At 64.5% G+C, this 56339-nt stretch carries 53 protein-coding genes, 1 rRNA gene, 1 pseudogene and 1 riboswitch (1 of these 56 running past the window's edge); of the genes and pseudogenes, 29 read left to right on the top strand and 26 right to left on the bottom strand.

The annotated features are described in order from the left end of the window. Positions 1 to 172, top strand: the 3' end of a protein-coding gene (locus AB7245_RS41630; RefSeq protein WP_135217323.1) for an ISL3 family transposase. The gene continues 1385 nt to the left of window position 1, outside the view; 172 of the gene's 1557 nt are visible here — the last part of the coding sequence; its start codon lies beyond the left edge, outside the window; its stop codon occupies positions 170 to 172. 657 nt (positions 173 to 829) lie between these two features. On the opposite strand, the gene AB7245_RS41625 is transcribed toward AB7245_RS41630, so the two are convergent. Then, positions 830 to 2080 carry a Fic family protein gene (locus AB7245_RS41625; protein ID WP_439035611.1) on the bottom strand — a complete coding sequence of 417 codons (1251 nt, stop codon included), beginning with the start codon at positions 2078 to 2080 and terminating at the stop codon, positions 830 to 832. Positions 2081 to 2303: 223 nt separating this feature from the next. Between AB7245_RS41625 and vapB the strand changes: the two genes are divergently transcribed. Next, complete coding sequence (vapB, locus tag AB7245_RS41620) at positions 2304 to 2537, top strand: type II toxin-antitoxin system VapB family antitoxin (RefSeq protein ID WP_334432905.1); 234 nt, start codon at positions 2304 to 2306, stop codon at positions 2535 to 2537. Continuing rightward, positions 2537 to 2935: a type II toxin-antitoxin system tRNA(fMet)-specific endonuclease VapC gene (vapC, locus tag AB7245_RS41615; RefSeq protein ID WP_439035610.1), complete on the top strand. Its 399-nt coding sequence runs from the start codon at positions 2537 to 2539 to the stop codon at positions 2933 to 2935. Before vapB ends, vapC begins: the two co-directional genes overlap by 1 nt. A 244-nt stretch (positions 2936 to 3179) precedes the next feature. Here vapC and AB7245_RS41610 read toward each other — a convergent pair whose 3' ends face one another. Further along, positions 3180 to 3407 (bottom strand): hypothetical protein, encoded by a 228-nt coding sequence (locus AB7245_RS41610; protein ID WP_439035609.1) that lies wholly within the window; start codon positions 3405 to 3407, stop codon positions 3180 to 3182. A 271-nt stretch (positions 3408 to 3678) separates the two neighbouring features. Here AB7245_RS41610 and AB7245_RS41605 point away from each other — a divergent pair, with 271 nt between their 5' ends. Next, positions 3679 to 3804, top strand: coding sequence for a type II toxin-antitoxin system HigB family toxin (locus AB7245_RS41605; protein ID WP_439035608.1), 126 nt, complete (start codon positions 3679 to 3681; stop codon positions 3802 to 3804). Then, on the top strand, positions 3804 to 4178 hold the full coding sequence (locus AB7245_RS41600) for a helix-turn-helix domain-containing protein (RefSeq protein WP_439035607.1): 375 nt from the start codon (positions 3804 to 3806) through the stop codon (positions 4176 to 4178). The genes AB7245_RS41605 and AB7245_RS41600 overlap by 1 nt, the downstream gene beginning before the upstream one ends. A gap of 768 nt (positions 4179 to 4946) precedes the next feature. Here AB7245_RS41600 and AB7245_RS41595 read toward each other — a convergent pair. The 7 genes from AB7245_RS41595 to AB7245_RS41565 form a co-directional block, all read right to left on the bottom strand. Next, the gene (locus AB7245_RS41595; RefSeq protein WP_063985805.1) at positions 4947 to 5504 is read right to left on the bottom strand and encodes an HNH endonuclease; all 558 of its coding nucleotides are present in this window, start codon (positions 5502 to 5504) and stop codon (positions 4947 to 4949) included. 221 nt (positions 5505 to 5725) lie between these two features. Continuing rightward, entirely contained in the window at positions 5726 to 6703 is a 978-nt protein-coding gene (locus AB7245_RS41590; protein ID WP_085401923.1) for a peptidyl-alpha-hydroxyglycine alpha-amidating lyase family protein, read from the bottom strand. 129 nt (positions 6704 to 6832) lie between these two features. Then, on the bottom strand, positions 6833 to 8608 hold the full coding sequence (locus tag AB7245_RS41585) for a flavin-containing monooxygenase (RefSeq protein WP_085401924.1): 1776 nt from the start codon (positions 8606 to 8608) through the stop codon (positions 6833 to 6835). Between the two features lie 77 nt (positions 8609 to 8685). Then, positions 8686 to 9771: a DUF2855 family protein gene (locus AB7245_RS41580; protein WP_085401925.1), complete on the bottom strand. Its 1086-nt coding sequence runs from the start codon at positions 9769 to 9771 to the stop codon at positions 8686 to 8688. Positions 9772 to 9869: 98 nt separating this feature from the next. Next, positions 9870 to 11396, bottom strand: a complete 1527-nt coding sequence (locus AB7245_RS41575) for an acyl-CoA synthetase (protein ID WP_085401926.1) — start codon at positions 11394 to 11396, stop codon at positions 9870 to 9872. A gap of 10 nt (positions 11397 to 11406) precedes the next feature. Continuing rightward, positions 11407 to 12582, bottom strand: coding sequence for an ABC transporter substrate-binding protein (locus AB7245_RS41570; protein ID WP_085401927.1), 1176 nt, complete (start codon positions 12580 to 12582; stop codon positions 11407 to 11409). Between the two features lie 51 nt (positions 12583 to 12633). Beyond that, positions 12634 to 13608 carry an NAD(P)H-dependent flavin oxidoreductase gene (locus AB7245_RS41565; protein WP_085401928.1) on the bottom strand — a complete coding sequence of 325 codons (975 nt, stop codon included), beginning with the start codon at positions 13606 to 13608 and terminating at the stop codon, positions 12634 to 12636. Positions 13609 to 13788: 180 nt separating this feature from the next. On the opposite strand from AB7245_RS41565, the gene AB7245_RS41560 reads away from it, so the two are divergent. Then, entirely contained in the window at positions 13789 to 14676 is an 888-nt protein-coding gene (locus AB7245_RS41560) for a LysR family transcriptional regulator (RefSeq protein WP_085401929.1), read from the top strand. Positions 14677 to 14825: 149 nt separating this feature from the next. Here AB7245_RS41560 and AB7245_RS41555 read toward each other — a convergent pair whose 3' ends face one another. Further along, the gene (locus AB7245_RS41555) at positions 14826 to 15479 is read right to left on the bottom strand and encodes a DNA-3-methyladenine glycosylase family protein (RefSeq protein WP_085401930.1); all 654 of its coding nucleotides are present in this window, start codon (positions 15477 to 15479) and stop codon (positions 14826 to 14828) included. 224 nt (positions 15480 to 15703) lie between these two features. On the opposite strand from AB7245_RS41555, the gene gluQRS reads away from it, so the two are divergent. Both gluQRS and AB7245_RS41545 read left to right on the top strand, forming a co-directional pair. Then, a complete protein-coding gene (gene gluQRS / locus AB7245_RS41550; protein WP_085401959.1) occupies positions 15704 to 16576 on the top strand; it encodes a tRNA glutamyl-Q(34) synthetase GluQRS in 873 nt (290 codons plus the stop codon). A 103-nt stretch (positions 16577 to 16679) separates the two neighbouring features. After that, positions 16680 to 17954: an ATP-binding protein gene (locus tag AB7245_RS41545; RefSeq protein WP_085401931.1), complete on the top strand. Its 1275-nt coding sequence runs from the start codon at positions 16680 to 16682 to the stop codon at positions 17952 to 17954. On the opposite strand, the gene AB7245_RS41540 is transcribed toward AB7245_RS41545, so the two are convergent. Further along, entirely contained in the window at positions 17881 to 18774 is an 894-nt protein-coding gene (locus tag AB7245_RS41540; RefSeq protein WP_085401932.1) for a YihY/virulence factor BrkB family protein, read from the bottom strand. The two genes, AB7245_RS41545 and AB7245_RS41540, sit on opposite strands and share 74 nt — an antisense overlap. Before the next feature lie 241 nt (positions 18775 to 19015). Between AB7245_RS41540 and AB7245_RS41535 the strand changes: the two genes are divergently transcribed. The 6 genes from AB7245_RS41535 to AB7245_RS41510 all read left to right on the top strand — a co-directional run bounded on the left by AB7245_RS41535 (position 19016) and on the right by AB7245_RS41510 (position 23128). Beyond that, a complete protein-coding gene (locus AB7245_RS41535; RefSeq protein WP_085401933.1) occupies positions 19016 to 19210 on the top strand; it encodes a twin transmembrane helix small protein in 195 nt (64 codons plus the stop codon). A 2-nt stretch (positions 19211 to 19212) separates the two neighbouring features. Next, positions 19213 to 19785, top strand: a complete 573-nt coding sequence (locus AB7245_RS41530; RefSeq protein WP_085401934.1) for a cob(I)yrinic acid a,c-diamide adenosyltransferase — start codon at positions 19213 to 19215, stop codon at positions 19783 to 19785. A 125-nt stretch (positions 19786 to 19910) separates the two neighbouring features. Then, the gene (locus AB7245_RS41525; RefSeq protein WP_071909337.1) at positions 19911 to 20660 is read left to right on the top strand and encodes an electron transfer flavoprotein subunit beta/FixA family protein; all 750 of its coding nucleotides are present in this window, start codon (positions 19911 to 19913) and stop codon (positions 20658 to 20660) included. Then, positions 20660 to 21604 (top strand): electron transfer flavoprotein subunit alpha/FixB family protein, encoded by a 945-nt coding sequence (locus AB7245_RS41520; protein WP_063985793.1) that lies wholly within the window; start codon positions 20660 to 20662, stop codon positions 21602 to 21604. Before AB7245_RS41525 ends, AB7245_RS41520 begins: the two co-directional genes overlap by 1 nt. A gap of 210 nt (positions 21605 to 21814) precedes the next feature. Next, positions 21815 to 22696, top strand: coding sequence for a 3-hydroxybutyryl-CoA dehydrogenase (locus tag AB7245_RS41515; RefSeq protein WP_063985792.1), 882 nt, complete (start codon positions 21815 to 21817; stop codon positions 22694 to 22696). Between the two features lie 237 nt (positions 22697 to 22933). Further along, positions 22934 to 23128 (top strand): hypothetical protein, encoded by a 195-nt coding sequence (locus tag AB7245_RS41510; RefSeq protein ID WP_014491648.1) that lies wholly within the window; start codon positions 22934 to 22936, stop codon positions 23126 to 23128. A gap of 10 nt (positions 23129 to 23138) precedes the next feature. On the opposite strand, the gene tlpA is transcribed toward AB7245_RS41510, so the two are convergent. After that, a complete protein-coding gene (gene tlpA / locus AB7245_RS41505) occupies positions 23139 to 23804 on the bottom strand; it encodes a thiol:disulfide interchange protein TlpA (RefSeq protein WP_063985791.1) in 666 nt (221 codons plus the stop codon). Positions 23805 to 23913: 109 nt separating this feature from the next. On the opposite strand from tlpA, the gene argH reads away from it, so the two are divergent. From argH to lysA, 3 genes are all read left to right on the top strand, one after another. After that, a complete protein-coding gene (gene argH / locus AB7245_RS41500; RefSeq protein ID WP_135216224.1) occupies positions 23914 to 25311 on the top strand; it encodes an argininosuccinate lyase in 1398 nt (465 codons plus the stop codon). Between the two features lie 93 nt (positions 25312 to 25404). Beyond that, positions 25405 to 25698, top strand: a complete 294-nt coding sequence (lptM, locus tag AB7245_RS41495; protein ID WP_063985789.1) for an LPS translocon maturation chaperone LptM — start codon at positions 25405 to 25407, stop codon at positions 25696 to 25698. 23 nt (positions 25699 to 25721) lie between these two features. Then, the gene (lysA, locus tag AB7245_RS41490; protein ID WP_085401935.1) at positions 25722 to 26987 is read left to right on the top strand and encodes a diaminopimelate decarboxylase; all 1266 of its coding nucleotides are present in this window, start codon (positions 25722 to 25724) and stop codon (positions 26985 to 26987) included. Between the two features lie 209 nt (positions 26988 to 27196). On the opposite strand, the gene AB7245_RS41485 is transcribed toward lysA, so the two are convergent. Together AB7245_RS41485 and AB7245_RS41480 are read right to left on the bottom strand one after the other, a co-directional pair. After that, positions 27197 to 28105: an NAD(P)-dependent oxidoreductase gene (locus AB7245_RS41485; RefSeq protein ID WP_085401936.1), complete on the bottom strand. Its 909-nt coding sequence runs from the start codon at positions 28103 to 28105 to the stop codon at positions 27197 to 27199. Between the two features lie 117 nt (positions 28106 to 28222). After that, complete coding sequence (locus tag AB7245_RS41480) at positions 28223 to 28606, bottom strand: carboxymuconolactone decarboxylase family protein (RefSeq protein ID WP_014491654.1); 384 nt, start codon at positions 28604 to 28606, stop codon at positions 28223 to 28225. A gap of 178 nt (positions 28607 to 28784) precedes the next feature. On the opposite strand from AB7245_RS41480, the gene AB7245_RS41475 reads away from it, so the two are divergent. Together AB7245_RS41475 and AB7245_RS41470 are read left to right on the top strand one after the other, a co-directional pair. Then, entirely contained in the window at positions 28785 to 30902 is a 2118-nt protein-coding gene (locus AB7245_RS41475; protein ID WP_439035606.1) for a TIGR02302 family protein, read from the top strand. Between the two features lie 3 nt (positions 30903 to 30905). Next, on the top strand, positions 30906 to 31811 hold the full coding sequence (locus AB7245_RS41470) for a DUF4175 family protein (protein WP_071909343.1): 906 nt from the start codon (positions 30906 to 30908) through the stop codon (positions 31809 to 31811). Positions 31812 to 31843: 32 nt separating this feature from the next. On the opposite strand, the gene AB7245_RS41465 is transcribed toward AB7245_RS41470, so the two are convergent. The 3 genes from AB7245_RS41465 to AB7245_RS41455 form a co-directional block, all read right to left on the bottom strand. After that, positions 31844 to 33019 (bottom strand): IS481 family transposase, encoded by a 1176-nt coding sequence (locus tag AB7245_RS41465; protein ID WP_085398134.1) that lies wholly within the window; start codon positions 33017 to 33019, stop codon positions 31844 to 31846. A gap of 199 nt (positions 33020 to 33218) precedes the next feature. After that, on the bottom strand, positions 33219 to 33593 hold the full coding sequence (locus AB7245_RS41460; RefSeq protein ID WP_028147294.1) for a response regulator: 375 nt from the start codon (positions 33591 to 33593) through the stop codon (positions 33219 to 33221). A gap of 59 nt (positions 33594 to 33652) precedes the next feature. Further along, positions 33653 to 34531 carry an MJ0042-type zinc finger domain-containing protein gene (locus tag AB7245_RS41455; protein ID WP_085401938.1) on the bottom strand — a complete coding sequence of 293 codons (879 nt, stop codon included), beginning with the start codon at positions 34529 to 34531 and terminating at the stop codon, positions 33653 to 33655. Between the two features lie 181 nt (positions 34532 to 34712). Between AB7245_RS41455 and ftsE the strand changes: the two genes are divergently transcribed. The 4 genes from ftsE to AB7245_RS41435 all read left to right on the top strand — a co-directional run bounded on the left by ftsE (position 34713) and on the right by AB7245_RS41435 (position 37895). Further along, on the top strand, positions 34713 to 35372 hold the full coding sequence (ftsE, locus tag AB7245_RS41450; RefSeq protein WP_014491659.1) for a cell division ATP-binding protein FtsE: 660 nt from the start codon (positions 34713 to 34715) through the stop codon (positions 35370 to 35372). Next, entirely contained in the window at positions 35365 to 36333 is a 969-nt protein-coding gene (locus AB7245_RS41445) for a cell division protein FtsX (RefSeq protein ID WP_063985782.1), read from the top strand. Before ftsE ends, AB7245_RS41445 begins: the two co-directional genes overlap by 8 nt. Before the next feature lie 72 nt (positions 36334 to 36405). Continuing rightward, positions 36406 to 37110: a YdcF family protein gene (locus AB7245_RS41440; RefSeq protein ID WP_085401939.1), complete on the top strand. Its 705-nt coding sequence runs from the start codon at positions 36406 to 36408 to the stop codon at positions 37108 to 37110. Between the two features lie 11 nt (positions 37111 to 37121). Further along, positions 37122 to 37895, top strand: coding sequence for a lysophospholipid acyltransferase family protein (locus AB7245_RS41435; protein ID WP_085401940.1), 774 nt, complete (start codon positions 37122 to 37124; stop codon positions 37893 to 37895). On the opposite strand, the gene AB7245_RS41430 is transcribed toward AB7245_RS41435, so the two are convergent. Continuing rightward, entirely contained in the window at positions 37892 to 38503 is a 612-nt protein-coding gene (locus AB7245_RS41430) for a gamma-glutamylcyclotransferase (RefSeq protein WP_028147288.1), read from the bottom strand. The genes AB7245_RS41435 and AB7245_RS41430 overlap by 4 nt on opposite strands. Before the next feature lie 110 nt (positions 38504 to 38613). Between AB7245_RS41430 and AB7245_RS41425 the strand changes: the two genes are divergently transcribed. Further along, complete coding sequence (locus tag AB7245_RS41425) at positions 38614 to 39798, top strand: DUF2125 domain-containing protein (protein ID WP_085401941.1); 1185 nt, start codon at positions 38614 to 38616, stop codon at positions 39796 to 39798. Between the two features lie 111 nt (positions 39799 to 39909). On the opposite strand, the gene AB7245_RS41420 is transcribed toward AB7245_RS41425, so the two are convergent. Genes AB7245_RS41420 through AB7245_RS41410 form a run of 3 tightly spaced genes read right to left on the bottom strand, consistent with a single transcriptional unit; the run spans position 39910 to position 42824 of the window. Next, entirely contained in the window at positions 39910 to 40848 is a 939-nt protein-coding gene (locus tag AB7245_RS41420) for a prephenate/arogenate dehydrogenase family protein (protein ID WP_014491665.1), read from the bottom strand. Then, positions 40845 to 41939, bottom strand: coding sequence for a pyridoxal phosphate-dependent aminotransferase (locus AB7245_RS41415; protein WP_063986730.1), 1095 nt, complete (start codon positions 41937 to 41939; stop codon positions 40845 to 40847). The genes AB7245_RS41420 and AB7245_RS41415 overlap by 4 nt, the downstream gene beginning before the upstream one ends. A gap of 36 nt (positions 41940 to 41975) precedes the next feature. Then, positions 41976 to 42824 (bottom strand): chorismate mutase, encoded by an 849-nt coding sequence (locus AB7245_RS41410; RefSeq protein WP_085401942.1) that lies wholly within the window; start codon positions 42822 to 42824, stop codon positions 41976 to 41978. A 204-nt stretch (positions 42825 to 43028) separates the two neighbouring features. Continuing rightward, positions 43029 to 43108: riboswitch (SAM riboswitch) on the top strand. 91 nt (positions 43109 to 43199) lie between these two features. Here AB7245_RS41410 and metX point away from each other — a divergent pair. After that, the gene (gene metX / locus AB7245_RS41405) at positions 43200 to 44402 is read left to right on the top strand and encodes a homoserine O-acetyltransferase MetX (protein ID WP_085401943.1); all 1203 of its coding nucleotides are present in this window, start codon (positions 43200 to 43202) and stop codon (positions 44400 to 44402) included. A 15-nt stretch (positions 44403 to 44417) separates the two neighbouring features. Next, positions 44418 to 45080: a methionine biosynthesis protein MetW gene (metW, locus tag AB7245_RS41400; protein ID WP_014491669.1), complete on the top strand. Its 663-nt coding sequence runs from the start codon at positions 44418 to 44420 to the stop codon at positions 45078 to 45080. A 59-nt stretch (positions 45081 to 45139) separates the two neighbouring features. On the opposite strand, the gene AB7245_RS41395 is transcribed toward metW, so the two are convergent. Then, entirely contained in the window at positions 45140 to 46003 is an 864-nt protein-coding gene (locus AB7245_RS41395; protein WP_085401944.1) for an alpha/beta fold hydrolase, read from the bottom strand. Positions 46004 to 46218: 215 nt separating this feature from the next. Here AB7245_RS41395 and AB7245_RS41390 point away from each other — a divergent pair, with 215 nt between their 5' ends. Continuing rightward, on the top strand, positions 46219 to 46905 hold the full coding sequence (locus AB7245_RS41390; protein ID WP_063985774.1) for an NlpC/P60 family protein: 687 nt from the start codon (positions 46219 to 46221) through the stop codon (positions 46903 to 46905). A gap of 125 nt (positions 46906 to 47030) precedes the next feature. Here the strand turns inward: AB7245_RS41390 and AB7245_RS41385 are convergent, their stop codons facing one another. Further along, the gene (locus AB7245_RS41385) at positions 47031 to 47819 is read right to left on the bottom strand and encodes an MOSC domain-containing protein (protein WP_085401945.1); all 789 of its coding nucleotides are present in this window, start codon (positions 47817 to 47819) and stop codon (positions 47031 to 47033) included. Positions 47820 to 48060: 241 nt separating this feature from the next. Between AB7245_RS41385 and clpB the strand changes: the two genes are divergently transcribed. Beyond that, entirely contained in the window at positions 48061 to 50700 is a 2640-nt protein-coding gene (clpB, locus tag AB7245_RS41380; protein ID WP_085401946.1) for an ATP-dependent chaperone ClpB, read from the top strand. Positions 50701 to 50779: 79 nt separating this feature from the next. Here clpB and AB7245_RS41375 read toward each other — a convergent pair whose 3' ends face one another. The 3 genes and pseudogenes from AB7245_RS41375 to AB7245_RS41365 all read right to left on the bottom strand — a co-directional run bounded on the left by AB7245_RS41375 (position 50780) and on the right by AB7245_RS41365 (position 53543). Beyond that, complete coding sequence (locus AB7245_RS41375) at positions 50780 to 51046, bottom strand: hypothetical protein (RefSeq protein WP_071909352.1); 267 nt, start codon at positions 51044 to 51046, stop codon at positions 50780 to 50782. 83 nt (positions 51047 to 51129) lie between these two features. Then, a pseudogene (locus AB7245_RS41370) lies at positions 51130 to 51384 on the bottom strand (hypothetical protein); the annotation flags it as partial. A 95-nt stretch (positions 51385 to 51479) separates the two neighbouring features. Next, a complete protein-coding gene (locus tag AB7245_RS41365; RefSeq protein ID WP_085401948.1) occupies positions 51480 to 53543 on the bottom strand; it encodes a M23 family metallopeptidase in 2064 nt (687 codons plus the stop codon). 1134 nt (positions 53544 to 54677) lie between these two features. Here AB7245_RS41365 and AB7245_RS41360 point away from each other — a divergent pair. Beyond that, positions 54678 to 56166: ribosomal RNA gene (locus AB7245_RS41360) — 16S ribosomal RNA — on the top strand. The last annotated feature ends 173 nt before the right edge of the window (positions 56167 to 56339 follow it).

Genomic DNA, 56339 nt, shown 5'->3' with positions numbered 1-56339 from the left:
CTTCGCCAGCGGCGTCACGAAGGATGAAGCGGCGGTTCGGGCGGCAATCACTTCGCCCTGGTCCAACGGACAGACTGAAGGTCAGATCACCCGCCTCAAGCTCGTGAGAAGGCAGATGTACGGTCGCGGGAAAATCGATCTCCTTCAGGCCAGGCTAATCGGTGCAGAATAATCGGAGCTGCACCAAAATTGCGTCAGAGCCAATTTTGGACGCCGATCCCCCGGCTTAGGGGGTCAATATTGCAGGCCGAATGACACATCACTGCCCAGAGTTGAGTAGCCCAAGCTCTCGGAGTCAAGAAGCGCCGGCACGGGCGTGCAATTTTCCGCCGGGTCTTGAGATCGCGATATCGGCAGAAGTAGACTGGCATCGCAGGGGAAATGAGATGGCGGTGTTGGATCCCGTCCGGAAGGCATGCCCGGCGTGCGGCAGGCCGATGAAGGCTGTGCCCGACGAGGCTCGGGAGGGGCGGCTGCGGTGCGTCTGCACTGATTGCGACGACGATCCGCTGCGCGACCCGACAGCCCGCAAGTGGATCGACGGCCCGCTGCGGCCCCCGGAGCAGTAGCTGCGCTAGTCGAGGCTTGAAACCGTATCTCGCTATGAGTGCAGTGCAGCCGTGGGTGCAGCGACGGGGAAAGTAAGTCGCCTACAAGTACGTCCCCGAATCGGGGCAAAGTAGGTCCCCTAATTTGGTCGGCACCACCGGTCTGGTTCATACCATAGAACGTCCGCGATTTGGGCATAGGCCCGCGATCGCAAAAGGCCCCGCCGAAACGGCGGGGCTTTTTTCAGGGCGACCTTAGTCATTCGCCATTCCCGGCATGACTATCTGGTGCTCGTCGAGCAGGTCTTTGAGCGTGCTGGCTCGCCAGACCTGTTCCAGCATGGCACGAGGGCGCTCTCGTCGGCATAGATGGTGATCGTCTCTGCGAAATTGTCCGGGACCGCCCAGCCCCGCCGCGCCATGCGCGAGCTCAATTCGTCAGCCAGCTTGGCTTTCTCTCCGTCGCTTGCTGCGGTCGGGGCTGGGGTCTTGCTCGCCTCGGCGACGATCGACGGACGCGGCTGGTACAGTCCAGGAAACCAGCGCTCGATGACGATCGACGGGATGCCAAGACGGACAGGGCCCTTCGGCGTATCTGACACTAGGAGGCCTTTCGCGACCAACTCGCCGAGTACCGTGCGCGCCTGCCTGTCCTGGTAACCTGTCAATTCGACAGCGCGTGCGCGCGGAAACTCTCCGATCAAGATCGCCTCCCGCAGGAGCCGCCATGAACCCTTGGGAAGACGCTTGGCTCGAACCTCCTCGTCCGCCCAGACCTCGACGCGGTTCATAAGCTCGGAAGGACTGAGCAGAGACCTCATAAAGTCGATCTGATCGATGCAGACCTCAAGGAAGAACCGGCAGAATTCGGCGAGGCCGGCTTCGGTCAAGGTGCCGCGCCCGTCCAGAACTCCGCGACGAGGCTCGTCCGCGGCCTGCAGCAGTTCCTTGTAGCGACCGACGTTGCGCGCCAGGCCGCGCGATACGGACCACAACTCCGAGCCGATGCCGAGTTCTTTCAGGAGCGCATGCGACAAGAGGGGGGTGACGCGGCCGTTCCCGTCCATGAAAGGATGGATCCAAGCCAAGCGGTGATGACCGGCGCTGACTGAAAGAATTCGCTGCGTCTTGCTCAGCATCGGCGACGAGTAGAACTGGACGAAGCGGGCAAGAAGAGCCGGCAGCGTTGCCGGCTCGGGGGCAAGGTGCTCGCCGACCTTTACGTGTCGCGTTCTGAGTTCGCCAGGCGTCATGCGGATCGTCGCCTTCGTGACGGGGTCCTCGATTGCCAGCAGACTGTCAGGAAGACGGCTGCAGAACTCCCGGTGGATCCAGCAGATGCCCTCGACCGACAAAGCCGGGGACGGCATCTCTCCGCGATCGATGATCCCCTGCACTTCGATGTGGGCTTTAGCCTCGAGCTGAAGGTCCCGCTTCTTCGGCTCCTTCGAATAGTCGTTCTTCATCGCTCGCTCGATGTCGGCGAGATGGGTATCGTGACCTTCGATGAGGTTGGAGTAGTAGCAGTTCATCGCCCTGACGATGTCGCCGACGGAAGCTTTAAGCGACGCGTTAAGGCCTCCGCTGAAGGAGCTGGAACGAGAGAACGAACTTGATGGCGGATCGGAGCGTCGGACGCTCCCCTCTCCACGTTCGGAACTTGGATTCCACCCGTAGGGACTGGCCAGAGCGGTCTTGTAAAAATATCATCGCTGGTCTATGTATATCCCATTTGGATATACACCAGGAATCAGCATGACGACCTCGACGGTGTTCATCAGTAATCGCAGCCAAGCCGTCCGCCTGCCCAAGGCAGTCGCCTTTCCAGAGAATGTGCATCAGGTTGACATTCTGAAGATTGGCCGCAGCCGCGTGATCGTGCCTCAAGGCAAACGATGGGATGATCTGTTTCAGAACGGACCGCGCGTCAGCGAGGATTTCATGGTTGAGCGTGGACAGCCGGCAGCCGAGAAGCGCGAGCCGCTCTGATGCTCACCTATATGCTCGACACGAACATCTGCATCTACGTCATAAAGAACTATCCACTGGAACTACGCGAAAAGTTCAATGCACTGGCCGAACAACTCTGCATCTCAAGCATCACGCTTGGCGAATTGCATTATGGCGCAGAGAAATCCGCACGCCGCGCCGACAATCTAACCGCTATCGAGCATTTCGTGGCGCGTCTTGACGTGCTGCCATTTGCGGACAAGGCGGCCGCGCATTACGGTCAGGTCCAGGCAGAACTCGAGCGTGTGGGAACGCCCTGTGGTCCTCATGACATGCAGATCGGTGGACATGCCCGCAGCGAAGGATTGATCATCGTCACTAACAACATGCGCGAGTTTACTCGCATGCCGGGGGTTAGAATCGAGAACTGGGTCTGATTGAGGACAGGAAGGTCAGAAGTACCTGCGCAACGCACGGCTTCCACGTCGCACCCAGATGCATCAGCCTTAGAGGACGCACTTTGCTCGATGTCGGCGTGTCTCTGCGCGCGTCGGTAGAATCTCGACTTAGCGATTCCAGCAGGTTGGAGAGCTGTTAGGGGACAGACAAACTATGCCCGGCGCGTCAGAGACGTCCGCTCGCACGCGGGGCAGCGCGACGTAGTAGGTGACCTCGGACATCTCAGTCGTACCAATCCTTTCGGTCGCGAGGGACCTCGAACCGGCCACGCGAGTAGCCGGCGGAAACAGAAGCCCGGAGCTCCTCGACCTGCGCCTCCAGGAAGCCGTTCGCTACGATGAGCGCTTTGACGGCTTCCCGGGCATTGCTGCTGCAAGCCGCGATGGCCTGGTCGGCGGCGGCATCGAGGTCGTCGGGGGCCAGTCTGGATGGCTCGGGGTGTGCGCTCACCTGTTCTGCAGGCCTGTGTAGAACCCTAACTAAGCGGCGGGCGGCGCGGCGAGCAACTGCTGGATGCGTAAGGTTAACGAAGCCGGAGCGCCGTTCTTATTGGCCGCTGTGAATGGATTTGATAACCCAGTGCGCGGAGGGCGACGGGGGCCGATGCTCATTGAGATCAACGCGGCGCCCCTGGCGATTGCGGAGGCTTCGGACTGGCGGACGCCGCAACAGGTGAAGCGATCGCCATCCCAAGGCGAACATCCTGAAAGGCGGACGTGTGGTGTTCAACATCAAGGCCAATGATTACCGCCTGATCGCCATGGTTCAATATCGCGATGGCGTCTTGATGATCCGCTTTTTCGGCAGTCATGAAGACTATGACGAGGTGGACGCGGAGACGGTGTGATGAAGGCAACATTGATAGTTATCCAGAACCAGGCCGATCATGAGTCGGCCAAGGCGCTTGTCGGCAAGCTGATGCAATCTAATGACACTGCCGATCGAGCGCGTATGGTGGCTCAGGCTCGCCTTATCGAGGCATATGAACGCGCGCGCTGGCCGCGCAAAGCGCCGCCGTTGCCCGATTTGCTTACCTATCTGGTGGAGCAACATGGTTTAACGCGCGCTGATCTTGTGCCGCTTCTGGGCACCGCGCGTCGCGTCAGTAAGCTCATGTCCGGCAAGCGCGAATTGAGCATGACGATGGTGAAGCGTCTGCGCGAACGTTTCCATATTCCGGCGGATTTGCTGATTTCCGCGAGTGGAAGTGTTGCGGCTTAGTCAATCGGGACCATGACTTTCGAAAGGTGGGCGTGCTTTGGTCGGCAGCCATCGACATTCGCATCGACGCGAGAAAGTCAGCGCATGCGATTCCAACGACCTGCAGGGGATTAGTGGACGCACTTCGACCGGCGCCGCACCGGGGGAAGGGATGAGCCGCAAAGGCCACTACTTGGGGGGAAGTACCGTCATTCGTGCTGGGGACACGTCCTGGTTCAGTTTCAAAGAGCCGAAATGGGCGCGGATCTCCGTCCTCATGGGGACATCGAGTTCGTTCACGACCGGCGCCTTCGGAAGCTTGACTGTCCCACCCCTGATCGTTCTGCTCTTGAGCGTTACCAATGCGTGCAGCACAACGTCGCCCGATACAGCTATCGGCTCGATCACGTAGGCGAGCTCCGCGGCACCGAAGCGAAAGCTACGGCTGGCGGCTGCAAGTCGGAACCAAGCATGCCGGATTTAGGCTGGGATTTCCGCGCTCATGGACCAATCTAAGGTTGCATTCATGACATTTCTGGGTGTGCGCCCGCCCCGAAAAACGTGACACTTAATTGGGTCTTTTGACGCCTAATTGAGTCCCAGCACAGCGGTGCATTGCGGGGCGGGTACGCAAGACGGAATCACGGAAATGGCAGTAATTTCGGCCGGTTCGGGGCTCTCGCCTGTCTAAGGTTGTAAATTTTCCGAACTGAGGAGGGCTAAAAACGTGACACTCTTTTGTGTGTTTTGACACTCTTATGAGTCGCAGCACACGCGAACAGCGTCGCCCTACGGATCCAGCTCCGTATCCCAGTAGAGATAATCCAGCCAGCTGTCGTGCAGATAGTTCGGCGGGAACAGGCGGCCGTTGCGGTGGAGCTGGTGCACGGTCGGCGCGAACGCGCTCTGGCGCGGAAACATTTTTGCCTGCGCCGGCGTCAGATTACCCTTGCGCAGATTACAGGGCGAGCACGCCGCGACCACGTTCTCCCAGGTGGTCTGGCCGCCTTTGCTGCGCGGGACGATGTGGTCGAAGGTGAGGTCTTCGGGCGAGCCGCAATATTGGCAGGCAAAACGATCGCGCAGGAAGACGTTGAATCGGGTGAACGCGGGATGCGTGGTCGGCTTGACGAAGGATTTGAGCGAGACGACGCTGGGCAGCTGCATTTGCAGCGTGGGACTGTGGACCGCCTGATCGTAATGCGCGACGATGTTGACGCGGTCGAGGAACACCGCCTTGATCGCGTCCTGCCACGACCAGAGAGACAGCGGGTAGTAACTCAGCGGCCGGAAGTCCGCATTCAGCACCAACACCGGCCAACTGCCTTGCGAGACATGTGCGTTCAAGTAACGCTCCTGGCCTCCAATATACGCTGCGAAGCAGCATGTACTGACATACTACATGCAGCGTGACGGGATTGTGAAGCCCGTTGAGCGACTTATTCAGATGCACGCAATGCGGCGGCGGGGTGGCAAAGCGCTCAAAACCGCCGTGATTTGGGGGGCGAGGACGACGCCGGGGGGAGGCAGGGTCGGCCCGACAGCGCATCGCGGCTTCGCCCGCCCAACTATTCCCGCACCCGCTCCAGCTTCTGCAAGCACCGCGTGGCGCGCACCACGGCCGGCATCTCCTGGTCCGGAAAACTCGTCTTCCAGTCGGTGACGCCGACCTCGCCGACATAGATGTCGCCCTTCGAATCCAGCGCGATGCCGTGCGGAGCCAGGAATTTTCCGCTGGCGACACCCGGCCCTTCTTCGCCGCCGAGCCGCGCGATGCGTTTGCCTTGTGCGTCCACGATCGACAGCCGCGGGCCGAGATTGGGCACCTTGCGGTTGACGGCGAGGCCCGGGCCGAGCTCGCCGATTACGAATGTCGGGCTCTTGCCGCCACCACAGCAGCACAGTGCGCAGGGCCGGTGCAGGTTGTTCCACTGCGTCTCGTACCTGCCCTCCCCATCGAACACCTGCACGCGATGGTTCTCGCGGTCGGCGACATAGACAAAACCGTCGGCGTCGGCGGCGATGTTGTGCACGATGTTGAACTGGCCGGGATCGGTGCCGGGCTCGCCCCAGCTCTTGAGCAGCTTGCCGTCCGGCGTGAACTTGTGCACGCGCGCATTGCCATAGCCGTCGGAGACGTAGATATCGCCCTTCGGCGACAGCGCGGTATGGGTGCAGCGATGGAACGGATCGCCGCTCATGAACGGCGACGGCTTCTCGGGGATGCCGATCGTCAGCAGGACCTTGCCGTCGGTGGTGCATTTGCGCACGGTGTGGTCGCCGTCATCGGTGCAGTAGAGATTGTCGTCGGCATCGATGTGCAGGCCGTGCGCGCGGGAGAACAGGCCTTCACCCCAGCTTCGGAGGAAATTGCCCTCGCGATCCAGCACCACCATCGGATGGCCCCCCCGGTTGAAGACGTAGACGCGGTCCTTGCTGTCGACGGCGACCGAGGCGACGTCGGTCAGCGTCCAGCCGTCGGGCAGCTTCGCAAAATTGTCGACGACGCGGTAGCGGTGCTCGCCGGTGCCGAGAATGGCAGGCATTTGTTTTTCCTCTTCTTCGTTTCAGCGGCGCGATCGTCTCTACACTGTCATTGCGAGCGCAGCGAAGCAATCCAGACTGTCTTCGCGGAAAGATCCTGGATTGCTTCGCTGCGCTCGCAATGACGAGGCTTAAGCGGCGCCCGCCTCACGCCCCAAAATCCCTTCCTCGATCGCCTTGATCTGGAGCGCGAGATATTTCGAGTTGATCCGGCACTGCGCGAGGCTGCCGGCGATGAACCACAGGCCGGGCTGCTTCGTCCGCGCGTACATGTTGCGCAGCTCCAGGCCGTCGCCAAAGCCCCAGACCGGGCCGACGCGGTCGGCGACGCCGTCGCCGAACAGTTTTCGCACCAGATATTCCTGCGGCTTGTAGCCGGTGGAGAGCACGATGAGGTCGGCCGGAATGGTCGCGCCGTCCTTCATCCGTGCGCCTTCGGCCGTGAAGCTCTCGACGTCTGCAAACTGCCTGAGCCCGATCGCGCCCTCGACGATCAGGTTGGAGCAGCCGACATTGAAATAATAGCCACCACCGCGGGTGAGGTATTTGAACTGCCAGCCGGTGCCGGCCTCGCCGAAGTCGAGCTTGAATCCGACTTTGCGCAGGCCGTCGAGCAGCTCCTTGTCGAGCTCCTTCGACTGCTCGGTCAGCATCACATGGGTTTTCTTCGCGAGCGGCGTCGGCATCGAGGTCGCGATCAGGTCGTTGTCCTCGAGCGTGCCTTCGTTGTAGGTCGCATAGGCGAGCTGGGCCGACGGCTCGATATTGGTGACCAGCGTCGGCGAGCGCTGCACCAGTGTCACCTCGGCGCCGCTGGAGCAGAGATCCTGCGCGATGTCATGGCCGCTGTTGCCGGTGCCGATCACGATGGCGCGCTTGCCGGTCCAGTTCTCGCCGTCCTCGTAGCGGCTCGAATGCAGCAGCGTGCCTTTGAAATTGGCGAGGGTCGGAATATCAGGCACATTCGCGATGCCGCTGACGCCAGTCGCCATCACCACATGGCGCGGCCGCATGGTGCGCTTGCTGCCGTCGGCGCGCCGCAGCGTGACGGTCCAGCAGCCCTTCGCGTCGTCATAGCTGCCGCCCTCGAACTCGGCGCCGGTCCAGAAATCCAGCTCCATCGCGTCGACATAGGCTTCGAACCAGTTGGCGAGCTTGTCCTTCGGGATGTAGGTCGGCCAGTTCGGCGGGAACGGCATGTAGGGCAAATGATTGACCTGCACCTGGTTATGCAGGGTCAGCGCGTGATAGCGCTTGCGCCAATTGTCGCCGATCCGCGTCTCGCGATCGACGATCAGCGTGTCGATCTTCAATTGCTTCAGCCGTGCTGCAATCGCAAGGCCGGCCTGGCCGCCGCCGACCACCAGCACGGCAGGATCGCGATCGGCGTAGTCGCGGGCTGCGTTACGCAAATCGAGCCAGTTCGGCCCGCGGAAATCGCGTGAATAGGCCTGCCCCCGCGGACGCGACGTGCCGAGTTGCTCCTCGAAGCCTTTGAGCTCATCGAGCGCGGTGAGCAGCGTCCACGCCTTCAGCCGGTCGCCATCGGCGGTATCGGGCACGAGCCGGACGATGCCGCTGCCGCGACCGATCACGGTCTCGAAATTGAAGATGATCTCGATATTGCTGGTGCCGGCGCGCGTAACCCAGCGCGGCGCCGCGCGGTTGGGCGCGATCGTGAAGCTGGTCGGCGCCGCCCGTGGCGCGAGCGCCCTCAGCGCTTGGGCAATCCGGTCGTGGCCCGCGATCGTTTGCAGGTTCCAGCTCAGCGCCAGCACATCGCGCCAAAAACTGTCGGCGAGGAAGAGATGGTCCAGTGCGGCCGGATCAGGCTTGCCGAGCGAGCGCTCGAACTCATCGAGCCAGGCTTGCGCCGAGACGGAAATATCCTTCGTCTTGTCCAGCATGCGCGACCTCGTGGCCGTCTTCGCGGCGTTTCCTCTGAGGTTGACGCTATACCGGTTCGAGGAGCCTCGAAAGCGGTTTACCCGAGCAGAGAGAGCATGTGGCCCTGCTCCGGCGGAATACGCCCTTTCAGCGTATCGAGAAACACCTGCCGCACCGCGTCGGGTCCGCGGCTCTCGACCACGGTCAGGCTTCTCTCCAGGAGCGGCGCAAAGCCGGACCATGCCGCGCCAAAGCGCTGCTCGATGCCGCCCGGGCCCCATTCCTTGGCGCGCTTGCGGATCTGGTCGGGCGCGAAGAACCAGCGCGGCTTTGCACCGGGCAGCTCGCCTTCGTCGGGCTCGGTGGCGCGATGCGTCAATCCGACGCGTACGGAGCATTTCATCCGGTCGCCGAAGTGCCGATGCAATCCGGCGCGCAGCGCACTGTTGCCGGCCATGTCAACGAAGGCGATCGGCGCGCCCGATGGCAACGACGCAATGCGGTCATAGGTGACGACCTCGTCACAGCAACCGAGCGACGAGACAAAGTCGACATTGCCGGCGGACGTCAGCCCGATCACCTTGCGGCCGCGCGCGTGCAACAGATGCGCAAGGCCGAACGCGGTCTTGCTCGAGGCGCTGGAGAGCAGCACGGTGCGGGCGCCGAAATCGTCGTTCTCGGCCAGAAAGTCGTCGACCAGGAACGACAGCATGAATAGCGGCCGCAGCAGCGCCTGGTAATCGCCCTTCCGGCCGGCGTAAGCGGGATCGCCGCTGACGCGGGCATAGGCGTTGTAGACCGGCGCCACGCCCTGCCGGTGTGCGGCACCGTCGCGAAGGCCGCGCTTGCTCACGTCGGTCGCCTCGATGACGAGATGCGTCGCCATCGGGAAATAGCCGAACAGGCGCTCGCCCACGGCGATGTTCGGATGACTGGACGCGAGCACCTCGCCAAAGCCCCATACCGGAATGTTGCCAAAACCGTTCGGCGCGGGAAAGAGCTGCCAGTATTTCAACTCGTCGCCCATCACCGCATAGGTGATGTTGTTGGCGGTGAAGGCGAAGCGGTCGACCTTCACGAGCAGGGCGTCAGGCGGCAGCGTATCCGCGCCGGGAAGCTCGGTCGTGACCACCTTGCACTGGTCGAGGTTATCTTTCGCAACGACGAAGTCGATCGATGTCATGGCTTTGATCCGGGCTCTGTCTGCGCCGGCATTTCATCGTTCACCCATGATCTTTTTGCAACAGCAACATAGTTTAAAACGCCGTTCGCAGCCGTTCGTTACGCGCCGGCGCGTGCGTGGCCCGCCCAATAGGGCTCACGCAGCTTGCGCTTGAAGATCTTTCCCGTCGCCTCGCGCGGCAGCGCGTCGCGGAATTCGACGTCCTTCGGCACCTTGAAATTGGCAAGCCGCTCGCGCAGGAACGACTGGACCGCCGCGGACGAGAGCGCTGCGCCCGGCTCCGGCTCGACATAGGCGCAGAGCCGCTCGCCAAATTCCGCGTCGGGAATACCGAACACCGCGCAATCGCGCACGCCGGGCATTCCGATCAGCGCATTCTCGATCTCCGCCGGATAGATGTTGACGCCGCCGGAGATCACCATGTCGCGCTTGCGGTCGCACAGGAACAGATAGCCGTCCTCGTCGAGATAGCCGACGTCGCCGACGCTGACGAGACCGTCGCGGCCCGCCTCGGCGCGGGCCTCGGCCTTGCCGTGATAGTCGAAATCCGGCACCGAGGCCTGCCGCATGTAGATTTCACCGGGTTCGTTGACGTCGCACGGGCTGCCGTCGGCGCGGAAGATCTTGACGACACCGCCCTCGATGGCGCGGCCGACGGTGCCGGGCTTCTTCAGCGCCTCCGCCGCGGAGTGCCACACCGGAATTCCGGTCTCGGTCGAGCCGAAATATTCGTTGATGACGCCACCCCACCAATCGATCATCGCCTTCTTCACGTCGGGCGGGCAGGGCGCCGCGCCATGAACGACAAAGCGCAGCGACGACAGGTCGTAACGCCGCTTCACGTCGTCGGGCAGCCGCAGCAAGCGGACGAACATCGTCGGAACCATATGCATGTGCGTGACGCGATGGCGCTCGATCAGTTGCAGCAGGTCTTCGGGATCGAAGCGCGGCTCCAGCACGATGGTGCAGCCACTGCGATAGGCTAGCATGCCGTAGGAGTGCGGAGCGGAATGGTACATCGGGCCGTTCATCAGCACGACCTGATCCTCGTTCGGCTTCACACCGTAGGCGATCGCCCCGACGCGCTCGGAGGCTGCGACCTGCTCGGGGCGCATCGGCATGCGCCGCACCCCCTTCGGCATGCCCGTCGTGCCCGACGTGTAGAACATCGGCGCGCTGCGGCGTGGCGGCTGGGTGAGTTCCGCCTGGCTGTCCCGCCATTTGTCCCAATCGGTCAATCCGTCCGGCACCTTTGCGAGTGCAGCGGGGATGTCGAACGCGCCGGCGATCTCCGGCGGCGTCGGCACGACCATCAGCGCCAGTTCCTCCGGCAGGCCGTCGCGAATCTGCGGCAGCAGGTCGGCATGGCAGATCAGGATGTCGGCGCCGCTGTCGGCCAGGATATAGCGGACTTCGGCAGCCTTCAGATGCCAGTTGATCGGCACCACCGGTCGGCCGAGCGCGGCGGAAGCCGCGACCACCTCGAACAGGGCGAAGTCATTGCGCAGCATCATGGCGACCGGCGTGCCCTCGCGCCCGCCGAGCGCGCTGATCCCGCCTGCGGCCCGCCTGATCCGCGCATGGAGTTCTGCATAATCGATCCTGCGCTCGCCGCTGATGATCATGGGATGTCCTCTACCGGTCATCGAGAATGCCGCCGAACGGCACCCAGCTCTTGCCGTTGAAGCGGCGGAGCTGCAGCTGCTGGAACGGCAGATAGTCGTCCGGACCGGTCGACACGCTCATTCCGGGCAACAGCAGCGGCAGCTTCACCTCTTTCAGCGACGCGGCCTGCTTCAAGATGTTGTCGCGGCTGACATCGTCCTTGCAGGCGTTCAGCACCGTCATCAGCAGCGTGGCATAGTGATAGCCCGCGGCGTAGTTGGAGTTCGAGAGATCCGCGGTCGGCATGTATTGCTTCATGAACGCGAAATATGACTTCACGCCGGGATCGTCGGCCCATTGCGGGTCCATCGTGTCCTTCTGGTTGCTCGACGAGATCAGCCCGACCGCATTGTCCAGTCCCGCCGGCTCCAGGAACGAGATCGAGGAGGCCGAGGTCGGCACGAACAACAGCTCCGGCTTCCAGCCGATCTCGGCTACACCCTTGACCATCTGCGAGGTGAACTTGCCGAGCACCACGCCAAACAGCACGTTGGCGCCTGACGCTTTCAGCGTCGAGAGCTGCGAGCTGATCGTCGGCGCGCTGGTCTCGTAGCTCGCCTCCGCGATGATCATGCTTGCGGCCTTGGGCCCGAGCGCGCGCTTGAAGCCCGCGACATAGTCGCGGCCGAAATCGTCGTTCTGGGACAGGATCGCGATCTTCGCGTCGGGCTTGGCCTGCAAGATATACTTGGCATAGACGACGCCCTCGGATTCGTAGGCCGCCATGCCTGGCATCGTCCAGGGATTCTTCTGCGGATCGGCCCATTTGGTGGCGCCCGAGAGCACGAACAGCTGCGGCACCTTCTTGGCGTTGAGGTAACGCTGCACGGCGCTGTTGGTGGCGGTGCCGAGCGAGCCGAACATCATCAGCACCTCGTCCTGCTCCACCAGCTTGCGGGTCTGCTCGACCGTCTTCGGCGGCGAGTAGGCGTCGTCCAGCGTGATGAACTTGACCTTGCGGCCGTTGATGCCGCCCTCCGCGTTGACCTTCTCGAAGAACGCCTCCTGCGTCCGTCCGATCGCGCCGAAGCCGGATGCCGGACCGCTATAGGGCAGGGTCTGCCCGATCCGGATCTCGTCCGCACCGGCGCTGCCGGCGGCAAGCGTCAGCAAAGACAGGCCTGTCAGCGCGGCTGTCAGCTTCATGATGTCCTCCCGTTTGTCTTGTCAGTCCAATTTTCTTGTCGGACCAAGCCGTCAGGCGCTGGCGCGCATCAGGAAATCCTGCCGGGCCTGATCGAATTCGCCCTTCATCCGGTCGACCAGCTCGGCCACCGGCGGCGCATCCAGGATCTGGCCGATGCCCTGGCCCGAGCCCCAGATGTCGCGCCACGCCTTGGATTTCATGTTGCCGCCGGAGCCGAAGTTCATTTTCGTCTTGTCGGCAACCGGGAGATTGTCCGGATCGAGCCCGGCGGCGGCAATCGAGGGGCCGAGATAGTTGCCGTGCACGCCGGTGAACAGGTTGGTGTAGACGATGTCGTGCGCGGCGTGCTGCGTCAGCGCGGACTTGTAGGCTTCGTCGGCATTGGCTTCCTGTGTCGCGATGAAGCGCGTGCCCATATAGGCGAGGTCAGCGCCCAGCGTCAGCGCGGAGGCGATACCAAAACCGTCGCTGATTGCGCCCGACAGCAGGATCGCGCCGTCGAACCATTGCTTGACCTCGCGCACCAGCGCGAAAGGCGACAGCATGCCGGCATGCCCACCCGCGCCGGCGCAGACCAGGATCAGGCCGTCGACGCCCTGCTCGGCGGCTTTCCGCGCGTGCTTGACGTTGATGACATCGTGGAACACCAGCCCGCCATAGGAGTGCGCGGCCTCGACGATCTCGGCGGGCGGCCGCAGCGAGGTGATGATGATGGGCGCCCTGTGCTTCACACAGGTTTCCATGTCCTTCATCAAGCGGTCGTTGGAGGCATGGCAGATCTGGTTGACGGCGTAGGGCGCGACCTTCTTGCCGGGATTGCGCGATTTGTATTCGCCGAGCTCGTCCTCGATGCGGCTCAGCCACTCGTCGAGCTTTTCCACCGGACGGGCGTTGAGCGCCGGAAACGAGCCGACGACACCGGCCTTGCATTGGGCGATCACCAGCTCCGGCCCGGAGACGATGAAGAGGGGCGAGCCGACCACGGGCAGCTCCAGATTGTTCTTGAGCAGAGCGGGCAGTGCCATCCGATCCTCCTGACGACGCGCGTCAACGGCCTGCCGGCCGGGGTGAGCGCTTCCATGTCGATTGTCGCGCCGGCGGGGTGTCCGCCGCTTGCGTGTTTGACCCCACTATAGGGTTGGACGGCGCGCAGGGGATCGTTCAATATTGAACAAGCGGATATTCAGATTTGTACGGAGCCGGCGGTGGATTGGGATCTCTGCAAGACCTTCGTCGCGGTCGCCGACACCGGCAGCTTCACCGCGGCGGCAAAGCGCCTGCACGCCAGCCATCCGACCGTCAGCCGCAAGATCGCGGCGCTGGAGGCGCAGCTCGGCACCAAGCTGCTGGCGCGGGCCGCCGATGGCTTCGTGCTTACCGCCGATGGACGTACGCTGCGAGAGCATGCCGAGGCGATGGCGGCTGCCGCGCTCCGCGCCGAAGCCGCCGTAGGCGCCGGCGGGCGTAAGGCGCGCGGCACGGTCAAGCTGTCGATCGGCGCAACGCTGGCCTCGCACTGGCTGATGCCGCGGCTGCGCTCTTTTCTCAGCGCACATGATCACATTCGGCTCGAGATCATCACCCATCCGTTTCCGGCCAGCGTGCGCCGCCGGGAAGCCGACGTCGTGCTGCGCCCGGTCGACAGCGGTGAGGAAAATCTGGTCGGTCGCAGGGTCGGCCGCCTCGGCACCGGCTTCTATGCCTCGCGCGACTATGCCGCGGGCCGGTCCATGCCGGAGCGGAGCAGCGAGTGGAAGGGGCACAGCGTCATCGGCTTCGCCGACCAGGATTCGAACGCGCAGCTGGCGCGCTGGAGCGATGCGATCACCCGGCAAGGCACCATGGTGATGCGCTGCTCGTCGCAGGGCGACATGCTGGCGGCGGTGCGCGCCGGAATCGGAATCTCTGCGCTGTCCTGCTTCGTCGCGGAGAGCTATCCGGACCTCGTGCGCGTCGCGCCGCAGAAACTCGTCAGCGTCGCCGATCTCTGGCTGCTCGCCCATCCCGATCTGGTCGAGTTGTCCGCGGTGCGGGCCGTCGTCGACTTCGTGGCCGAATGCGCCCGCGCCGATCGCGAGCGGCTGCGAGGCTAGGGGGCCTGGTGCCCCGGACGCAGCGCAGCACGCAGTGATGCGCTGCTGAGCCGGGGCCCATGCTCCAACTCGCCAAGCCCATGGGTCCCGGCTCTGCGGTGCGTCACTTCGTGCCGCACCGCGTCCGGGACACGACCTATCTGTCGTCGTCAGGCCTGACCTGCGATGACACCTTCGCGCTTCTTGATCACGCGATAATAGCTCCACCACAGATGCGCGGCTGCTCCGCGCAGGGGACGCCAGGGTTCGGCGAGTGGCGCCATCTGCTTTTCCGTCGGCCGCGCCTTGAGCCCCAGGCCAACTTTGATCCCCTCCTGCACGGCGATGTCGCCGGCCGGCCAGGCATCGCCGTGTCCAAGGCAGAACAGCAGATAGACATCGGCCGTCCACGGACCGATGCCGGGCAGCGCGATCAGCGTATGGTGCGCGGCCTCGGCGTCTTCCTCGGCGAGCACGTCGAGGTTCAGCCGCTGCGCATTGATCTCGCGCGCGAGATGTTTCAGCGTCTTGATCTTGGCGGCGGACAGGCCGAGCCGTCCCAGCCGGTCGGTGCGGGCGCGGCTCACGGCCTCATGGTCGAACGGATCGAACGCGGCCGACAGCCGCCCCCAGATCGCTGCGGCGCTCGCGGTCGAAAGCTGCTGCCCGCAAACGATGTGGGCGAGCCCCGTAAAACCCGGCTCACGCCGCCGCAAGGCGGGCATGCCGGCGATCTCGAGCACGGGCTTGAGGCGCGGGTCGCGCTTGATCAGCGCGTGGACGGCCTCTTCGAGATCGGACTGGGTTTCGAGGTGGATGGTCATTTGGGTCGGCAAACTCTCTCCGGCGTCAGGGCCGGGCTTGACCCGGCCATCCACGTCTCTCTAACCACACGACATGTCTAGCATGGGTGACAGTGTTCGTATCTGTCCACGACTTGACACGATCGCTGTATCGCACCGAAGAACGTGGATGGCCGGGACATAGGCGAGCGGAAGCGACGCCGTCCCTTCGGACGGCTATGCCCGGCCATGACGAGTTTCACCGCATGGCGCCACCCGTTTTCCGTTTTGCCCCCAGTCCGAATGGCCTCTTGCATCTCGGCCACGCCTATTCGGCGCTGCTCAATTTCGACCGCGCGCGCGAGACCGGCGGGCGGCTGTTGCTGCGGATCGAGGACATCGACGCGACGCGCTGCCGGCCGGAATATGAGACGGCGATCTACGACGACCTCGCCTGGCTCGGCATCGCCTGGGAAACGCCGGTGCGGCGGCAGTCGGAGCATCTCGCGGTTTATCGCGCCGCGCTCGAAAAACTCTCTGCACTTGGTCTCGTCTATCCCGCGTTCGAAAGCCGCGCGGAGATCGCCAGGCTCGTGACCGCGCGCGAGGCCGCCGGGCCATGGCCGCGCGATCCCGATGGCGCGCCGCTTTATCCGGGTGACGCCAGATCGCTGTCGGCCGGCGAGCGCGACCGGCTCATTGCATCTGGCGTGCCTTACGCGCTCCGGCTCGACATGGCGGCCGCCTGCCGACACGTTGCCGGTCTGACCTGGAACGAGCTTGGCGAGGGGCCCGATGGCGAGCGCGGCATCGTCGCGGCGCGACCGGAGGCCTGGGGCGACGTCATCCTGGCCCGCAAGGAGACGCCGACCAGCTACCATTTGTCCGTCGTCGTCGACGACGCGCTCCAGGGCATCAGCGAGGTCGTGCGGGGGCAGGACCTGTTTCACGCCACCTCGGTTCACCGCCTGCTCCAGGTCCTGCTCGATCTGCCGGAACCCGCCTATCGCCACCACGCGCTGATTCTGGACGAGGCGGGCCGGAAGTTGTCGAAATCGGGTCGCTCGACCGGCCTGCGCGAGCTGCGCGCTGCCGGCGCCACGCCCGCCGGCATCCGCCGGTTGGTGGGATTAGGTTAAGTTTCTCTGGGGGTTAGCGAAACGCCGCCGTGACTCCAGGGGTTCCGCCGTGCGATGCTTGCTTGAGAGCCTGGGGATCGAAGGGGACCCTTCGAAGGGATTCATGGCGGCGAAAACGCGCTCAGCGCGCACCACGCGAACGTCCAGGCGACCGCCTCGGAAGCGGTCCGGGGCGACCGGCCGGTTGCGCAAGCGCAGCGCCAAGGCCGTGGCGCCGGACGTGGTCCAGGCCGCGCTCGCCGCCTTCGCCCATGAGGTCCGTACCCCCCTGACCGGCATTCTCGCGATCAGCGACCTGCTCGCCACCTCCGATCTCGGCGAGCGGGAGCGGCGCTGGGCCGACACCATCAAGGCCGGTGCCGAGCATCTGGCGAGCCTTGCCACCCTGTTCGTCGATGCCGCCAGGACCGGCAAGGGGGCGGGCAAGGGTGGAAGTGCCTTGCGGCAGGACTTGTTCGATCTGCGCGCGCTCGCCCGCAGCGCCGGCGATTCGCTCGCCGGACGCGCCGCGGCCAAGGGCCTCCAGGCCCAGGTCGATATCTCCGAGAAGCTGCCGGGGCTGGTGGTCGGCGATTCCGTCCGCCTGCGCGCCGCGCTCGAGAACCTGATCGACAATGCCGTCAAATTTACCGAGCAGGGCGGTGTCGCGCTCGCGGTCGCGCCTTGGCGTCCCGCCAAAGGCAAGGCCAGAGACAAGGCGAAGGGCAAGGTCGGCGTCGCCTTCGCGGTGTCCGACAGCGGCATCGGCCTGACCATGGCCGAGATCAAGCGGCTGTTCCGCCCCTTCACCCAGGCCAATGTCACCATCGCCTCGCGCTTCGGCGGCGCCGGCTTGGGCCTTTCCTCGGTCAAGCAACTGGCGCGCGCGATGGGCGGCGACATCACGGTCGCACCGCGGCGCGGCGGCGGCGCCACCTTCACGTTGACGATGTCGCTCGACGCGACGGAATCGCGCAAGTCCCGCAAGTCGAAGGGCGAAGCCGAGGCGGATGCGATAGCCGCGCTGCGCGTGCTCAGTGTCGAGGACAATCCGTTCGGCCGCGTCGTGCTCAACACCATCCTGACCGAGCTCGGCCACCATGCCGAGTTCATCGGGCGCGGCGAGGACGCGGTGAACCGGCTCGCGCAGGGCGCGTTCGATGCGGTGCTGATGGACATGGTGCTGCCTGGCATCGACGGCGTCGAGGCCATCAGGCGGATCCGGACCATGCCGGCGCCGCTGGCTCAGATCCCCATCATCGGCGTGTCCGGCCGTGGCGAGGACGAGGCGGCCTCGCGCGAGGCCGGCGCCGACGCCTTCCTGGTCAAGCCTGTGTCTCCGCGCGCTTTAGCGACTGCGCTGCTTGAAGCGAAACGCCGTGAGGAAGCTGCGACTTGATGATCGCGGCGTTGAGTTCGCCGCCGTAGACGAATATCGCGGCGATGAAATACAGGAACACCAGCGCGATGATCACCGAGGCGAGCCCCGCATACATCGTCACGTAGTTGTTGGCGAAGCGCGCCAGATATTGGCCGAACACGATGCCCGAGATCAGCGACGCCACGATGGTGAAGACGATGCCGGGCAGGATCTGGAGGAAGGTGCGCCGTCCCGCCGGCAGCCAGGCATGCAGGATGATCAGCGCCACCACCAGCGCACCCACGGTGATGCCGTAGCGCAGCCAGGTGAGGATGCTCTCGTTCGACTCGACGACCAGCGGGATATGGCGCCGCGCCGCCTCGATGAAGAGCGGGCCAAGCACGATCAGGAACGCCATGGCGAGCGCGGTGAAGGCCGCGACCAGCGTGTAGCCGATCGATTCAAGGCGCAGCCAGTACCAGCGCCGCATCTCCACCACCGCATAGGCGCGGTTCAGCGCGACGCGCAGCGCCTCGACGCCGTTGGAGGCGAAATACACCGACAGCGCTGCGCCGATCGTCAGCACGCCGGTGCGGGTCGTGGTCAAAACGTCGTGGACTTCCCCCGAGATCGAATCGGCGACCTGCTTGGGCCAGACCTGAAGCATCAGGCTTGCGGCCTGATCGGCAAGTTCCTTGGAGCCGAAGAAGCCGGCGAGCGAGGTCAGCACGATCAGGAACGGGAACAGCGCCATCAGCGTCGACAGCGCGATATGGCTCGCGATCGCCCAGCCGTCGTCGGCGAGGAAGGTGTAGAAGGCGTCTTCCACGACGACGTAGATGGTGCGGATTGCCCTCACGCGCCCACCTACACGACAGGTGCCGCTCGCTCGCCCCGTGCGCGGGGAGAGGCGAAAAAGCCGGGCAATTGGCGCAGACCAGAAATCATCGCACTACCATCTGATATTATTGACCTAAAAGCCAGATCGCGAAGCGCCCCCGCCGTCATTCCGGGCTCGATGCTTCGCATCGCCCCGGAATGACGGCGGCGGCTGCCGCGGCACCATGGCGCATCCGCAAGCACGGTGTTATCTACCCCAAATGGCATCTCTCCTGAGTACTTTCATCCTGCCGGTAGCGGCCGGCGCCGTGGCGGTGGTGCTGCTGCTCGGTCTCGTCAACATGATGCGCGGCGGCTCGCCAAACACCTCGCAGAAGCTGATGCGCTGGCGCGTGCTGCTTCAGTTCGTGGCGATCGTGATTGCCATGCTCTCGGTCTGGGCGATGGGGCGTTAAAAATGGTCACGCTGAATCGCATCTATACGAAGACCGGTGACGACGGCACGACGGCGCTCGGAACGGGCGAGCGCCGTCCGAAATACGATCTGCGCATCGAAGCCTATGGCACCGTGGACGAGACCAATGCCGCGATCGGCGTTGTCAGGCTCCACACCCATGACATGTCCGAGTTCGACGCGATGCTCGGCCGCATCCAGAATGATCTGTTCGACCTCGGCGCGGACCTCGCGGTGCCCGAGCGTGAAGGCAAGGCCGAGCGGCTGCGGGTGGTGGCAAGCCAGGTCGAGCGGCTCGAACGCGACATCGACGCGCTCAACGACAAGCTGGCGCCGCTCACCTCCTTCGTGCTGCCGGGCGGCACGCCGGCCGCCGCCTACCTCCACGTTGCCCGTACGATTTGCCGCAGGGCGGAACGCGTGATGGTGGAACTGGCGGCCCGGCCCGGCGAGCCCGTGGGCGCTGCTGGCATCCAGTATATGAACCGCCTGTCGGACTTCCTGTTCGTTGCCAGCCGTGCCGCCAACGATAATGGTGCCGGCGACGTGCTCTGGGTTCCGGGCCAGAATCGCTGACCCATTGAGGTCGATATTTCTAAGGTCTAAAATTTGGCCCTGTCGCGCGTTGACCGGGCCGGATCAGGCCTTTAGGTTCCGCGCCAGTTGATAACCCCCCTCCCAAATTGAGTGAAAGAGGATCGATGAAGGTCTTGGTGCCGGTAAAGCGGGTGGTTGATTACAACGTCAAGGTCCGCGTCAAGGGCGATGGATCGGGCGTTGAACTCGCCAACGTGAAGATGTCGATGAACCCGTTCGACGAAATCGCGGTCGAGGAAGCGTTGCGCCTGAAGGAAGGCGGCAAGGCCACCGAGGTCGTCGTGGTTTCCATTGGACCGGCGCAGGCCTCGGAGACGATCCGCACCGGTCTCGCCATGGGCGCCGACCGCGGCATCCTGGTGAAGGTTGATGGCACCGTCGAGCCGCTCGCGGTCGCGAAGATTCTGAAGAAGATCGCCGACGAAGAGCAGCCCGGCCTGATCATTCTCGGCAAGCAGGCGATCGATGACGACAGCAACCAGACCGGTCAGATGCTGGCCGCGCTGCTCGGCTGGTCGCAGGCGACGTTTGCTTCGAAGCTCGAGGTCGAAGGTTCTGACTTCAAGGTCACCCGCGAAGTCGACGGCGGTCTGCAGACCGTCAAGCTGAAGGGACCGGCGATCGTCACCACGGATCTCCGTCTCAACGAGCCGCGCTATGCCTCGCTGCCCAACATCATGAAGGCCAAGAAGAAGCCGATCGCGGAGAAGACCGTCGCCGATTACGGCGTCGACGTCGCCGCGCGTCTCGAGGTTCTCAAGACGACGGAGCCGGCGGGCCGCAAGGCGGGCGTCAAGGTCAAGGACGTCGCCGAGCTGGTGTCGAAACTCAAGAACGAAGCCGGGGTGCTCTGATGACGACGCTTCTGATTGCCGAACACGACAATGCGTCGCTGAAGGACGCGACCAACAAGGCCCTGACCGCGGCTGCCGCACTCGGCGCGGATGTCGACGTGCTGGTGGCCGGCCAGAACGCCAAGGCTGCGGCGGATGCCGCCGCCAAGCTTGCCGGCGTGAAGAAGGTGCTGCTTGCCGAGGGCGAGACCTACGCCCACGATCTTGCCGAGCCGCTGGCCGCGCTGATCGTCTCGCTGGCTTCCGGCTATGACGCGATCGTCGCGCCCGCGACCTCGCGCTTCAAGAACGTGATGCCGCGTGTCGCAGCCCTGCTCGACGTCATGCAGGTCTCCGAGATCACCAAGGTGGTCGCCCCCGACACCTATGAGCGCCCGATCTATGCCGGCAACGCCATCCAGACGGTGAAGTCGAAGGACGCCAAGAAGGTCATCACGGTGCGCACCTCGACCTTTGCGGCGGCGGGTGAAGGCGGCAGCGCCGCCGTCGAGAACGTCGCTGCGGCGGCCGATCCGGGCCTGTCGTCCTTCGTCGGCGAGGAAGTCGCCAAGAGCGACCGCCCCGAGCTGACCTCGGCCAAGATCATCGTCTCCGGTGGCCGTGCCATGCAGAGCCGCGAGAACTTCGCCAAGTACATCGAGCCGCTCGCCGACAAGCTCGGTGCCGGCGTCGGTGCCTCGCGCGCGGCGGTGGATGCCGGCTATGCGCCGAACGACTGGCAGGTCGGCCAGACCGGCAAGGTGGTGGCCCCCGAGCTCTATGTCGCGGTGGGCATTTCCGGCGCGATCCAGCATCTGGCCGGCATGAAGGACTCCAAGGTGATCGTCGCGATCAACAAGGACGAGGACGCGCCGATCTTCCAGGTCGCCGATTACGGCCTGGTCGCCGACCTCTACCAGGCGGTTCCTGAGCTCACCGAAGCGCTCGCCAAGCTCGGCAAGTAAAAACGCGCTAAAAACACCGGCCGGAGTGGTACACTCCGGCCGGTTTTTCTTTTTCAAGGCGTTTTCTTTGGCGTGGGGCACGCCGGGGAAGCGATCCAATCTAGGTTTCGAGCCAGGATTCTGATCTAATCGAGTTTCTGATTAAATCGGACCTCCCGGCTCGGGGGATGAGGCAGGCGCGATCTGCGCGCCGTTCCGGTGGATGACATTATGGCGGCAGTGATCAAGAAGGTCGGCGTGATCGGCGCGGGTCAGATGGGCAATGGCATCGCGCATGTCGCGGCGCTGGCCGGTTTCGACGTGGTGCTCAACGACGTCTCGGCCGACCGGCTCAAGTCGGGCATGGCCACCATCAATGGCAATCTGGCGCGCCAGGTCTCCAAGAAGGCCGTCAGCGAGGACGACAAGACCAAGGCGATGGCGCGCATCAAGCTCGCCGAGAAGCTCGACGACCTCGCCGATTGCGACCTCGTGATCGAGACCGCGGTCGAGAAGGAAGAGGTCAAGCGCAAGATCTTCCACGAGCTCTGCGCGGTGCTGAAGCCGGAGGCGATCGTCGCCTCCGATACCTCCTCGATCTCGATCACGCGGCTAGCCGCCGCCACCGACCGGCCCGAGCGCTTCATCGGCATTCACTTCATGAATCCGGTGCCGCTGATGGAGCTGGTCGAGCTGATCCGCGGCATCGCCACCGACGACCAGACCTTCGAGGCGTCCAAGGAATTCGTCTCCAAGCTCGGCAAGCAGGTCGCGGTCTCCGAGGATTTCCCGGCCTTCATCGTCAATCGTATCCTGCTGCCGATGATCAACGAGGCGATCTACACGCTGTATGAAGGCGTCGGCAATGTCGAGGCCATCGACGCGGCGATGAAGCTTGGCGCGCATCATCCGATGGGCCCGCTCGAGCTCGCCGATTTCATCGGCCTCGATACCTGCCTGTCGATCATGCAGGTGCTGCATGAGGGCCTCGCCGACTCCAAATATCGCCCGTGCCCGCTGCTGGTGAAATACGTCGAGGCCGGCTGGCTCGGTCGCAAGACCCAGCGCGGCTTCTACGACTACCGCGGCGCCAAGCCGGTTCCGACGCGCTGATCCAATTTCCGGTGCCGTAGGGTGGGCAAAGGCGCAAAGCGCCGTGCCCACCATCTCTCCAATGATGCGGTGGAAATTGGTGGGCACGCTTCCGCCTTCGCTCTTCGAGCTACGGCGGACAAGCCGCTTTGCCCACCCTACGGCGCTCTCGCCCTCCGGCCGCGCATCCGCACCGTGACAATTCATGTCGCATTAACCCATCGCCCCTAGGCTGCGCCCGGTAAGAGGGTTTGCGTAATGGACATGATGGCGATGGTCAGCACCATGCTGGCCGCTCAGCAAGGCGCGCTGCAGTCGAATATCACGGCGACGCTGATGAAGCAGAATGCGGACGCGGAAAAATCCACCGTCCTGACGCTGCTCGGCGCTGGTCAGCCCTCGCTCGCCAATGTCGGCGCCGGCGTCGGCGGCAACCTCAACGTCACCGCTTAAGACACACCGCCTAGAGCGACGCGGCGGCCTTGCCCGTCGCAGCCCGGATCAGCTTGAGCGCGTCCTCGCTCGCCCATTCCGCCGGCCCCGCGATCGTCGCGATCTCGCAGCCCTGCGGGTCGACCAGCACCGAGGTCGGCATGCCCAGGGCCCGGCCTATGGCTTTAAGATCCTGGAAAACCTTGGCTTTCTGATCGCTAAAATAGCCGAGCCGGGTCAGATTGGCCTCTTTCAGGAACGTCTTGGGCTTCTCGGCGTCGCGGGTGTCGATGTTGATCGCCACCACCTCGAAATTCGGGCCCGAAAGCTTGCCCTGGAGCTCGTCCAGCGCCGGCATTTCCTTGCGGCAGGGCACGCACCAGGTGGCCCAGAGGTTGACCAGCAGCGTCTTGCCGCGGAAATCGGACAGCTTCTTCGGCTTGCCGTCAGCGTCCTCGAAGACCAGGTCGGGCAGTTTTAGCGGCGCGCTCGCCACGGTCAGGGCGGCCAATTCTCCATGGGCGAGGGGAGCGATTTTTTGCGCCGTTGCCACCGCGGCCCGGCAGGCCGGATCGCCTGAGGGCGCCCGGTTCAGGCCCAGCCCGTACAGCGCGGCGAAGCCGGCCAGCCCCCCGATCGCCACAGTGGCGATGACGAGGGGGATCCGGCGCGTGGCGGAGGGCGTCTTGTCGAGCATATCGTTTGTCATCCGGTCGCAGATATGGCTATCAGGGGCCTCTTAATACGGCTGGCTCCGGCCAGCAAACGTGCGGCAGCAGCGGCAAGCAAGGCGTGAGCAGGGGATCATGAGCAACAAGATGTGGGGCGGCCGGTTCTCGGAGCGCCCCGATGAGATCATGGAAGAGATCAACGTCTCCATCGACGTCGATCGTCACCTCTTTGCCCAGGACATTGCCGCATCCAAGGCGCACGCCGCGATGCTTGCCGCGCAGGGCATCATCACGGGCTCTGATGCGAAAAATATCGGCAAGGGTCTAGACACGATTTTGTCAGAGATCGGCAAGGGCGGCTTCACGTTCAAGCGCGCGCTCGAAGATATCCATATGAACGTCGAGAGCCGCCTGTCCGAGCTGATCGGCCCCGCCGCCGGCCGGCTGCACACCGCGCGTTCGCGCAACGACCAGGTTGCGACCGATTTCCGTCTCTATGTCCGCGACGTTCTCGACGAGACCGATGCCGCGCTCGCCGCATTCCAGGCCGCGCTCGTCAATCGCGCGCTCGAACATGCCGCGACCGTCATGCCCGGCTTCACGCATCTGCAGACCGCGCAGCCCGTGACCTTCGGCCATCATCTGCTTGCCTATGTCGAGATGGCCGCGCGCGACCGCGGTCGTTTCCAGGACGCCCGCAAGCGGCTCAATGAATCGCCGCTCGGCGCCGCCGCGCTCGCCGGCACCTCGTTCCCGATCGATCGCCACGCCACCGCGAAGGCGCTCGGTTTCGACCGCCCGATGGCGAATTCCCTCGATGCGGTCTCCGATCGCGACTTCGTGCTGGAGACGCTGTCGGCGGCCTCGATCTGCGCCGTGCACATGTCGCGCTTTGCCGAGGAGATCGTGATCTGGACCTCGCCGCTGGTCGGTCTCATCCGCCTCAGCGACAAGTTCACCACGGGATCCTCGATCATGCCGCAGAAGCGCAACCCGGATGCCGCCGAGCTCGTGCGCGCCAAGACCGGCCGCGTCATCGGCGCGCTCAACGGCCTCCTGATCGTGATGAAGGGCCTGCCGCTCGCCTATCAAAAGGACATGCAGGAGGACAAGCAGGGCGCGATGGAGGGCTTTGCTGCCCTGTCGCTCGCGATCCGCGCCATGACCGGCATGGTCCGCGATCTCGTGCCCGACGAAGCGAAGATGAGGGCGGCGGCGGGCGAGGGCTATGCCACCGCGACCGACCTTGCCGACTGGCTGGTGCGGACGCTGAAGATGCCGTTCCGCGACGCCCACCACGTCACCGGCCGTATCGTGGCGAAGGCCGCCGAGGGCGGCGTGGCGCTACACGAGCTGCCACTGAAGGAGATGCAGGCGATCGAGCCAAAAATCACCAAGGACGTGCTCGGCGTGCTCTCGGTCGAATCGTCGGTGAAGAGCCGGACCAGCTACGGCGGCACCGCGCCGAAGAACGTGGCGTCGCAGGCCAAGGCCTGGGCGAAGCGGCTGGAAAAAGAGCGAAAATTGGGCTGAGGGCAAAATTTCGCTTATGTTTCATGGTCATCCGGCTCTCGCCAGAGCGTGCCAATCTCTGTATGGTGCGGCCCGCGTAGTGGGGATTTCGTCGTGACGTCAAAGTTTCGCCCGGCCGGCTCGGGGTGGGCCATCATTGTCTTGAGCCTGACGGCGCTCGCGCTTGCCGGCTGCGGCCGCAAGGGCCCGCTGGATCTGCCGCCGACCGCCTCCAGTGCATCCACGGCCAATGTCGCAGCTCCAACCGACACCGAGACCGAAGCCCAGAGGACGCCGAGCGTGTTCAATCCCGGCTACGGTGCGGACGCAGCGCCTGCCGCCGCCAAGGGCAAGAAGAAATCGTTTATCCTCGACCCGCTCCTGGACGAACCTCCCGGCAAAAAATGAGCCGGGATAGCTGAGCCGACGCCATGAACCATTTTGACTATCGCAACGGCGTGCTGCACGCCGAGGCCGTGAACCTGTCCGAGCTGGCCGCAACCGTCGGTACGCCGTTCTATTGCTATTCGACCGCGACGCTCGAGCGGCACTACCGCGTCTTCGCCGACGCCTTCGCCGGCGAGAAGGTGCTGGTCTGCTACGCCATGAAGGCGAATTCCAACCAGTCGGTGCTGCGCACGCTGGCCAAGCTCGGGGCCGGCGCCGACGTGGTCTCCGGCGGCGAATTGAAGCGCGCGCTGGCCGCCGGCATCCCCGCCAGCAAGATCCTGTTCTCCGGCGTCGGCAAGACCGAAACCGAATTACGTGCCGCGCTGGCCACCGACATCCTCTGCCTCAACGTCGAATCCGAGCCCGAGCTCGAGCTGTTGTCGCGGCTTGCGACCGAGATGGGCAAGACCGCGCGCATCTCTGTGCGCGTCAATCCCGACGTCGATGCCGGCACGCATGCCAAGATCTCGACCGGCAAGTCCGAGAACAAGTTCGGTATTCCGATCGCCTATGCCCGCGAGGTCTATGCGCGCGCTGCAAAACTTCCGGGCATCGAGGTCACAGGCACCGACGTGCATATCGGCAGCCAGATCACCGATCTCTCCAAGATGGAGACCGCGTTCCGTATCCTCTCCGAATTCGTGCAGACGCTGCGCAGCGACGGCCACAACATCTCGCATGTCGATTTCGGCGGCGGCCTCGGCATTCCCTATTACATGGACCGCGAGGCGCCGCCGGCGCCCGACGCCTATGCCGCCATGGTCAAGCGCGTCAGCCACAATCTCGGCTGCACGCTGATGTTCGAGCCGGGCCGCATGATCGTCGGCAATGCCGGCATCCTGGTCGCCAGGGTGATCTATGTGAAGCACGGCGACGGCAAGAATTTCGTCATCATCGACGCCGCCATGAACGATTTGATCCGCCCGACGCTGTACGAGGCGCATCACGACATTCTGCCGGTGACGCAGCCGGCCGCGGGCGCCGCCACGATCATGGCCGACGTCGTCGGCCCGGTCTGCGAGACCGGCGACTATCTCGCACTGGATCGCACGCTGCCGACGCCGAAGCCTGGCGATCTCATCGCCATCATGACCGCGGGCGCCTATGGCGCGGTGCAGGCCGGCACCTACAACACGCGGGCGCTGGTGCCGGAAGTGCTGGTGAAGGGCGATCAATACGCCGTGGTGCGCCCGCGTATCGAGGTCGAGCAGCTGATCGCGATGGACACGCCGGCGCCGTGGTTGTGAGGGATTGAGGGGCGGTAAGGCCGCGCCTCATCCTCGCTGTCGTCCCCGCCTAGTGCGCAATTGCGCACGGGGGGCGGGGACCCATAACCACAAGAAGTGGTTGTTTGGCTAAGCTGTAACTCCGAGTCCCCGTTACCATATCAGCCTGTGGTTATGGGTCCCGGGCTCGCGCTTCGCGCGCCCCGGGACGACGAGCTGAGTGTGTGGCGCTACTTCCCGGCCAATCCACCTTTCGCGCCGCCAACCACAACCCCCGCCTTCTTCTCGATCGGCTTGATCGCCGCGGTGAAATCGGACTCGGCGCCTTCCGCGCTGATTACGGTCTCCCATAGCCGTCCGACCGCGTCCGCGACCTCCATCGACAGGCCGAGCGACTTCATCTCCTCCAGCGCCAGCCGCACGTCCTTCACCATCAATCCGGTGGCGAAGCCGAAGTCGAACGTTCGCGGCAAAACCGAGCGCGGAAACTTGTCGCGGCTCGCGGTGTTCATGCCGGAGCCGGCATTGATGACGTCGATCATCACGGCGGGATCGAGCCCCGCCTTGACGCCCATCACCACCGCTTCCGAGGTCGCCACGATCGCGGTCGCCGACAGGAAATTGTTGGCGAGCTTCATGGTCTGCGCCGCGCCCGGCTTCTCGCCGATGAAGAACACTTTTCCGATCACGTCGAGCGCGGGCTTGAGCAGCTCGAACTCGGCTTTGGGCCCTGAGACCATCACCGCCAGGGTGCCCTTCTCGGCGCCGCCGACGCCGCCGGAGACGGGGCAGTCGATCTGCACGATGTCGCGTTTTGCCAGCAGGCCGTGGATCTTCGCCGCCATCGTCGAGCCGACGGTGGAGAGATCGATGAAGCGTCTGGCGCGGCTCCCTTCGATCACGCCGTTTGCTCCCGTGGCGACCTCGAGCGACGCCTGCAGCGAGGGCAGGCTCGCCATGACCGTCTCGACCTGGTCGGCAACGTCCTTCGGCGAGGTTGCAGCGGTGGCACCGCGCGCCACGAGCTTGTCGACGACCTCCTTGCGCGTGTCGAACACGACGAGCTTGTGCCCCGCCTCGATCAGCCGCCGCGCCATCGGGAAACCCATGTTTCCGAGGCCGATGAATCCGATGTGCATGGTGTTTCCTTCTTTCTTCTTCGTTGTTCGTTGGATGTGAAACGGCGATCATTCTCCGCTCGTCGTCCCGGGCTCGCGCTCGGCACCCCCCGGGACGACGGCGGAGAGAGGTCGGCCTCACGCCTTGCCGTCGATCTCCGCGAACACCTCGCGCGCGATGCGAAAGCTGTCGACTGCGGCCGGCATGCCGCCATAGATCGCGACCTGCATCAGGATCTCGCGGATCTCGTCGCGGGAGACGCCGTTGGTCAGCGCGCCCTTGAGATGCGCGCGAAACTCGTGCTGGCGGTTGAGGATCGCGATCATGGCGATGTTGAGCATGCTGCGGGTCTTGCGCGGCAGCTCCTCGCGGCCCCACACGGTGCCCCAGCAATATTCGTTGAGCATCTCCTGGAACGGACGGTTGAAATCGTCGACGTTCTTCAGGGCATTGTTGACATAGGCCTCGCCCAGCACCGCTTTGCGGACTTCCAGGCCCTTGTCGTGCATCTTCTTGTCCATGGCGTTCCCTCTATTTCCCTTGCGTTTCCCTTGGGAATGGCGCGTGGAAATTACGGGGTTGCGCCCGGCCAGTCACGTCCTCGTGTTATGCGGGAAAAGGGGTCTCTCCCGTACCGGAACGGATGCCTCAGTGCTGCCGTTGTGATACGCTTCTCTACCGGGCAACCTGGAGAATTGATTGAACGGCGTCACCCCCGACCCGTCAGACCCGATCCGCGATGGCGACGCTCTGTCGCGGCTGAAGCTGACGCAGGCCCTCGATCGGGCTATTTATGCCATCGCGTGGGAACGTGCCTGGCCACATCTGGCGCGGGTGTTGACTGTCGTTGGCCTGTTCCTTGTGGTGTCGTGGGCCGGCCTCTGGCTGGCGCTGCCGTCCGTCATCCGTGCCATCGGTCTCGTGGTTCTTGCCGGCGCCGCAATCGCCGCTCTGGTCCCGCTGCTTCGTTTCCGCTGGCCGGGCCGCGACGAGGCTCTGAGCCGGCTCGACCGTGGCTCCGGTATCCGTCACCGCCCGGCGACGACGCTGACGGACACGCTGAGCTCGAAAGACCCGGTTGCGCTGGCGCTGTGGCAGGCGCAGCGCGAGCGCACGCTGGCTTCGCTCAAGCGCATCCGTGCCGGCTTGCCGCATCCGCGCCTCGCCCTGCACGATCCCTGGGCGCTACGCGCGCTGGTCATGGTGATGCTGGTCGCGACCTTCTTCGCCGCCGGCGACGAACGCGCGATGCGGTTGGGTGCCGCGTTCGACTGGAACGGCGTGCTGGCGCCGACCAACGTCCGCGTCGATGCCTGGATCACCCCGCCGCTCTACACCGGCAAGCCGCCGGTCATCCTGTCGGCCGCCAACAAGGAGGCCGCAGCGCTGCCTGCCAGCGGCCCACTCGCAGTTCCGGCCGGCTCGACCCTGATCGTGCGCTCCTCCGGTAGCAGCCTCGATGTCGTCACCTCCGGCGGCCTCAAGGAGGTTGCGCCCAGCGAGGCCGCGCCGAAGGGTACCAACGAGAAGCATTTTACCATCACCGGCGACGGCACCGCGCATGTCCGCGCGCCCTCCGGCCAGCCGCAATGGGCCTTCGCGGCGACGCCCGACCGCCCGCCGACGATCGCGCTCGCCAAGGATCCCGAGCGTCAGGCCTACGGCGCGTTGCAGCTCTCCTACAAGATCGAGGACGATTACGGCGTCACGGGCGCCGCCGCGCAATTCGTTCCGCGCGCAACCGAAGACAAGGACGGAACCAAGGACGCGGACGGCAAGGCCGCGCGGCCGCTGTTCCAGCCGCCGCAATTCGCGCTGACCCTGCCCAATGCGCGGACCCGCAACGGCGTCGGCCAGACCGTGAAGGACCTCAGCGAGGATCCTTATTCCGGTGCGGACGTGACGCTGACGCTCACCGCCAAGGACGAGGCCGGCAACGAGGCGAAGAGCGAGCCCTTCAACATGCGCTTGCCGGGCCGGCTGTTCACCAAGCCGCTCGCCCGCGCGCTGATCGAGCAGCGCCGCATCCTCGCGCTCGACGCCAACAAGAATTCCGACGTCTACGCCGCGCTCGACGCGCTGATGATCGCGCCCGAGATGTTCACGCCGGAAGCCGGGCAGTATCTCGGTCTGCACAGCGTCGCACGCCAGCTCGAGGCGGCGCGCACCGACGATTCCCTGCGTGAGGTCGTGGCGAGCCTGTGGGCGCTTGCGGTGACGATCGAGGACGGCAACATCAGCGACGTCGCCAAGGCGTTGCGCGCGGCGCAGGACGCACTCAAGCAGGCGCTTCAGCGCGGCGCCAGCGACGAAGAGCTCAAGAAGCTCATGGACAATCTGCGGACCGCGCTCGACAATTACATGCGCCAGTACGCGCAGCAGATGCGCAGCAATCCGCTGGCGCGGCCGGCCATCGGCCTCGACGACCAGATGAAGCGCATCGAGCGGCTGATCCAGCGCGGCAATCGCGAAGCGGCGGCGCGCGAGCTGGACCGCCTGGCCCGCGCGCTGGAAAATCCTCCGGGGCCGCCCAGCGCCGAGCAGAAAGAGATGGACGAGATTGCGCGCGAGCTGAACGACCTGCTCCGGGAGCAGAACGCGCTTCGCGACGAAACCGACCGGCAGAGCAAGGACTCCAAGCGCGGCCAACGTACCAAGCCTCTGCCGCCCAAGGTTGCGGAGATCCTGCGCAAATCGAGAGAGCTGCGGCAGAAGACGCGCGGCGCGACCAGCGATCAGCTGGAGGACCTGGCAAGGCAGCAGGACGCCTTGCGCGAAGAGCTCAGGACCTGGCGTGAATCCCAGGGAGCGAGATAGCTCATGAAACACACCTCAATCTGGCAGAACGGCAAGGTCGCGCGCGGAAGGCTCGCCACGGCTTGTCTCGTGCTTATGCTGTCCTGTTCCACGGCTTCGATTGGCCTCGCCCAGTCGTCGCGCGCCGACCAAAAGAGTCTGGATGCACTGCTCGACAGCGCCGAGCGGTCGATGAAGCAATCCGCCGACAACCTGAAGGACAAGAACTCGGACGAGAGCATTGGCCAGCAGTCCCGGGCGATCCGGGACATGGAGAAGTATCTCTATCCCGATCCGAACGATCCCTCGGCGTCGCGCGAAGGGTCGCAGGATACGCAGGGCCGGCAGGAGCAATTGAAGAAGCGGCTGGAGGCCCTCAAGAAGAAGCTCGCCGAGATGGGCTTGCAGCAGGATGGCCAGAAAGGCCAGCGCGGGCAGAAACAGCCGGGGCAGCAGGGCCAACAAGGTCAGCAGGGCCAAGGTCAGGGTCAGGACGGCGACCAGGATGGCGATGACGGCTTCGACGCCGCCGAGAACGCCATGGGAGATGCCGGCAATCAGATCGGCGAGGGCGATGCCGACGGTGCGACGGCATCGCAGGGCAAGGCCATCGACGCCCTGCGCAAGGGCATGCAGGATCTCGCCGACGCGCTCGGCGGGCAGCAGAACGGCGAAGGCCAGGATCCGGGCGACGGTGACGGCCCCGGTCAGGCTGTCGGCCGCCAGCAGAGCGGCGGCGAACGGACCGACCCGCTGGGCCGGCCACTGCGCGGCAAGGAATACAGCGACGACTACACGGTCAAGATTCCCGGCGAGATCGATGCCCAGCGCGCGCGCCGCATCCTCGAAGAGCTCCGCCGCCGCCTGAGCGATCCCGCGCGTCCGCAGATCGAGCTCGATTACCTCGAGCGTCTGCTGAAGGATTTTTGACGTCACACTCGGTGTCATCGCCCGCGCAGTGTTTAGCCCGGAGACATGGCTGACACCTGTTCGGACACATCACTGACAGGTTGGCCATTGGTCAAGTCGATCGATGCGACCTGCCAGCTGGCGAAGAAGATTCCGTAGTGGCCGTCACGATCCAGCGGCCGGATGGCAAGGCGTTCGCGGGCGAAGGCCTGGGGAACTTTCCAGAAGTGTCCCTTGAAGGAGATGTAGGGTCTTGTCGATGAGACCCTGCGCACGATCTCGCCGCTGTCGTATTCGACGTTCGGAACGCGGGCCGGCATGGGGCGAGCACTTGGCCGGAAGCGATCGGCAGGGACCTGCATATCGAGGCCTTGGTGAGGCCGCTCCAGATTGTAGACCGGCCGCCAGGCGTCGAAGGCGCGCTGGACTTCCGGGAGAGTTCGGAAGCGGCGCATTGCAAACACCTCGGCCTTCAGGGTGCGATGGAAGCGTTCGTTCTTGCCGCGGGCCTGTGGGTGGCATGGCCTTGCGTGCACCACCCTGACGCCAAGCTTGAGCAGCCACACCTTCAGTCCGGTCCAACGAATGCCGGACGTATCGCCCCAGGGTGAGCCATTGTCGGTGTAGAAGGCCTCCGGCAGGCCATAGCAGCGGAACGTCGTCGACAGGTGATTCTGCACGGTGAGGCGCTGCTCGTCGGCACATGCCTTCAGGCACAGCACGTAGCGCGAGTGATCGTCGACGATCGTTAGCGGATGGCACCGCGTCCCATTGGCGAGCGGCAGGTGACCCTTGAAGTCCATCTGCCACAGCAGGTTGGGAGCTTCCTTCTCGAACCGGTGGCCCGGATTGGGCGGCGCATTCTCACTCGGTTTGATCCGGTCGTTCCGACACAGGATCTGGTGCACCGTTGATGGCACAGGCACCGTCTGCCCGCCCCGCTTCAGGCAATGGGCAATCTTCCGTGCTCCCCAAGCCGGATGCTTGTCGCGTACAGCCAGGACTTCTGCCTCGACCGCAGCCTCACTCCGCTTGGGCATCGCATGCGGGCGCCGGGAACAGTCGGCCAGCTCCCGATCGCCGGCCTGCCAGCGCGCCAGCCACTTGTAGCCGACGTCAGGACTGATGTTGAACCGACGGCACAGTTCGCGCCGGTTGGCGCCCTCCTGCAAAGCCAGCCGCACAAACTCGTGGCGCTGATCCATCACTGACACCTCGCTCCAAGGCATGGACGGCCTCCCGAATCGGACCAATCCAGCCAATGTTGATGTGTCAGCTATGTCTCCGAACACCCGTCAGTGATCTGTCCGGGCTAAACAGCAGGCGGGCGATCCAGTATTCCAGAAACGGTTGTGATTGAATGAGAGGCCGCGGCGTACTGGATGCCCCGGTCAAGGCCGGGGCATGACAGCGGAATACGCCGTGCCGCTACGCCTTCTTCGCTGCCAGCGCGTCCGCGACCGCCGTACGGATGTCGGCCACCGAGAACGGCTTGGTCACGACGTCATGCACCAGCGCATTCAAATTCGAGGCGCGCTCGCGCTGGTCGGCAAAGCCGGTCATCAGCAAAATGGTCAGGTCGGGGAAATCGCGCGCGGCGGAGAGCGCCAGCGCGATGCCGTCCATCACCGGCATCTGGATGTCGGTGAGCAGGAGATCGAACGCGCCGTTCTCGCGGGTCAGGATTTCCAGCGCCTCGGCGCCGTCCTGCGCGGTGACGGTCTCGTGGCCGTCCATGGCGATAGCGCGCGCAACCAGCTGGCGCATCGAGTCCTCGTCGTCGGCGATCAGGATTTTCGGCATGAGACCAACCTTGAGACCAATCTTGGGACCAGCCTCCCGTGCGGGATATGCAAAATCGATTATACGCTGCCGCCGGCAATGTCGCGCCGGTTGAAGAAGCGAACGTCGATATTGCGACCCTCCGGCGGCGGCGAGGCCAGGCGCGAGCGGAAGAAGGCGCGCTCACCCGGCTGCAGCACGGTCTGCTCCAGCACGGTGTTCCAGGCGTAGATTTCCGCTCCCTGCGCGTCGCGCACCGCAAAGCGCAGCCGCGGGATATCGAGCGGCTTCTTGCTTTGACCCACGATCACGCCCTCGATCACCAGCACCTGCTTACCGTCCACGGTCTCGCTGGAGAGCTTGACGTCCTTGAACGCCAGCCCGCGCAAATTAACTTCGAGTCCGACCATCTTGTAGAACGCCGCCGTCTGCGGCAGCAGTCGGACCATGTCGCCGCGCCAGATGACCAGCGCCAGCACCAGCGCGCCCATGGCGGCGCAGGCGGTCGGCAGACCGAAATGGGATTTTCGCGGAGCCTCGGTGGGGGCCTGACGCCTCACCCGCGCCCCGCGGCGGCTGAACAGGCTGCGGAACCAAGACTGGTGCTGCGCGCCGACGACGTCATCCTCGGCGGCGCGGGCCGCCGCTGACCATTCGTCCTCGGTCGCCTGGGCGTCCTCGGCCGGCCAGTCGCTGGCGATCGAGGGGCTGTCGACGACAGGCGTGTCAGCGGCGCCGTCGTCCCTGGCGTAGGAGTTCCACTGATCGGCGAGGTCGGACTGGTCGTCGGCCTGGCTGGCGGCCGCCATGGCCGGGACGGACGCCTCCTCGATGGCATCCTCGGCATAGGCGACCCAGGTCTCCTTGCAGCGGGAGCAGCGGACCGTTCGTCCGTTCGCCCCCAGGCTCGCGGGCTTGATGGCGTAGGATGTCGTACAATGGGGGCAGACGATATGCATGGACACGAGCCTTGATGCACGGACTGGTCTTGACGATGCTTCGGTCGCGGAGAACCGGGCATCCCAGATGCTACAGAGCGACCGTTAACGAACCGGAAACCATAACGGTCGCAAAACCCGTTGATCGCGTGTGGCGGAGCGCAGCAGCGCGGCCCGCGCCCCCTCTCGAACGGAGCTGAGCTTGGTTCGGTTCGAAAATGTCGGATTGCGTTACGGACTGGGGCCGGAGATTCTGCGCGACCTCAGTTTCGAGATTCCGGCGCATTCCTTCCAGTTTCTCACCGGCCCGTCCGGCGCCGGCAAGACCTCGCTGCTGCGTTTGCTGTTCCTGTCGCACCGGCCGACGCGCGGCCTCGTCAACCTGTTCGGCCACGACATCTCGCAGCTCGGCAAGGACGAGATCGCGGATTTGCGCAAGCGCATCGGAATCGTGCTCCAGGACTTCCGCCTGCTCGACCACATGACGACCTATGAGAACGTCGCCTTGCCGTTCCGCGTCATGGGCCGCAGCGAGTCGAGCTATCGCAAGGAGGTGATCGACCTGTTGCGCTGGGTCGGCCTCGGTGACCGCATGGACGCGCTGCCGCCGATCCTGTCCGGCGGCGAGAAGCAGCGCGCGGCGATCGCGCGCGCCGTGATCTCGCGGCCGCAACTCCTGCTCGCCGACGAGCCGACCGGCAGCGTCGATCCGACGCTCGGCCGCCGGCTGCTGAGGCTGTTCATCGAGCTCAACAAATCAGGCACCGCCGTCATCATCGCCACCCACGACATCGGCCTGATGGACCAGTACGAGGCGCGACGCTTCGTGCTGCACCAGGGGCGGCTGCACGTCTATGAGTAGGCCCGACGACCGCGGCGTGCTGGTAGATCTCGGACAGGAGCGTCCGCAGCTTCCGCCCAAGGCGCGCAACATGTCGCCGATCGTGCCGCGCGCCTCGATCCACGGCCGCGCGCTGGTTGCCGTCGTCGCCATCATGACCTTCCTCGCCTCGATGACCACGGGCACGGTGCTGCTCGTCAGTGCCTCCGCCGCGGAATGGCAGTCGGACGTTGCAAGCGAAATCACCATCCAGGTCCGCCCGCAGACCGGCCGCGATCTCGATCGCGACACGGCGGCAGTGACGGAGGCCATCCGCGCGCAGGCCGGCATCATCGAGGTCAAGCCGTTCACCAAGGACGAGAGCGGCAAGCTGCTCGAGCCCTGGCTCGGCACCGGCCTGTCGATGGACGATTTGCCGGTGCCGCGGATGATCATCGCGCGCGTGCAGCCCGGCACGCCGCTCGATCTCGGCGCCTTGCGCGCGCGCGTGACCCAGGCCGCCCCAAGCGCCAGCGTCGACGATCACCGCGCCTGGATCGAGCGGATGCGCTCGATGACCAACGCCACCGTGCTCGCCGGCATCGGTATCCTCGCCCTCGTCATCATCGCGACCATCATCTCGGTCTCGTTCGCGACCCGCGGCGCCATGGCGGCGAACCAACCGATCGTCGAGGTCCTGCATTTCGTCGGTGCCGGCGACCGTTACATCGCCAACCGCTTCCTGCGTCACTTCCTCAGGCTGGGCCTGGAGGGTGGCGTGATCGGCGGCGGCGCCGCCATGCTGGTGTTCGGCTTCTCCGAGTCGATCGCCGGCTGGTTTTCCGGGACCCCCGTCGGCGACCAGTTCGCAGCTCTGCTCGGCACCTTTTCGCTGCGGCCGTCGGGCTACATCGTGCTCGCGGTGCAGGCGGTGCTGATCGGCGCCATCACCGCGGTTGCTTCGCGCCAGACGCTGTTCGCGACGCTGAATGATGTCGATTGAGCCCGATAAACCGGACTCCACTTCGCCTCAAAACGTCCTAAAATCATCCGGGGAAGGGATCACCGACATCATATGACCTTGCCGACCGACGATCGATCGCCGAAATTGCCGCGCGGCTGGCTGCGCGCGGCATTGGTATCGACGATCGCGTTCGTCTTCGTCGGCGCGGCGGCGGGCTTCATCGCCTTCCTGGCGCAATTGCGCGGCGCCGAGATCGCGCCGGACCGCAAGGCGGACGGCATCGTGGTCCTGACCGGCGGCTCCTCGCGGGTGTCGGATGCGATGGAGCTCCTGGCGGCCGGCTACGGCAAGCGGCTCCTGATCTCCGGCGTGCACCCGACCTCGACGGCGAGCGACATTTCCCGGACGCTGCCGGAGAACCAGTCCTTCATGCATTGCTGTGTCGATCTCGACCGCACTGCGGTCTCGACCCGCGGCAACGCGGCGGAAGCGCGGCGCTGGGCCGAGGGGCGCGGCTTCAGATCGCTGATCGTCGTCACCTCGAACTATCACATGCCGCGCGCGCTGGTGGAGTTCTCGCATGCGATGCCCGAGACCACGCTGATCCCGTTCGCGGTGGTCGGCGAAAAATGGCGTGAGGAGCCGTGGTGGACCTCGGCCTCCACCTTGCGGCTGCTCTTGTCCGAATACGTCAAGTACATCGCCGCCGAGCTGAGGGTGCGGCTGGAGGATTTCGGGATTGACCTTTCCCCCGAGATGTCGGAGCAGCCTGCTGGCGTGGCGCCGAAGCGGCCCGCCACGGCACAGGCCAATTGATCGGACCATCGATGTTTTTGATTTTCCTGCGCTCGCTCCTGTTCAACGTGCTGTTCTACGCCGTGCTCGTATGCCTCGCGATCGTGGCGCTGCCGACCTTCGCATTGCCGCCGCGCGCCATGCTGACGATCGCGCAATGGTGGGCGAAGGCGACGCTGTTCCTGATGCGCGTGATCTGCAACATCAAGGTCGAATTCCGTGGGCTGGAGAAGATTCCGGCAGGGCCACTGGTGATCGCGGCGAAGCATCAGTCGTTCTGGGAGACGTTCGTGCTGCCGGGCTTCTTCAACCGTCCGATCTTCATCCTCAAGCGTCAGCTCATGCAGATCCCGGTCTTCGGCCAGTTCCTGGTCAAGACCGGAATGATCGCGATCGACCGCAAGGCCGGCGTGAAGGCGCTGCTGGACATGACGCGGCGGGCGCGCGACGCGGTGCGCGCAGGCGGGCAGCTCGTGATCTTTCCGGAAGGCACACGCCGGGCGCCCGGCGCCGCGCCCGATTACAAGACCGGCTTTGCGCAGATCTATTCGTCCTGCGGCGTGCGGTGCCTGCCGATCGCGCTCAATTCCGGCCTGTTCTGGCCGCGCCGCACCTTCATGCGCTATCCCGGCACGCTGGTGGTCGAGTTCCTCGATCCGCTGCCATCAGGCCTTCCGAAAGACGAGTTTCTCTCGCGCGTGCAAACCGCCATCGAAGACGCGACCGGCCGCCTCGTCGAAGCGGGCCGGAAAGAGCAGGAGCAGTTGATCGGCTCGTCGCCGAGCTACGCGCCGTCGCAGAGCTAGCGGTTCTCTCGATCTTCTGCGGGAGCCGGCGCGTGCAGCGAATGCGCATCACCGTGCAGCATGGTCGCGAGCTGATGCAATTGCGTGTCGCGAAAACCTTCGGCCTCGATCGCCTTCACCGTTGCCGTCACGTAGTCGCGGTTGGCGCCGGACTGGCCATGACCCTGGACGACATGGCGATGCTGGTCGGCGAGCGACAGCCGGCCGGCATACTGGACGTGGCCGCGATCGACGACATAGGCGAGCGCGGAGACGCGCTGTCGCGCATCGTTCTCAAGCCACACCGAGCGCATCACCTCGCGATAGACGGAGGTGACCTGCTCGCGCGCCCGCAGATAGGCGACGACGTCGGCGCGGTCCTTCTCGGCGACGCGAAAAGCAATGCCGCGGCAGGCGCCGCCGCGGTCGAGCCCGAGCACCAGGCCCGGCTGCTCCGGCGTGCCGCGATGCACGAAGGAATAGACGCACAGCGCGCGGTGCTCGCCGACCAGCCGCGCCGGGACGCGTTCCCTGAATTCGAAGCCCGGCCGCCACATGAGCGAGCCATAGCCGAACACCCAGAGGTCGCCCTTGGCTGTGGTGACGGAGGGGAGGGTGATTTCCGACATTTCGGGCACGGCTACCAGAACGACGCCCCCAAGCGAAGCGAATTCTCGGCCTTTCGGCGCGGCCGAACCCCGCTTACATTTGACAAAATCTGGGGTCAAAGGGTCGCCGCATGTCAGATATGACCGTTGCCACAGGCCGCCGCCCCCGTTGGGGCCTTTTCATCGCCCCCATTATCCTCCTGATCCTCGCCGTCGCGTGGAGCTGTTTCTGGTTCTATGCGGCCTCGCAGGCCGAAATCGCCGCAGACGCCTGGCGGGCGCAGGAGGCCAAGTCCGGCCGCATCTATGATTGCGCCAAGCGCTCGATCGCCGGCTTCCCGTTCCGCTTCGAGGTCCAGTGCTCCGGCGCCAGCGTCGCCCTGGTGTCGCAGAACGCCAGCAAGACGCCGTTCACGGCGAAGCTCGACAACATCCTGGTCGTCGCCCAGGTCTACGATCCCAAGCGCGTCATCGCCGAATTCTCCGCGCCGGCGACGCTCACCGACGGCGTCACGCAAAACACCTTCGTGGTGAATTGGAGCAAGGGCCGCAGCAGCGTGTTCGGCCTGCCGGCGGTGCCGGATCGCGCCTCCATCGTGTTCGACGATCCCGTCATCAATCGTCTCGACGGCAGCGTGCAGGTGCCGCTCGCGCGCGCCAAGCAGGTCGAGCTGCACGGTCGCCTCGCAGACGGGTCGCGGTCGGATCATCCTGTGATCGAGACCGTGCTGCACGTCGCGCAGGGCAGCATCCAGGGCGTTCATCCCTTGCTCGCCGAGCCGTTCGAGGCGGATACGCGTGCGAAGATCACGGGCCTCTCCGACCTCACCCCAAAGCCGTGGCCGCAACGCTTCCGCGAGATCCAGGCCGCCGGCGGTCACATCGAGATCGTGCAGTCGCGCGTCCAGCAGGGCGAGATGATCGCGGTTGCGGCCGGCACGCTCGGCCTCTCGGCCAATGGCCGACTCGACGGCGAATTGCAGATGACCGTGACCGGCCTCGAGCGCGTGATCCCGGCGCTCGGCATCGAGAAGATGCTGGAGGAGGGGGTGCCGCAGGCAACCCTCGACCGCGTTGCGCCGGGCGTGAAGTCGCAGGACCTCAACAATCTGTTCGGCGCCCTCGACCGCGCCGTTCCCGGCCTCGGCAAGGTCATCAAGCAGAACGCCAATGCCGGCGTTGCGGCCGGCATCAATTCGATCGGCACCGAGAGCACGCTTGAAGGCAAGAAGGCGAGGAGCTTCCCGCTGAAGTTCGTCGACGGTGCCGTGCTGCTCGGCCCGGTCAAGGTCGGGCAGATCCCGCCGCTGTATTGATCCCCGTCATTGCGAGCGAAGCGAAGCAATCCAGACTTTCTCTTCCTCTTCGGAAACAGTCTGGATTGCTTCGTCGCTACGCTCCTCGCAATGACGAAGGCGAGAGGGGTGCTACGGCTTCTTGCCGAGCTGCGCATGCGGCCGGCCGAAATCCGGCGCTGCCGAATCCTGGCCGATCTCGACGATGCCGCGGCGGATGGCGCGCGTGCGCGTGAAGTGGTCGAACAGCGCCTCGCCGTCGCCGCGCCGGATCGCGCGGGTGAGCTTGGCGAGATCCTCGGTGAAGGTGCCGAGCATCTCCAGCACGGCTTCCTTGTTGGCGAGGAAGACGTCGCGCCACATCGTCGGGTCGGACGCTGCGATGCGGGTGAAGTCGCGGAAGCCGCCGGCCGAGAACTTGATGACCTCGGACTCCGTCACCTGCGCCAGCTCGTCGGCGGTGCCGACGATGGTGTAGGCGATCAGATGCGGCAGGTGGCTGGTGATCGCGAGCACGAGATCATGATGATCCGGCGTCATGATCTCGACCTTGGCGCCCATCGCCGCCCAGAACGCGCGCAGACGATCGGTGGCCGCCGCATCGACGCCTTCCGGCGGCGTCAGGATGCACCAGCGGTTGATGAAGAGCTCGGCGAAACCGGAATCGGGACCCGAATGCTCGGTGCCGGCGACGGGATGCGCGGGCACGAAATGAATGGTCTTCGGCAGATGCGGCGCCATGTCCCTGACGATCGCGCCCTTGACCGAGCCGACGTCGGAGACGATCGCGCCCGGCTTGAGATGCGCAGCGATCTCCTGCGCCACCGGCCCGCAGGCGCCGACGGGAATGCAGAGGATGACGAGATCGGCATCCTTCACCGCTTCCGCATTGGTCGCCACGACCTGGTCGACGATGCCGAGCTCCAGCACCCGCGCGCGCGTCTTCTCCGAGCGCGCGGTGGTGACGATCTCGGAGGCCAAGCCCTGGAGCTTCGCAGCGCGCGCGATCGAGCCGCCGATCAGGCCGAAGCCGATCAGCGCAACGCGCTGGAAGTGCGGTGTGGTGCTCATTTGCCGGCCATGAAGTCGCGCAGGCCCTCGACGACGAGGCGGTTGGCCTCCTCGGTGCCGATGGTCATGCGCAGCGAATGCGGCAGGCGGTAGTTCTTCAGCGCGCGCAACACCAGCCCGCGCTTGGTAAGATACGCGTCGGCCTCGTCCGCGGTCTTGCCATTTTCCGGGAAGTGGATCAGCACGAAATTGGCGACGCCGGGCGTCACCTTCAGTCCGAGCTTGCCGATCTCCTCGGAGAGCCAGTTGCGCCAGGTCTCGGTGAACTGCTTCGACATCGCCTGGTGCGCAGTGTCCTCGATCGCTGCGACCGCGGCATACATCGCCGGTGTCGACACGTTGAAGGGACCGCGGATGCGGTTGACCGCGTCGATGATGTGCTCCGGACCGAACATCCAGCCGACGCGCAGCGCGGCGAGGCCGTGGATCTTGGAGAAGGTGTGCGTCACCACGGTGTTCTCGGTGGTGGCGACGAGCTCGATCCCCATCTCGTAGTCGTTGCGCGAGACGTAATCGGAATAGGCGGCATCGAGCACCAGCAGCACGTGCGACGGCAGGCCGGCGCGCAGCCGCTTGACCTCGTCGAACGGCACATAGGTGCCGGTCGGATTGTTGGGATTGGCGAGCCAGACCAGCTTTGTCTTCGGCGTCACCGCCTTGAGGATGGCGTCGACATTGCAGGTGAGGTTGGTCTCCTGCGCGACCACGTTCTTGGCGCCGACCGCCATGGTCGCGATCGGGTAGACCAGGAAGCCGTGCGTGGTCGAGATCGCCTCGTCGCCGTGGCTGAGATAGGTGTGGGCGAGCAGATTGAGGATCTCGTCCGAGCCGGCGCCGCAGATGATGCGGTTGGGGTCGAGCCCGAAAGAGCGCCCGATCGCTTCGCGCAGCACGCGCGAGGTTCCTTCCGGATAGTCTTCCAGATGCGCCGCCACGTTCCTGAACGCCTCGATCGCCTTGGGCGAGGGCCCGAACGGCGTCTCGTTGGCCGAGAGCTTGAACACCTTGCGGCCCGGCTCAGCCACCGGGCTCTTGCCGGGCGTGTAGGGCGCAATATCGAGAATGCCGGGATTCGGCACGGGGCGGGACATCTTCAACTCCGGAAGTAGCTTTAGGCGGTTCGCGATCTACGATTTCGACCCGGTCGAGGGCACCGTATAGCGCGTTGCGTGGCTGCCGACGAGGGCCGTGGAGCGCACCGAGGCCCCCGCTTCGATCAGGGCAGCCTTGATCTTGTCGATGCTGGTCGCGCTCGTGACCGAGACCAGCAGCGCTGCGCCGTCGAAGGCGGTATCGGGCACTGCCACGATCTCGGCGAGCGGCGACAGCGCCCGCGCGACCTCGGCGTTCCACCCGGACACGCGCACGCTGAAGGTCTCGACCTCCGTCACCACGGCGCTGTCGGCGACGCGGGAGATCGCGAACACCGGCAGCGCGGCCGGATGGTCGGCGCGCTCGACGAAGGGCATCCGCGCGATGATCTTCGGTGCGCCGTCCGCTTCCAGCTCCAGCCACCATGGCGTGCGGCTCGAGGTCGCCGAGACCAGCGCCAGATCGCCCTTGGACTTCGCCACCGCTTCGACCGCGGCCTGCGCGCTGAAATGCGCGACGTAAGGCACCGTGAAGCCGAAATGGAAGCGCACGGAATCGCGCATCGCCGGCTCGCTCACCGAGATGTCGGCATGCACGGAGAACGGCGCTTGGACGTAAGTGAACGTCGAGATGATGACGCGCCAGATGCTCTCGACCGTGTCGAGCGGCAGGATGCCGCGATGACGCTGGACGATGTCACGCATCATGGCGGCCTCGCGCGCCGGGCGGAACGCCGAGCCGACCTCCTGGGTCTGCTTTACCTGGATCAGGCGGTCGATGATGTCGCCGCGCTGCATCAGGAGACGATGCATGCCCTCGTCGATCGCGTCGATCTCCTTGCGCAATTCCTGGAGCGATGGTGGCGCGGGCGGACGGTGGGACATATCTGACTGGACTGTTGAGAGGCGTTCCAATGCGGATCGGCCAGGCAAGCTGGTAGGTTCGGATCCGCTGCGATCGATATCCTGATTAGGCAGTCGGGGCGGCGAAAGCAAAGAGAAATGACGTCCTTTTGGGCTGATGTGACAGAGACGAATTTGGCTAATCCGGACCGCGACTTGACGAAAACCGCCCAAGACAGTAGGTTTTGCCTGTTCCGTGGTCATTTGAGCCGGCCGGCTTGCAGCCACGTTAAAAAACTCGCTAAACAGGCCGGGGACCCTTTCGATCCCGGCCGAACCTATCGTTCAGGCCGGGTTTTTCATGGCCTGATGTCACTGCGATCGAACGTCTGATCGCAAACGAGGGCGATGTCAGAGATGGGTGGCGTCAAGTCTGTGCCGAGTCCCGCGATCAGTGCCGACGACCGGTCGCATGAGGCGGATCATCCGAATTCGCAGGTCGCGCAGTTCGGCGCCGAGCAGCCGCTGCGGCTCGATTGCGGCATCGATCTCACCCCGTTCCAGATCGCCTACCAGACCTATGGCGAGCTCAACGCTGATCGCTCCAACGCGGTGCTGATCTGCCATGCGCTGACCGGCGATCAGCATGTCGCCAACGTGCATCCCGTCACCGGCAAGTCGGGTTGGTGGGAGACGCTGGTCGGTCCCGGCCGACCTCTTGATCCTCAGCACTACTTCATCATTTGCGCCAACGTGATCGGCGGCTGCATGGGCTCGACCGGGCCGGCCTCGATCAATCCCGCGACCGGCAAGGTGTGGGGCCTGGATTTCCCCGTCATCACCATTCCCGACATGGTGCGCGCGCAGGCGATGCTGATCGACCGGCTCGGCATCGACACGTTGTTCGCGGTGGTCGGCGGCTCGATGGGCGGCATGCAGGTGCTGCAATGGACCGCGGCCTATCCCAAGCGCGTGTACTCCGCGCTGGCGATTGCCTGTTCGACACGGCACTCGGCGCAGAACATCGCCTTCCACGAGCTCGGCCGCCAGGCCGTGATGGCCGATCCCGACTGGCACAACGGCCGCTACACGGATCAGGGCATCCATCCGCATCGCGGACTTGCGGTGGCACGGATGGCCGCGCACATCACTTATCTCTCCGACGCCGCGCTGCATCGCAAGTTCGGCCGCCGCATGCAGGACCGCGAGCTGCCGACGTTCTCGTTCGACGCCGACTTCCAGGTCGAGAGCTATCTGCGCTACCAGGGCTCGTCCTTCGTCGAGCGGTTCGACGCCAACTCCTATCTCTATCTGACCCGTGCGATGGACTATTTCGACATCGCCGGCGACCATGGCGGCGTGCTGGCGAAGGCGTTCGCGGGCATCGAGACGCGCTTCTGCGTGGTCTCCTTCACCAGCGACTGGCTGTTCCCGACCGCGGAATCGCGCGCACTGGTGCATGCGCTGAACGCGTCGAGCGCGCGGGTGTCGTTCGCCGAGATCGAGACCGATCGCGGCCATGACGCCTTCCTGCTCGACGTGCCAGAATTCTTCGATATCGCCCGTGCTTTCCTGCAATCGGCAGGGAAGGCGCGCGGGCTCACCGGCAGGATTGACTGACAAGGACGGCTAGCGATGTCTGTGCAGGAAGTGCTGCCGCTGGGCGGCGTTGCGACGGAGCAGTCAGGCCAGTTTCGCGCCGATCATCTGCTGGTCGCCGAGATGGTCAAGCCCGGCTCGAAAGTGCTCGACGTCGGCTGCGGCGAGGGCGATTTGCTCCAGCTTCTGGAGACCCGCGGCATCGACGGGCGCGGCATCGAGCTGTCGCGCGAGGGCGTCAATCGCTGCGTCGCCAAGGGCCTCGCGGTGGTGCAGGGCGATGCCGACACCGATCTCGTCAATTATCCCGACGACGCCTTCGATTACGTCATCCTGTCGCAGACGCTGCAGGCGACGCGGCAGCCGCGGGTCGTGCTGGAGAATCTGCTGCGCATCGGCCGCCGCGCCATCGTGTCGTTCCCGAATTTCGGCTTCTGGAAGATGCGGCTCCAGCTCCTGGTCGGCGGCCACATGCCGCGCACCGAGAATCTGCCGGCGACCTGGTACGACACCGCCAACATCCATTTCTGCACCATCAAGGATTTCGTCGAGCTCTGCGACGCGATCGACGTCAAGATGGAGCGCGCCGAGGCGCTGGATCTCTACGGCCGTCCATTGCGGCTGCGGTTGCCGTGGTGGGTGTGGAACATGTTCGGCGAGCAGGGTGTGTTCTTGCTCACGCGCGGGCAGGGGAAGTAGCTGCCGTCATTCCGGGCCTGCGCCTGTCGGCGCATCCCGGAATGACAGCGGCTGGCAGTCTAATGCGCCGCCAGCGACCGCGGATCGCGCACCGGCCAGCGCCCGGCTTCCACCAGCGTCACGAACCGCTCCACGCTCTCGTTGAACAGCGCGGGCTCTTCGAGATTGAGCACGTGGCCGGATTTCGGAAACATCGCGAGGCCCGCCGCGGGCAGGTGCTTCTTCAGGAACAGGCTTGCTCCGACGCAGGGATCGTCTTCGTCGCCGCAGATGATCAGCGCCGGTGTCGCTACGCCTCTGATCGCGTCGGTCATCGCAAAGATCGATGGCCTGCCGCCCTGGAAGCCGCGCATCGTGTTCGCGGAGCCCTTGGCATCGTGGCGCGCCAGTGCGGCGTAGAAATCGGCATGGCCGCGCGGATCCTTGACCAGGAAGGGAATCCGGCTCGGCGCCTCGCGCGTGACCTTTGCGACCTCGGCGGAGCCGAGCGTCTCGAACTGCTCGGCGTTGGCGCGGCACTGCTTGCGCCAGTTGTCGAGATTCTCGATCTCCGATCCTGAGCCCACGCCGGCCAGCGTCATCGACAGCGCGCGCTGCGGCGCGTTCAACCCGATCTGGAGTGACGAATAGGCGCCCATCGACAGGCCGACGAGATGCGCGCGCTCGATCTTGAGATGATCGAGTACCGCGAGCGCGTCGGTGTAGAAATGCTTGTAGGTGTAGACCTCGCCATCAGGCACGTCCGACGGCGTGTAGCCGCGCGCGGAATAGGTGATGCAGCGATGGCTGCGCGAGAAGTAGCGCATCTGCGGCTCCCAATTGGTGTAGTCGGCCGCGAACTCATGCAGAAAAATAATCGGCGTTCCCTGACCCGCTTCTTCGAAATAGATGCGGACGTCGTCTCTGGTCGTGGCGTGGGGCATTAACTGTTTCCCTCTCTTCAAGCCGCCTTTGGAGAATTGCAGTTAACGTTGTTGTCCGCAATGCGGCAGCCTCAAGCCAGCACCGGCACAAAATCATCGCAGCTATTCGCGGGCGTGGCGTCTTTTTCTCGCCACATCCGGCGGCTTAACGGCCAGACGGATGCCGGCCATCGCACGGGCCGATTGGGGAAGTGGGGTGTCAAGAAGGATGAAGTATGTTGGAGTTGTTTGCGTCTCGCCTGTCGCGTTGTGTTGTCGCGCTGGCGATTTTCTTCGCGGCGGTTGCCGCGTTCGTTTCTCCGGCCTCAGCGCGGCCGCATCATCGTCATAGCGCAGAGCGGCACGCTTACGTGCATCACGCCAGACATCATCATTACCGTCATTATCGCCACCATGCCCGCAGCTCGCGCTTCGAGCGCGGCGCGGCGCAGTTGCAGGCGAGCGGCTTCGCCGACACCCAGGCGAGCTACAATCCGAACGCCAATGTCGGCGGCATGGCCAACAACGGAATGACCAATCCTGGAATGGCCAATAGCGGTGGCGGCTTCGGCGGCGGATCCGGCCTCGTGTCCGAGGCGCGTCGCTATATCGGCGGCAATCCGACCGGGCGCGGCAGCCTGTGGTGCGCGCGCTTCATGAACATGGTGCTGCAGCACACCGGCCATCAGGGCACCGGCTCCGACATGGCGAGCTCGTTCGCGCGCTACGGCACGCGTGTCTCCGGTCCGCAGGTCGGCGCCATCGCGGTCATGTCGCGCGGTCGCCGGGGCGGCCATGTCGGCATCATCACCGGCGTGGACGCGCAGGGCAATCCGATCATGATTTCCGGCAACAACGGCAATCGTGTTCGCGAGGCGCCGGTCTCGCGCGGCCGGATCTATGCGTATGTGATGCCGAACTGACGACGGAGCCGTAGGGTGGGCAAAGGCGCGCAAGCGTCGTGCCCACCGGCGGTGCAACGGAGTTAGATGGACCGGAGTGGTGGGCACGCTTTCGCTTTGCCCACACTACGGCAGCGGCGGACGGCTCACACCAGCTTCGGCGCTTCCACCGCGATCGCGTCACCGACGCCGATCTCGCCATCGGCGATGACCTCGGCATAGATGCCGCAATCCATGTGGCCGAGATTGCGCGACAGCGTCGGCGGTATCTCGAGATCGCGCTGCGCGGTCTTGGGATCGACGTTGACCGCCGGGCAGCGGACGATGCGCTTGACCACCTTGAGCCGGGCCTCGCCGATCGCCAGCGTCTCGCCGACGAGCTCGAGCTCGGACCAGGCCGGCCAGCCCTTCACGTAGAGATTGGCGCGGAAGCGCAGCGGATTGACTGCGGCGCCGCCGAGCATGGTCTCGATCGCCCGGACACTGCCGAGGTTGATGATCGACACGACCTTGCGGGCGACGTCGGAAAAGCTGTGGTCGCGGCCGGACAGAACTTTTGGCGGGCCCTTCAGCTCCGGCTGAAAATTCTCCGTGAAATAATCCTCGATGGCGGCGCGCCCGGCAGTGGTCTCGAGGTTCCCGCTGGCGACGATCTGGCCGTCCTTGCGGATGGTCAGGCGGTTGGTCGCGTCCTCGAACCGGCTGTCGAGGGACGCCAGCCGCTCATTGCGTGCCAACATCAGGAACTGGATTTTCGGCTTCCAGGCCGGCGCCTCCGGATCGAAGCCGCTCGGTCCGTTCTCGATGGCGTAGCGGCGGTCGGCGGGCAGGGTCTGGCCGGTCCGCAGGGGGACCCGGGGCAGGGATTCCGGCGTCAGGCCTTTGATCGGGTAACGGTAAAGGCCGGTGATTTCGGCGGTCTGGCTGGCTGTCATGTCGCTACTTAAGGGATTCGACCTGCTGGCGCCAAGCAGGCGGACCCGTGCACGAAATTGTGAACGCGCCTCTTCCGATCCGAGGCCAAGCTTCCCACATCTGGGTCAGGCCGGCGCCAGCGCCGGCTGATAACGACCGCTGCCGGTTGAGGAACGTCAACGCGTCCAGCGGAAACCCAATGAAGATGCCGTTTGGAGTGCCTTAGAGGGCTCCAGGGGCAGGCCGAGGGAAAGAAAAGACATGAACATCGACAAGTACACCGAACGCTCCAGGGGCTTCGTTCAGTCCGCGCAATCGCTTGCGGTACGCGAGGGGCATCAGCAGTTTTCGACCCTGCACGTCCTGAAGGTTCTGCTGGACGACAATGAGGGCCTCGCTGCCGGGCTGATCGACCGCGCCGGCGGCAATTCCCGCGCCATCCTGAAGGCGACCGAGGACGCCCTCAACAAGGTGCCGAAGGTCTCCGGCGGCGGCGCCGGCCAGATCTATCTGGCGCCCGAGCTCGCCCGCACTTTCGACGCCGCCGAAAAGGCCGGCGAGAAGGCCGGCGACAGCTTTGTCACCGTCGAGCGGCTGCTGCTCGGCCTTGCGCTGGAAAAGACCAGCGAGGCCGGCACGATCCTGGCCAAGGGCGGCGTCACCCCGCAAAATCTCAATGCTGCGATCGAGGCGCTGCGCAAGGGCCGCACGGCGGACTCCGCGACCGCCGAGAACGCCTATGACGCGCTGAAGAAATATGCCCGCGACCTGACCCAGGCTGCGCGCGACGGCAAGCTCGACCCGGTCATCGGCCGCGACGAGGAGATCCGCCGCACCATCCAGGTGCTGTCGCGCCGGACCAAGAACAATCCCGTGCTGATCGGTGAGCCCGGCGTCGGCAAGACCGCCATCGCCGAGGGCCTCGCGCTGCGCATCGTCAACGGCGACGTGCCCGAGACCCTCCAGGACAAGAAGCTGCTCTCGCTCGATCTCGGCGCGCTGATTGCGGGTGCGAAGTACCGCGGCGAGTTCGAGGAGCGGCTGAAGGCCGTGCTCCAGGAAGTCACCGCGAGCGAGGGCAATTTCATCCTGTTCATCGACGAGATGCATACGCTGATCGGCGCCGGCAAGGGTGACGGCGCGATGGACGCATCCAACCTGCTCAAGCCCGCGCTCGCGCGCGGCGAGCTGCACTGCATCGGCGCCACCACGCTCGACGAGTACCGCAAGCACGTCGAAAAGGATGCGGCGCTGGCGCGGCGCTTCCAGCCGATCTTCGTCAGCGAGCCCTCCGTCGAGGACACCATCTCGATCCTCCGCGGGTTGAAAGATAAGTACGAGCAGCACCATGGCGTGCGGATCACCGATTCCGCGCTCGTGGCGGCGACGACGCTGTCCAACCGCTACATCACCGACCGCTTCCTGCCGGACAAGGCGATCGACCTCATGGACGAGGCGGCCGCGCGGCTGAAGATGCAGGTCGATTCCAAGCCGGAAGAGCTGGATTCGCTCGACCGCGAGATCATCCGGCTCAAGATCGAGCAGGAAGCTCTCAAGAAGGAGAGCGATCTCGGCTCCAAGACCCGTCTCGAGGGGCTTCAGAAGGAGCTCATCGAACTCGAAGAGAAATCCGCGGCCCTGACGTCGCGCTGGAGCGCGGAGAAGAACAAGCTCTCCAACGCCCAGAAGCTGAAGTCAGAGCTGGACGCGCTGCGTGTCGATCTCGCCGACGCACAGCGACGCGGCGAATTCCAGAAGGCCGGCGAGCTGGCCTATGGCCGGATCCCGCAGCTCGAGAAGCAGCTCGCGGACATCGAGGCGCGTGAGGGCTCCGGCGATATGATGGAGGAGGCGGTCACCGCCAACCACATCGCGCAGGTGGTGTCGCGCTGGACCGGCGTGCCCGTCGACAAGATGCTGGAGGGCGAGAAGGAGAAGCTCCTGAAGATGGAGGAGCAGCTCGGCAAGCGCGTCGTCGGCCAGGCCGAGGCCGTGCGTGCGGTCGCGACCGCCGTGCGCCGCTCGCGTGCGGGCCTGCAGGACCCGAACCGGCCGACCGGCTCGTTCATGTTCCTGGGGCCGACCGGCGTCGGCAAGACCGAGCTGACCAAGGCGCTGGCGGAGTACCTGTTCAACGACGAGACCGCGATGGTCCGCCTCGACATGTCCGAGTACATGGAGAAGCACTCGGTCTCGCGGCTGATCGGTGCGCCTCCCGGCTATGTCGGCTATGACGAGGGCGGCGCGCTCACCGAAGCGGTGCGGCGCCGGCCCTATCAGGTGGTGCTGTTCGACGAGATCGAGAAGGCGCATCCTGACGTCTTCAACGTCCTGTTGCAGGTGCTCGACGACGGCCGCCTGACCGATGGCCAGGGTCGCACCGTCGATTTCCGCAACACGCTGATCATCATGACCTCGAACCTCGGTTCGGAGTATTTGGTGAATCAACCGGAGGGCGAAGACACCTCAGCGGTGCGTGAACAGGTGATGGGAATGGTGCGTGGGCATTTCCGGCCCGAGTTCCTGAACCGTGTCGACGAGATCATCCTGTTCCACCGCCTGCAGAGGAGCGAGATGGGCCGGATCGTCGAGATCCAGTTCGCCCGGCTGCAAAAGCTCCTGACCGATCGCAAGATCGTGCTGACGCTCGATGCCGCCGGCCGCGACTGGCTCGCTGCCAAAGGCTGGGATCCCGCCTACGGCGCAAGGCCGCTGAAGCGGGTGGTCCAGCGCTACGTGCAGGATCCGCTCGCCGAAATGATTCTGGCTGGCGATATCAGGGACGGCGACACGGTCGCGATCTCCGCCGCAGGCAACGTGCTGACCTTCAACGGCAACGCGCCGCAGACCGCGGAGATCGCCCAGTTCGAGGCGCCGGTGTCGAAGCGGAAATTGAACTGATCGTCGCGCTCACTGCAAAACGAAAAATCGCCCCGGAGAGGCCAACTCTCCGGGGCGAATTGCTTTGACGAGGTTCGCTCTAGTTGACCGCGGATGTTGAGCCGGGTTCGGCTGGACCTTGCTCGTCGCTGTCCTCATCGAGCTCCGACAGGATGTCGACAAGCTCGCGCACGCGTCCGTGCGCCAGCGGGCGCAAATCATTGATCATCGGCTCGTCATTGGCGAGCCAGGCCTGGGCTTCGGCGAGTTCCTCGACCGTCGCGCCGGTTCCGATGATCTGGGCGATGGTGACTTCGTCGGCTCGATCCACGGTCTTGACGACATCGTCGCGTGAGAGGCGCCGCATGGGGATCCTCCTGTTGGTCGGCTTCCGTCAGCATTTAACCGGGAAACGCGTGTGCCGGTTCCACCGGGCTGGTTTCCTCCGCGCTACTTCCTGGTGACCTTGTAGATCGCGTTCTCGATATCGGAGGAGAAGTAGATGACGCCGGAGGCGCCGATGGCGACGCCAGTCGGGATGTTGCTGGGCAGGCCCCCGGGTGCGCCCATCAGCCCGATCGGAAGATTGGCAGCGATCTCGGTGACCTTGCCGCTGTCCGGCGCGATCTCGATTAGTCGCCTGGCGCCCACTTCCGCCACGATCAGCCTGCCGTCGCTCCCGCGCGCGATGCCTTGATGCCGCTTTGGCAAACGAAACTTGACGTTGTAACGCCGTGAAACGACGTCGCATCCAGATCATGTTTTCCAGAGATGTCCGGTCGATTTCGGCCGGTTAGGGATCAGCGGTTGGTGACCTGCAACGGGCCGCCGGTTGCGTCCGAAATGCGGGCGATGGCGCCGTTGCGGCCGCTCATCATGGCGTCGAGCCGGTCGCGTTCCTTCTCGAAGCCCGCGAGCACCGTGCCTTCCAGCGAACGGCCGCGCGGCAGTTTCACGCGCAGCGGATCGACGAAGCGGCCGTTGACCAGGATTTCGTAGTGGACGTGAGGGCCGGTCGACTGGCCGGTCGAACCGACGAAGCCGATCACCTGACCCTGCCGCACCTTCTTGCCGATCTCCATGCCCTTGGCGAAGGCCGACATGTGGCCGTAGGCGGTCTCGTAGCCGTTGGAGTGCTTGATGCGGATATATTTGCCGTAGCCGCCTTCGGGGCCGACCTTCTCGAGCACGCCGTTGCCGGAAGCGAAGATCGGCGTGCCGTAGGAGGTGGCCCAGTCAACGCCGGTGTGCATCTTCACATAGCCCAGGATCGGATGGCGGCGGCCGCCGAAGCCGGAGCGCATGATCGCGTTGTTGACGGGCTTCCTGACCAGGAATTTTTTCGCGCTCTTGCCGGTCTCGTCATAGTAGTCGACGACGCCGTCGTCGGGGCTCTGGTAGCGGTAGTATTTCTTGGTCTCGCCGCCGACCGTGAGGGAGGCGAACAGCACGTCGTTCTTTTCGTTCGACGTCGTGCCCTCTTCTTCGCCGGCGTAGAACACGTCGAATGAATCGCCCGGCGCGACCTTGCGCTGGAAATCGACGTCGTAGGAGTAGATCTTGATCATGTCCTCGATGACCGGCATCGGGACTTTGTTGCGCATCGCGGTCTCGTAGATGCTCTGGTAGAGCCGCACGCCGGTGCCGTCATCGTCGTCATCGTCGTCGCTGTTGGCGCTGGCCGCGGCATCGGCGACGGTGTTCATGCTGGAGACGTCGACCGCGACGTATTTGCCGAGATCGGACAGCGCCGCGATCGCCTCGACCATGGTGTCGTTTGCAACCACGACGCGATAGGGTTGGAGGCGGGCGCCGGGGCTTGCGGGCGCCATCAGGATGCGGAGCTTTTCGCCTTCCTTCAGGCCGCCGTCGCGGCCGCGCGGACCGAGCGTCGCGGTGATCGCCTTGATCTCCTCGGCCGTCGCGCCGAGATCGCGCAGGACGGAGCCGACGCTGTCGCCCTTCTTGACCACGTGGACGCGTTCGCCGTTGGGATTGCCGCCGGTGATCTGCTCCTTGGTCTTCGGCAGCAGCGTGACGTTTTCCGGCACCACGCGCGTCTCGAAGCCGGCATAGGGATCGGACGCCGACGCTTCGGTGGCGTAGGCCATCTTCATGTCGGAGGGGCCGGTCGCGCCGGAGACGTCGGCGGTGGCATTGGCGAGCGAGGCGTAGCGCACCCCGCCATTGCCGCGCCAGTTGGCGGCGTCGCGCACCCGCATCAGGATGTCGTCGAGCGCCACCACGGCGGAAATCTTGGCCTTCGGCAGCACCGGCGACAGGTCCTTGGTGACGAAGGAGACTTCGGCATCGGGCTCGACGGCTTCGGGATTGTTCGGATCTTCCGCCGCGGTCTTCGGATCGGAGCCGACATCGGTGAGCAGGCGCTGGGCGTTGAACGGCGGGATTTTCGCCGACAGATCGCTCGTCGTCATCGACAGATTGCCGGCGATCCGGACGAACGGGCGCACTCGCATCACGTCGCGGTTGCCGACGCGGGCGACGGTGGAGACGCGCACGATGTTGCGCGAGGCCGTGGATTCGTTCGGCGGCGGCAGGCGGTCGCTCTTGTGCAGCGTGGCGGCGCGATCGGCCGCGCCGAATGCGCCGCGCAGCGCGCCTTCGACGCGCTCAGGCACCTTGGCGAAGGTCATCTCACCGTCGAGAGAAGCGAAAACGGCGCCGCCGATCAGGGCTGCGCCGCAGAGTCCGGTCAGAATTGTCCCGCTGAACCATTGCACGGAAACGCGGCGGCGATCGATGACGGCGGCCTCGGAACCATCGACGGACAGCGGCGGCTCGTGGCCGAGATCGATGATCCCGGTCTCACGCCCGTAAGCGCCGCGCGACGTCCTGTGGTTCAAACCAAGTCCCCCAATCAACGACCCAAGATGCCTGCTTTCGAACCCTTCCTGGCCGCCCTCTTGAAGGGGGATCGCCGGAAAAGGCAAGCCGCACAGGCGCCCGCGCTCAGAAGGCCCTCGATGGGGCCGGCCGAAATTACGAACAGCTGGACGGGTAAAGGTCTCTCGATGTCTCTCGAATGTCGAAGGAAGGCCGCGTCATCTGCAAGATGCCTTCCTCTGACCCCATGAAAATCGCCGGCAGCCCCCACTGGCATCCCGCGATTCAAGCTTGTCTGTACCAGAACGCCGCGGGATTGTGGCTCTAGTACGGCGCCTAATATGGAAAAAGTTTCCTGAACGGCCGGGCGCAAGAAGCCCGTCTGGCCGGGTCCGGGGGACTAGGTTTGGCCTGGGGTGGAGCTCGGTCCAGCCTTGGATGGGGCTCGTCTGCCATGGACGAGGGCTCGGTCCGGCCTGGATGGGCCTCCGCCTGTCCGGCCCCGGGGGCGTCTGGAAGGACGCAGGGGGAGGGTGCCTGGAGAGGCGTCCAAAGCCCCCTCCGGAGCCGGCCGGCGGGCAAACTTTTTTCGAGATTTTTTGCGGTGCAGCTTTGATCCGGCCACTGGCGGCCCTTCTAATTGACTGGAATCGCGGGATTTTTTTTCGATGATCCACCGTGCGACGATTTGTTGACAATGGGCGTTGACAATCCCGGGCGGGGGGGCCTATAACCCGACCACTGAGCGCGGCGCCGCCGGGTCACTGACCGAGGCGAGCGAACGCGCCACTGATGCTCCTCACCTTGTTGAGTGACACAACAGTCGACGTAAGTCGATTGGAGTTCATTCATCGTCGGTAAGGGTGTCGGAACCCTTCCACTCTGGAAGGTTGGGGCCTCGTGGTCCCGGGCTGTTTGACAAGTGAAGATGAAGAAAGAGAAACGTGGACGGCGGAGTCCTTGCGCCTCTCGGACACTGAAGAGCTTCGGCTTTTGAGTTCTGAGAGGGGACGAAAGACTTCGGCGGTACACGTTTTAAAGGAAACACCATCGCTGCCAGCGATGTGAATCGCGGGCAGCTCGGCGACTTCGGTTGTCGAAATAATGGTGGGACCTCGTCAAACGTTGTGATCAGCCGGTTCAAAGTTCAAGTCCAACTTGAGAGTTTGATCCTGGCTCAGAGCGAACGCTGGCGGCAGGCTTAACACATGCAAGTCGAGCGGGCGTAGCAATACGTCAGCGGCAGACGGGTGAGTAACGCGTGGGAACGTACCTTTTGGTTCGGAACAACACAGGGAAACTTGTGCTAATACCGGATAAGCCCTTACGGGGAAAGATTTATCGCCGAAAGATCGGCCCGCGTCTGATTAGCTAGTTGGTGAGGTAATGGCTCACCAAGGCGACGATCAGTAGCTGGTCTGAGAGGATGATCAGCCACATTGGGACTGAGACACGGCCCAAACTCCTACGGGAGGCAGCAGTGGGGAATATTGGACAATGGGGGCAACCCTGATCCAGCCATGCCGCGTGAGTGATGAAGGCCCTAGGGTTGTAAAGCTCTTTTGTGCGGGAAGATAATGACGGTACCGCAAGAATAAGCCCCGGCTAACTTCGTGCCAGCAGCCGCGGTAATACGAAGGGGGCTAGCGTTGCTCGGAATCACTGGGCGTAAAGGGTGCGTAGGCGGGTCTTTAAGTCAGGGGTGAAATCCTGGAGCTCAACTCCAGAACTGCCTTTGATACTGAAGATCTTGAGTTCGGGAGAGGTGAGTGGAACTGCGAGTGTAGAGGTGAAATTCGTAGATATTCGCAAGAACACCAGTGGCGAAGGCGGCTCACTGGCCCGATACTGACGCTGAGGCACGAAAGCGTGGGGAGCAAACAGGATTAGATACCCTGGTAGTCCACGCCGTAAACGATGAATGCCAGCCGTTAGTGGGTTTACTCACTAGTGGCGCAGCTAACGCTTTAAGCATTCCGCCTGGGGAGTACGGTCGCAAGATTAAAACTCAAAGGAATTGACGGGGGCCCGCACAAGCGGTGGAGCATGTGGTTTAATTCGACGCAACGCGCAGAACCTTACCAGCCCTTGACATGTCCAGGACCGGTCGCAGAGATGTGACCTTCTCTTCGGAGCCTGGAACACAGGTGCTGCATGGCTGTCGTCAGCTCGTGTCGTGAGATGTTGGGTTAAGTCCCGCAACGAGCGCAACCCCCGTCCTTAGTTGCTACCATTTAGTTGAGCACTCTAAGGAGACTGCCGGTGATAAGCCGCGAGGAAGGTGGGGATGACGTCAAGTCCTCATGGCCCTTACGGGCTGGGCTACACACGTGCTACAATGGCGGTGACAATGGGATGCTAAGGGGCGACCCTTCGCAAATCTCAAAAAGCCGTCTCAGTTCGGATTGGGCTCTGCAACTCGAGCCCATGAAGTTGGAATCGCTAGTAATCGTGGATCAGCACGCCACGGTGAATACGTTCCCGGGCCTTGTACACACCGCCCGTCACACCATGGGAGTTGGTTTTACCTGAAGACGGTGCGCTAACCAGCAATGGAGGCAGCCGGCCACGGTAGGGTCAGCGACTGGGGTGAAGTCGTAACAAGGTAGCCGTAGGGGAACCTGCGGCTGGATCACCTCCTTTCTAAGGATGGTTCTTCAGAAGCTTGCTTCTATCGAACCGTTTTAGAAACATCAGTGGCCAACGATCGTCAGGATTGTTGAGCTGCATTGGCGGGATTTCGCCGTCTTCGTTTCTCTTTCTTCGCGGACGAACACGCGCTGGGGCTGCAGGCTTGCAGAATCCCTGGTCCTTGA

Source organism: Bradyrhizobium sp. 604_D8_N2_3, assembly GCF_051810765.1.
GTDB lineage: Bacteria > Pseudomonadota > Alphaproteobacteria > Rhizobiales > Xanthobacteraceae > Bradyrhizobium > Bradyrhizobium barranii.
This window is presented reverse-complemented; position numbering and strand designations above follow the sequence as displayed.

Bases quoted from the DNA above. Each gene is read 5' to 3' on its own strand.
- AB7245_RS41525 (WP_071909337.1), top strand. From the start codon at position 19,911: ATGAAGGTCTTGGTGCCGGTAAAGCGGGTGGTTGATTACAACGTCAAG.
- AB7245_RS41415 (WP_063986730.1), bottom strand. From the start codon at position 41,939: ATGTCCCGCCCCGTGCCGAATCCCGGCATTCTCGATATTGCGCCCTAC.
- gluQRS (WP_085401959.1), top strand. From the start codon at position 15,704: ATGGCGCCACCCGTTTTCCGTTTTGCCCCCAGTCCGAATGGCCTCTTG.
- AB7245_RS41585 (WP_085401924.1), bottom strand. From the start codon at position 8,608: ATGCTGGACAAGACGAAGGATATTTCCGTCTCGGCGCAAGCCTGGCTC.
- AB7245_RS41440 (WP_085401939.1), top strand. From the start codon at position 36,406: ATGACCTTGCCGACCGACGATCGATCGCCGAAATTGCCGCGCGGCTGG.
- AB7245_RS41480 (WP_014491654.1), bottom strand. From the start codon at position 28,606: ATGGACAAGAAGATGCACGACAAGGGCCTGGAAGTCCGCAAAGCGGTG.
- AB7245_RS41425 (WP_085401941.1), top strand. From the start codon at position 38,614: ATGTCAGATATGACCGTTGCCACAGGCCGCCGCCCCCGTTGGGGCCTT.
- AB7245_RS41465 (WP_085398134.1), bottom strand. From the start codon at position 33,019: ATGCCTTGGAGCGAGGTGTCAGTGATGGATCAGCGCCACGAGTTTGTG.
- vapB (WP_334432905.1), top strand. From the start codon at position 2,304: ATGACGACCTCGACGGTGTTCATCAGTAATCGCAGCCAAGCCGTCCGC.
- AB7245_RS41390 (WP_063985774.1), top strand. From the start codon at position 46,219: ATGTTGGAGTTGTTTGCGTCTCGCCTGTCGCGTTGTGTTGTCGCGCTG.
- AB7245_RS41510 (WP_014491648.1), top strand. From the start codon at position 22,934: ATGGACATGATGGCGATGGTCAGCACCATGCTGGCCGCTCAGCAAGGC.
- AB7245_RS41580 (WP_085401925.1), bottom strand. From the start codon at position 9,771: ATGACATCGATCGACTTCGTCGTTGCGAAAGATAACCTCGACCAGTGC.
- AB7245_RS41395 (WP_085401944.1), bottom strand. From the start codon at position 46,003: ATGCCCCACGCCACGACCAGAGACGACGTCCGCATCTATTTCGAAGAA.
- AB7245_RS41460 (WP_028147294.1), bottom strand. From the start codon at position 33,593: ATGCCGAAAATCCTGATCGCCGACGACGAGGACTCGATGCGCCAGCTG.
- AB7245_RS41545 (WP_085401931.1), top strand. From the start codon at position 16,680: ATGGCGGCGAAAACGCGCTCAGCGCGCACCACGCGAACGTCCAGGCGA.
- AB7245_RS41420 (WP_014491665.1), bottom strand. From the start codon at position 40,848: ATGAGCACCACACCGCACTTCCAGCGCGTTGCGCTGATCGGCTTCGGC.
- AB7245_RS41485 (WP_085401936.1), bottom strand. From the start codon at position 28,105: ATGCACATCGGATTCATCGGCCTCGGAAACATGGGTTTCCCGATGGCG.
- AB7245_RS41455 (WP_085401938.1), bottom strand. From the start codon at position 34,531: ATGCATATCGTCTGCCCCCATTGTACGACATCCTACGCCATCAAGCCC.
- AB7245_RS41520 (WP_063985793.1), top strand. From the start codon at position 20,660: ATGACGACGCTTCTGATTGCCGAACACGACAATGCGTCGCTGAAGGAC.
- AB7245_RS41565 (WP_085401928.1), bottom strand. From the start codon at position 13,608: ATGGCACTGCCCGCTCTGCTCAAGAACAATCTGGAGCTGCCCGTGGTC.
- AB7245_RS41590 (WP_085401923.1), bottom strand. From the start codon at position 6,703: ATGCCTGCCATTCTCGGCACCGGCGAGCACCGCTACCGCGTCGTCGAC.
- AB7245_RS41375 (WP_071909352.1), bottom strand. From the start codon at position 51,046: ATGCGGCGCCTCTCACGCGACGATGTCGTCAAGACCGTGGATCGAGCC.
- AB7245_RS41535 (WP_085401933.1), top strand. From the start codon at position 19,016: ATGGCATCTCTCCTGAGTACTTTCATCCTGCCGGTAGCGGCCGGCGCC.
- lysA (WP_085401935.1), top strand. From the start codon at position 25,722: ATGAACCATTTTGACTATCGCAACGGCGTGCTGCACGCCGAGGCCGTG.
- vapC (WP_439035610.1), top strand. From the start codon at position 2,537: ATGCTCACCTATATGCTCGACACGAACATCTGCATCTACGTCATAAAG.
- AB7245_RS41575 (WP_085401926.1), bottom strand. From the start codon at position 11,396: ATGATCATCAGCGGCGAGCGCAGGATCGATTATGCAGAACTCCATGCG.
- AB7245_RS41410 (WP_085401942.1), bottom strand. From the start codon at position 42,824: ATGTCCCACCGTCCGCCCGCGCCACCATCGCTCCAGGAATTGCGCAAG.
- AB7245_RS41600 (WP_439035607.1), top strand. From the start codon at position 3,804: ATGAAGGCAACATTGATAGTTATCCAGAACCAGGCCGATCATGAGTCG.
- AB7245_RS41470 (WP_071909343.1), top strand. From the start codon at position 30,906: ATGAAACACACCTCAATCTGGCAGAACGGCAAGGTCGCGCGCGGAAGG.
- tlpA (WP_063985791.1), bottom strand. From the start codon at position 23,804: ATGCTCGACAAGACGCCCTCCGCCACGCGCCGGATCCCCCTCGTCATC.
- metW (WP_014491669.1), top strand. From the start codon at position 44,418: ATGTCTGTGCAGGAAGTGCTGCCGCTGGGCGGCGTTGCGACGGAGCAG.
- AB7245_RS41530 (WP_085401934.1), top strand. From the start codon at position 19,213: ATGGTCACGCTGAATCGCATCTATACGAAGACCGGTGACGACGGCACG.
- AB7245_RS41435 (WP_085401940.1), top strand. From the start codon at position 37,122: ATGTTTTTGATTTTCCTGCGCTCGCTCCTGTTCAACGTGCTGTTCTAC.
- AB7245_RS41430 (WP_028147288.1), bottom strand. From the start codon at position 38,503: ATGTCGGAAATCACCCTCCCCTCCGTCACCACAGCCAAGGGCGACCTC.
- metX (WP_085401943.1), top strand. From the start codon at position 43,200: ATGGGTGGCGTCAAGTCTGTGCCGAGTCCCGCGATCAGTGCCGACGAC.
- AB7245_RS41445 (WP_063985782.1), top strand. From the start codon at position 35,365: ATGAGTAGGCCCGACGACCGCGGCGTGCTGGTAGATCTCGGACAGGAG.
- AB7245_RS41625 (WP_439035611.1), bottom strand. From the start codon at position 2,080: ATGAACTGCTACTACTCCAACCTCATCGAAGGTCACGATACCCATCTC.
- clpB (WP_085401946.1), top strand. From the start codon at position 48,061: ATGAACATCGACAAGTACACCGAACGCTCCAGGGGCTTCGTTCAGTCC.
- AB7245_RS41570 (WP_085401927.1), bottom strand. From the start codon at position 12,582: ATGAAGCTGACAGCCGCGCTGACAGGCCTGTCTTTGCTGACGCTTGCC.
- AB7245_RS41515 (WP_063985792.1), top strand. From the start codon at position 21,815: ATGGCGGCAGTGATCAAGAAGGTCGGCGTGATCGGCGCGGGTCAGATG.
- AB7245_RS41385 (WP_085401945.1), bottom strand. From the start codon at position 47,819: ATGACAGCCAGCCAGACCGCCGAAATCACCGGCCTTTACCGTTACCCG.
- argH (WP_135216224.1), top strand. From the start codon at position 23,914: ATGAGCAACAAGATGTGGGGCGGCCGGTTCTCGGAGCGCCCCGATGAG.
- AB7245_RS41555 (WP_085401930.1), bottom strand. From the start codon at position 15,479: ATGACCATCCACCTCGAAACCCAGTCCGATCTCGAAGAGGCCGTCCAC.